This window comes from Streptomyces sp. GLSS-08, assembly GCF_056387915.1.
In genome coordinates, this window is record NZ_JBWJAQ010000019.1 from 1 (window position 1) to 54,391 (window position 54,391).

General features: G+C 72.8%; 54 protein-coding genes and 1 riboswitch (1 of these 55 cut by a window edge). Of the genes, 30 read left to right on the forward strand and 24 right to left on the reverse strand.

Annotation, left to right across the window (positions count from 1 at the left end; all coding sequences use genetic code 11):
* The 6 genes from AC0ZLC_RS27440 to AC0ZLC_RS27465 all read left to right on the forward strand — a co-directional run.
* A partial coding sequence (locus AC0ZLC_RS27440) for an acyl-CoA carboxylase biotin carboxyl carrier protein subunit (RefSeq protein ID WP_476754519.1) occupies window positions 1-122 on the forward strand: 122 nt, incomplete at its 5' end.
* A 63-nt stretch (window positions 123-185) separates the two neighbouring features.
* On the forward strand, window positions 186-713 hold the full coding sequence (locus tag AC0ZLC_RS27445; protein WP_476754649.1) for a DUF2867 domain-containing protein: 528 nt from the start codon (window positions 186-188) through the stop codon (window positions 711-713).
* 184 nt (window positions 714-897) lie between these two features.
* A complete protein-coding gene (locus tag AC0ZLC_RS27450) occupies window positions 898-1,728 on the forward strand; it encodes a helix-turn-helix transcriptional regulator (RefSeq protein WP_388788778.1) in 831 nt (276 codons plus the stop codon).
* A 363-nt stretch (window positions 1,729-2,091) separates the two neighbouring features.
* On the forward strand, window positions 2,092-3,033 hold the full coding sequence (locus AC0ZLC_RS27455; protein ID WP_476754650.1) for a recombinase family protein: 942 nt from the start codon (window positions 2,092-2,094) through the stop codon (window positions 3,031-3,033).
* A gap of 6 nt (window positions 3,034-3,039) precedes the next feature.
* The gene (locus AC0ZLC_RS27460) at window positions 3,040-3,975 is read left to right on the forward strand and encodes a 3-hydroxyacyl-ACP dehydratase FabZ family protein (RefSeq protein ID WP_476754651.1); all 936 of its coding nucleotides are present in this window, start codon (window positions 3,040-3,042) and stop codon (window positions 3,973-3,975) included.
* A gap of 90 nt (window positions 3,976-4,065) precedes the next feature.
* Window positions 4,066-4,575, forward strand: coding sequence for a DUF2867 domain-containing protein (locus tag AC0ZLC_RS27465; RefSeq protein ID WP_476754652.1), 510 nt, complete (start codon window positions 4,066-4,068; stop codon window positions 4,573-4,575).
* Window positions 4,576-4,582: 7 nt separating this feature from the next.
* Here AC0ZLC_RS27465 and AC0ZLC_RS27470 read toward each other — a convergent pair whose 3' ends face one another.
* Window positions 4,583-6,007 carry an NAD(P)/FAD-dependent oxidoreductase gene (locus AC0ZLC_RS27470; protein ID WP_476754653.1) on the reverse strand — a complete coding sequence of 475 codons (1,425 nt, stop codon included), beginning with the start codon at window positions 6,005-6,007 and terminating at the stop codon, window positions 4,583-4,585.
* A 133-nt stretch (window positions 6,008-6,140) separates the two neighbouring features.
* Here AC0ZLC_RS27470 and AC0ZLC_RS27475 point away from each other — a divergent pair, with 133 nt between their 5' ends.
* On the forward strand, window positions 6,141-6,614 hold the full coding sequence (locus tag AC0ZLC_RS27475) for an N-acetyltransferase family protein (RefSeq protein WP_476754654.1): 474 nt from the start codon (window positions 6,141-6,143) through the stop codon (window positions 6,612-6,614).
* A 29-nt stretch (window positions 6,615-6,643) separates the two neighbouring features.
* Here the strand turns inward: AC0ZLC_RS27475 and AC0ZLC_RS27480 are convergent, their stop codons facing one another.
* Complete coding sequence (locus AC0ZLC_RS27480; RefSeq protein WP_476754655.1) at window positions 6,644-7,624, reverse strand: zinc-binding dehydrogenase; 981 nt, start codon at window positions 7,622-7,624, stop codon at window positions 6,644-6,646.
* Window positions 7,625-7,799: 175 nt separating this feature from the next.
* Here AC0ZLC_RS27480 and AC0ZLC_RS27485 point away from each other — a divergent pair, with 175 nt between their 5' ends.
* Complete coding sequence (locus AC0ZLC_RS27485) at window positions 7,800-8,504, forward strand: pentapeptide repeat-containing protein (protein WP_476754656.1); 705 nt, start codon at window positions 7,800-7,802, stop codon at window positions 8,502-8,504.
* Between the two features lie 97 nt (window positions 8,505-8,601).
* On the opposite strand, the gene AC0ZLC_RS27490 is transcribed toward AC0ZLC_RS27485, so the two are convergent.
* Complete coding sequence (locus AC0ZLC_RS27490; protein WP_476754744.1) at window positions 8,602-9,102, reverse strand: hypothetical protein; 501 nt, start codon at window positions 9,100-9,102, stop codon at window positions 8,602-8,604.
* A gap of 7 nt (window positions 9,103-9,109) precedes the next feature.
* Between AC0ZLC_RS27490 and AC0ZLC_RS27495 the strand changes: the two genes are divergently transcribed.
* Window positions 9,110-10,543, forward strand: coding sequence for a M1 family metallopeptidase (locus AC0ZLC_RS27495; RefSeq protein ID WP_476754657.1), 1,434 nt, complete (start codon window positions 9,110-9,112; stop codon window positions 10,541-10,543).
* A 55-nt stretch (window positions 10,544-10,598) separates the two neighbouring features.
* Here the strand turns inward: AC0ZLC_RS27495 and AC0ZLC_RS27500 are convergent, their stop codons facing one another.
* Together AC0ZLC_RS27500 and AC0ZLC_RS27505 are read right to left on the reverse strand one after the other, a co-directional pair.
* On the reverse strand, window positions 10,599-11,150 hold the full coding sequence (locus AC0ZLC_RS27500; protein WP_476754658.1) for a GNAT family N-acetyltransferase: 552 nt from the start codon (window positions 11,148-11,150) through the stop codon (window positions 10,599-10,601).
* A gap of 111 nt (window positions 11,151-11,261) precedes the next feature.
* Window positions 11,262-11,837, reverse strand: coding sequence for a TerD family protein (locus tag AC0ZLC_RS27505; protein ID WP_358855230.1), 576 nt, complete (start codon window positions 11,835-11,837; stop codon window positions 11,262-11,264).
* 194 nt (window positions 11,838-12,031) lie between these two features.
* On the opposite strand from AC0ZLC_RS27505, the gene arfB reads away from it, so the two are divergent.
* From arfB to AC0ZLC_RS27520, 3 genes are all read left to right on the forward strand, one after another.
* Window positions 12,032-12,469 (forward strand): alternative ribosome rescue aminoacyl-tRNA hydrolase ArfB, encoded by a 438-nt coding sequence (gene arfB / locus AC0ZLC_RS27510; protein ID WP_476754659.1) that lies wholly within the window; start codon window positions 12,032-12,034, stop codon window positions 12,467-12,469.
* A complete protein-coding gene (locus AC0ZLC_RS27515) occupies window positions 12,469-13,386 on the forward strand; it encodes a sigma-70 family RNA polymerase sigma factor (protein ID WP_476754660.1) in 918 nt (305 codons plus the stop codon). The genes arfB and AC0ZLC_RS27515 overlap by 1 nt, the downstream gene beginning before the upstream one ends.
* Before the next feature lie 125 nt (window positions 13,387-13,511).
* Window positions 13,512-13,787, forward strand: a complete 276-nt coding sequence (locus AC0ZLC_RS27520) for a DUF1876 domain-containing protein (protein WP_476754661.1) — start codon at window positions 13,512-13,514, stop codon at window positions 13,785-13,787.
* A gap of 256 nt (window positions 13,788-14,043) precedes the next feature.
* Here AC0ZLC_RS27520 and AC0ZLC_RS27525 read toward each other — a convergent pair whose 3' ends face one another.
* The gene (locus AC0ZLC_RS27525; protein ID WP_476754662.1) at window positions 14,044-14,631 is read right to left on the reverse strand and encodes a flavin reductase family protein; all 588 of its coding nucleotides are present in this window, start codon (window positions 14,629-14,631) and stop codon (window positions 14,044-14,046) included.
* 401 nt (window positions 14,632-15,032) lie between these two features.
* Here AC0ZLC_RS27525 and cdgB point away from each other — a divergent pair, with 401 nt between their 5' ends.
* Together cdgB and AC0ZLC_RS27535 are read left to right on the forward strand one after the other, a co-directional pair.
* Window positions 15,033-16,715: a diguanylate cyclase CdgB gene (gene cdgB, locus AC0ZLC_RS27530; RefSeq protein ID WP_476754663.1), complete on the forward strand. Its 1,683-nt coding sequence runs from the start codon at window positions 15,033-15,035 to the stop codon at window positions 16,713-16,715.
* A gap of 106 nt (window positions 16,716-16,821) precedes the next feature.
* Entirely contained in the window at window positions 16,822-17,796 is a 975-nt protein-coding gene (locus AC0ZLC_RS27535) for a carbohydrate-binding protein (RefSeq protein WP_476754664.1), read from the forward strand.
* A gap of 64 nt (window positions 17,797-17,860) precedes the next feature.
* On the opposite strand, the gene nagA is transcribed toward AC0ZLC_RS27535, so the two are convergent.
* Both nagA and AC0ZLC_RS27545 read right to left on the reverse strand, forming a co-directional pair.
* A complete protein-coding gene (gene nagA, locus AC0ZLC_RS27540) occupies window positions 17,861-19,033 on the reverse strand; it encodes an N-acetylglucosamine-6-phosphate deacetylase (RefSeq protein ID WP_476754665.1) in 1,173 nt (390 codons plus the stop codon).
* On the reverse strand, window positions 19,033-19,983 hold the full coding sequence (locus AC0ZLC_RS27545) for an ROK family protein (protein WP_476754666.1): 951 nt from the start codon (window positions 19,981-19,983) through the stop codon (window positions 19,033-19,035). The genes nagA and AC0ZLC_RS27545 overlap by 1 nt, the downstream gene beginning before the upstream one ends.
* A gap of 112 nt (window positions 19,984-20,095) precedes the next feature.
* On the opposite strand from AC0ZLC_RS27545, the gene AC0ZLC_RS27550 reads away from it, so the two are divergent.
* The 3 genes from AC0ZLC_RS27550 (at window position 20,096) to otsB (ending at window position 22,566) form a co-directional block, all read left to right on the forward strand.
* On the forward strand, window positions 20,096-21,361 hold the full coding sequence (locus AC0ZLC_RS27550; RefSeq protein WP_476754667.1) for an extracellular solute-binding protein: 1,266 nt from the start codon (window positions 20,096-20,098) through the stop codon (window positions 21,359-21,361).
* A gap of 55 nt (window positions 21,362-21,416) precedes the next feature.
* Complete coding sequence (locus AC0ZLC_RS27555; protein ID WP_121404660.1) at window positions 21,417-21,644, forward strand: DUF3263 domain-containing protein; 228 nt, start codon at window positions 21,417-21,419, stop codon at window positions 21,642-21,644.
* A gap of 67 nt (window positions 21,645-21,711) precedes the next feature.
* Entirely contained in the window at window positions 21,712-22,566 is an 855-nt protein-coding gene (otsB, locus tag AC0ZLC_RS27560) for a trehalose-phosphatase (protein ID WP_476754668.1), read from the forward strand.
* 99 nt (window positions 22,567-22,665) lie between these two features.
* Here the strand turns inward: otsB and AC0ZLC_RS27565 are convergent, their stop codons facing one another.
* Complete coding sequence (locus tag AC0ZLC_RS27565; protein WP_476754669.1) at window positions 22,666-24,069, reverse strand: alpha,alpha-trehalose-phosphate synthase (UDP-forming); 1,404 nt, start codon at window positions 24,067-24,069, stop codon at window positions 22,666-22,668.
* Between the two features lie 125 nt (window positions 24,070-24,194).
* Window positions 24,195-25,166, reverse strand: a complete 972-nt coding sequence (locus AC0ZLC_RS27570; RefSeq protein WP_476754670.1) for a glucosyl-3-phosphoglycerate synthase — start codon at window positions 25,164-25,166, stop codon at window positions 24,195-24,197.
* Window positions 25,167-25,333: 167 nt separating this feature from the next.
* Window positions 25,334-25,491: riboswitch (SAM riboswitch) on the forward strand.
* A 17-nt stretch (window positions 25,492-25,508) separates the two neighbouring features.
* Between AC0ZLC_RS27570 and thrC the strand changes: the two genes are divergently transcribed.
* The 5 genes from thrC to AC0ZLC_RS27595 all read left to right on the forward strand — a co-directional run bounded on the left by thrC (window position 25,509) and on the right by AC0ZLC_RS27595 (window position 31,186).
* Window positions 25,509-26,813 (forward strand): threonine synthase, encoded by a 1,305-nt coding sequence (gene thrC / locus AC0ZLC_RS27575; protein ID WP_476754671.1) that lies wholly within the window; start codon window positions 25,509-25,511, stop codon window positions 26,811-26,813.
* Window positions 26,810-27,088, forward strand: coding sequence for a MoaD/ThiS family protein (locus tag AC0ZLC_RS27580; protein ID WP_476754672.1), 279 nt, complete (start codon window positions 26,810-26,812; stop codon window positions 27,086-27,088). The genes thrC and AC0ZLC_RS27580 overlap by 4 nt, the downstream gene beginning before the upstream one ends.
* Before the next feature lie 435 nt (window positions 27,089-27,523).
* A complete protein-coding gene (locus AC0ZLC_RS27585) occupies window positions 27,524-27,727 on the forward strand; it encodes a cold-shock protein (RefSeq protein WP_005315736.1) in 204 nt (67 codons plus the stop codon).
* A 481-nt stretch (window positions 27,728-28,208) separates the two neighbouring features.
* Window positions 28,209-29,834: a chaperonin GroEL gene (gene groL, locus AC0ZLC_RS27590; protein WP_355783845.1), complete on the forward strand. Its 1,626-nt coding sequence runs from the start codon at window positions 28,209-28,211 to the stop codon at window positions 29,832-29,834.
* Window positions 29,835-30,064: 230 nt separating this feature from the next.
* Window positions 30,065-31,186: an NADH:flavin oxidoreductase gene (locus AC0ZLC_RS27595; RefSeq protein WP_476754673.1), complete on the forward strand. Its 1,122-nt coding sequence runs from the start codon at window positions 30,065-30,067 to the stop codon at window positions 31,184-31,186.
* Window positions 31,187-31,264: 78 nt separating this feature from the next.
* On the opposite strand, the gene AC0ZLC_RS27600 is transcribed toward AC0ZLC_RS27595, so the two are convergent.
* The 4 genes from AC0ZLC_RS27600 to AC0ZLC_RS27615 all read right to left on the reverse strand — a co-directional run bounded on the left by AC0ZLC_RS27600 (window position 31,265) and on the right by AC0ZLC_RS27615 (window position 35,698).
* Window positions 31,265-31,852, reverse strand: coding sequence for a hypothetical protein (locus tag AC0ZLC_RS27600; protein ID WP_476754674.1), 588 nt, complete (start codon window positions 31,850-31,852; stop codon window positions 31,265-31,267).
* An 83-nt stretch (window positions 31,853-31,935) separates the two neighbouring features.
* Window positions 31,936-33,360 carry a PTS transporter subunit EIIC gene (locus tag AC0ZLC_RS27605; protein WP_476754675.1) on the reverse strand — a complete coding sequence of 475 codons (1,425 nt, stop codon included), beginning with the start codon at window positions 33,358-33,360 and terminating at the stop codon, window positions 31,936-31,938.
* Window positions 33,361-33,660: 300 nt separating this feature from the next.
* Window positions 33,661-34,656, reverse strand: coding sequence for an N-acetylmuramic acid 6-phosphate etherase (gene murQ, locus AC0ZLC_RS27610; protein WP_476754676.1), 996 nt, complete (start codon window positions 34,654-34,656; stop codon window positions 33,661-33,663).
* A 118-nt stretch (window positions 34,657-34,774) separates the two neighbouring features.
* The gene (locus tag AC0ZLC_RS27615) at window positions 34,775-35,698 is read right to left on the reverse strand and encodes a MurR/RpiR family transcriptional regulator (protein ID WP_358854284.1); all 924 of its coding nucleotides are present in this window, start codon (window positions 35,696-35,698) and stop codon (window positions 34,775-34,777) included.
* 54 nt (window positions 35,699-35,752) lie between these two features.
* On the opposite strand from AC0ZLC_RS27615, the gene AC0ZLC_RS27620 reads away from it, so the two are divergent.
* Together AC0ZLC_RS27620 and AC0ZLC_RS27625 are read left to right on the forward strand one after the other, a co-directional pair.
* Window positions 35,753-36,136 (forward strand): hypothetical protein, encoded by a 384-nt coding sequence (locus AC0ZLC_RS27620; protein ID WP_476754677.1) that lies wholly within the window; start codon window positions 35,753-35,755, stop codon window positions 36,134-36,136.
* Window positions 36,133-36,405: a DUF4031 domain-containing protein gene (locus AC0ZLC_RS27625; RefSeq protein ID WP_476754678.1), complete on the forward strand. Its 273-nt coding sequence runs from the start codon at window positions 36,133-36,135 to the stop codon at window positions 36,403-36,405. The genes AC0ZLC_RS27620 and AC0ZLC_RS27625 overlap by 4 nt, the downstream gene beginning before the upstream one ends.
* 13 nt (window positions 36,406-36,418) lie before the next feature.
* On the opposite strand, the gene AC0ZLC_RS27630 is transcribed toward AC0ZLC_RS27625, so the two are convergent.
* Together AC0ZLC_RS27630 and AC0ZLC_RS27635 are read right to left on the reverse strand one after the other, a co-directional pair.
* Window positions 36,419-37,627: a Cmx/CmrA family chloramphenicol efflux MFS transporter gene (locus AC0ZLC_RS27630; RefSeq protein WP_476754679.1), complete on the reverse strand. Its 1,209-nt coding sequence runs from the start codon at window positions 37,625-37,627 to the stop codon at window positions 36,419-36,421.
* A gap of 465 nt (window positions 37,628-38,092) precedes the next feature.
* Window positions 38,093-38,824: an HD domain-containing protein gene (locus AC0ZLC_RS27635; protein WP_476754680.1), complete on the reverse strand. Its 732-nt coding sequence runs from the start codon at window positions 38,822-38,824 to the stop codon at window positions 38,093-38,095.
* Window positions 38,825-38,871: 47 nt separating this feature from the next.
* Here AC0ZLC_RS27635 and AC0ZLC_RS27640 point away from each other — a divergent pair, with 47 nt between their 5' ends.
* Window positions 38,872-39,564, forward strand: a complete 693-nt coding sequence (locus AC0ZLC_RS27640; RefSeq protein ID WP_476754681.1) for a maleylpyruvate isomerase family mycothiol-dependent enzyme — start codon at window positions 38,872-38,874, stop codon at window positions 39,562-39,564.
* Window positions 39,565-39,696: 132 nt separating this feature from the next.
* Window positions 39,697-40,395: a copper homeostasis protein CutC gene (locus AC0ZLC_RS27645; RefSeq protein ID WP_476754682.1), complete on the forward strand. Its 699-nt coding sequence runs from the start codon at window positions 39,697-39,699 to the stop codon at window positions 40,393-40,395.
* Window positions 40,396-40,536: 141 nt separating this feature from the next.
* Here AC0ZLC_RS27645 and AC0ZLC_RS27650 read toward each other — a convergent pair whose 3' ends face one another.
* Window positions 40,537-42,576, reverse strand: coding sequence for a HelD family protein (locus AC0ZLC_RS27650; RefSeq protein ID WP_476754683.1), 2,040 nt, complete (start codon window positions 42,574-42,576; stop codon window positions 40,537-40,539).
* A 307-nt stretch (window positions 42,577-42,883) separates the two neighbouring features.
* On the opposite strand from AC0ZLC_RS27650, the gene AC0ZLC_RS27655 reads away from it, so the two are divergent.
* The 3 genes from AC0ZLC_RS27655 (at window position 42,884) to AC0ZLC_RS27665 (ending at window position 44,946) form a co-directional block, all read left to right on the forward strand.
* Complete coding sequence (locus tag AC0ZLC_RS27655) at window positions 42,884-43,066, forward strand: hypothetical protein (protein WP_476754684.1); 183 nt, start codon at window positions 42,884-42,886, stop codon at window positions 43,064-43,066.
* A 301-nt stretch (window positions 43,067-43,367) separates the two neighbouring features.
* Complete coding sequence (locus tag AC0ZLC_RS27660; protein ID WP_476754745.1) at window positions 43,368-44,618, forward strand: glycosyltransferase 87 family protein; 1,251 nt, start codon at window positions 43,368-43,370, stop codon at window positions 44,616-44,618.
* The gene (locus AC0ZLC_RS27665) at window positions 44,551-44,946 is read left to right on the forward strand and encodes a hypothetical protein (protein WP_476754685.1); all 396 of its coding nucleotides are present in this window, start codon (window positions 44,551-44,553) and stop codon (window positions 44,944-44,946) included. Before AC0ZLC_RS27660 ends, AC0ZLC_RS27665 begins: the two co-directional genes overlap by 68 nt.
* A 4-nt stretch (window positions 44,947-44,950) precedes the next feature.
* Here the strand turns inward: AC0ZLC_RS27665 and AC0ZLC_RS27670 are convergent, their stop codons facing one another.
* From AC0ZLC_RS27670 to AC0ZLC_RS27690, 5 genes are all read right to left on the reverse strand, one after another.
* Window positions 44,951-46,591 carry a DNA repair helicase XPB gene (locus AC0ZLC_RS27670; protein WP_476754686.1) on the reverse strand — a complete coding sequence of 547 codons (1,641 nt, stop codon included), beginning with the start codon at window positions 46,589-46,591 and terminating at the stop codon, window positions 44,951-44,953.
* Window positions 46,592-47,046: 455 nt separating this feature from the next.
* A complete protein-coding gene (locus AC0ZLC_RS27675; RefSeq protein ID WP_476754687.1) occupies window positions 47,047-47,868 on the reverse strand; it encodes an aminoglycoside phosphotransferase in 822 nt (273 codons plus the stop codon).
* A 108-nt stretch (window positions 47,869-47,976) separates the two neighbouring features.
* A complete protein-coding gene (locus AC0ZLC_RS27680) occupies window positions 47,977-48,114 on the reverse strand; it encodes a hypothetical protein (RefSeq protein WP_476754688.1) in 138 nt (45 codons plus the stop codon).
* Complete coding sequence (locus tag AC0ZLC_RS27685; protein ID WP_476754689.1) at window positions 48,111-49,229, reverse strand: radical SAM protein; 1,119 nt, start codon at window positions 49,227-49,229, stop codon at window positions 48,111-48,113. The genes AC0ZLC_RS27680 and AC0ZLC_RS27685 overlap by 4 nt, the downstream gene beginning before the upstream one ends.
* Window positions 49,217-49,390 carry a hypothetical protein gene (locus AC0ZLC_RS27690; protein ID WP_476754690.1) on the reverse strand — a complete coding sequence of 58 codons (174 nt, stop codon included), beginning with the start codon at window positions 49,388-49,390 and terminating at the stop codon, window positions 49,217-49,219. Before AC0ZLC_RS27690 ends, AC0ZLC_RS27685 begins: the two co-directional genes overlap by 13 nt.
* 316 nt (window positions 49,391-49,706) lie before the next feature.
* On the opposite strand from AC0ZLC_RS27690, the gene AC0ZLC_RS27695 reads away from it, so the two are divergent.
* Window positions 49,707-51,053, forward strand: coding sequence for a hypothetical protein (locus tag AC0ZLC_RS27695; RefSeq protein WP_476754691.1), 1,347 nt, complete (start codon window positions 49,707-49,709; stop codon window positions 51,051-51,053).
* On the opposite strand, the gene AC0ZLC_RS27700 is transcribed toward AC0ZLC_RS27695, so the two are convergent.
* Together AC0ZLC_RS27700 and AC0ZLC_RS27705 are read right to left on the reverse strand one after the other, a co-directional pair.
* Complete coding sequence (locus AC0ZLC_RS27700; RefSeq protein WP_476754692.1) at window positions 51,031-51,564, reverse strand: NUDIX hydrolase; 534 nt, start codon at window positions 51,562-51,564, stop codon at window positions 51,031-51,033. The two genes, AC0ZLC_RS27695 and AC0ZLC_RS27700, sit on opposite strands and share 23 nt — an antisense overlap.
* Window positions 51,565-51,860: 296 nt before the next feature.
* Window positions 51,861-54,391, reverse strand: the 3' portion of a protein-coding gene (locus tag AC0ZLC_RS27705; RefSeq protein WP_476754693.1) for a helicase-associated domain-containing protein. 274 nt of this gene lie beyond the right edge of the window; only the last 2,531 of its 2,805 coding nucleotides appear in the window; its start codon lies off the right edge, out of view; it ends in the stop codon at window positions 51,861-51,863.

A 54,391-nucleotide genomic window follows, 5' to 3' on the forward strand; every position in this document is an offset into this window, starting at 1 on the left:
TCGAAGCCATGAAAATGGAACAGCCCCTCAACGCCCACCGCTCCGGCACCATCAAAAGCCTCACCGCCGAAATCGGCGCCTCCCTCACCTCCGGCGCCCCCATCTGCGACATCAAGGACTGACCCCGGCCCGTCGACGAACGACCCACACCCGAAGTCGCAACGCCCGAGGAACGGAGCACGAGAATGCAGCGGGTCGCGGTACGCAGGAACGTGGAACCCGTCCTTCAGGCCGCGCGGGCCAGTCTGGGCGGCTACGACCACGTGGACAGCGTGGCGGTCGACGTCGCACCGGGCGTCTCCGCGGTCGACTTCACCCGGCGCATGCTGGGCTCACCCCCGCGCTGGGTGCGGTCGCTGCTCGTGGTCCGGGACGCGGCGGTGGCGCCGTTCGGTCTCAAGCAGCGGGAACGGGGCGCGCCCGCGGACGTCGCCGTCGGCGCCAAGATCGGTCCGATGCGGCTGCTGAGCGTGACCGACGGCGAGGTCCTGGCGGGCGACAACGACAAGCACCTGAGTTTCCGCTGCTCATTCGCCGTACGGCAGGGCCCCCACGGTCCCGAGGCGGTGTGCACGACCGTCGTCCGCTTTCACCGCCGGGCCGGCCGCCTGTACTTCCGGGCGATCGAGCCCTTTCACCACGCCGTCGTCGCGGGACTGGTCAAACGAGGGGCGCAGGGCGGGACACCGGGCGATTCCGCCGCCGCGGGCTGACCTCTCCCTATCGACATCGCGTCAGCGAGAAATAACGTTCAATTCTCACCTAACTACTGTTCGTTGACGGTGGGAGTGGGTATAGGTAGACTCCTCGTTGGGAATTCTGGAAGCTTTTGCCCAGCTTTTTCGGGGGAGGATCCCGCACCGACGAAGAATCGTGCGGGGTTGTAACGGGGGATGCATGTCCAATGGGGAAACTCTAACGAATTCAGGACTGTTCGACAGTGCGGGGGTAGAGTTCTCGCACATTTCGAGCGACGCCGAGCAGGCGCTCCTCGAGATCCGGGACCGTATCGAGTCGATCGTCTCCCGGGGACAGCGTCCGTCCCCGGGCAGCAGATCGCTGCTGGTCACCGCCGAGAGCGCCCGCGCGGCGCTCGGAGCCCTGCAACGCCTGCTGGGCGAGGCGAAGAGCAGTGTGAACGTGCTGGTGCCCTCGGACCGCTCCGCGGCCCGGCTGCGGATCCATGTGCTGTCCCAGCTGGCCGGGGAGGTGCCGGACGGGGTGCGGGTCAGAGTGCTGGACTCGCAGGCCACCGCGGACCGCGGCCGGCTCGCCGAACTCCAGCGGCGCAGGCCCGGCATCGAGGTCAGACTCGGCGACGCCGCCCTCACCGGCGCGATCATCATCGACGCGGAGAACGTGCTGACCCGCTCGGAGGGCACGGACGGCGACGGGCCCCGGCACATCGCGCTGGTGCGCGCACCCGCCGTCGTGGACGCGCTCAACGCGCTGTTCACCGACGCCTGGGACCGCGGTGTTCCGCTCGCCGAGGACCAGCTGCGCCAGGGCGTCCCGCAGGACATCCTGCGCTGCCTGTACGAGGGGTACACCGACGACGCCGCCGCCAGGGCGCTGTCGATCTCCGTGCGCACCTATCGCCGCCACGTGGCCGAGATCATGCGGGTACTGGGGGCGAGCTCCCGTTTCCAGGCAGGTGTCCGCGCCGCCGACATGGGGTTGCTGAGAAGCGGCCGCGGGGCGGACCGGGGCCGGGCCGGGCACGGCTGAGGGCTCAGCAAGCTGCCACTTCCGGTCACCGCGGCGGGGAACCGTGCGGCCCGGCCGTCAGCTTCCGGCCAGGGCGTTGTACCACTTCCGGCCTCGGGCATAGCTTGAGAGCAGCTTGAGAACAGTTCGAGCGGCGCACGCACCGCGGGATCCCCCGCACGCGGCCCGCTGGGGGAACACGGCCCAGTCACTCGGGCCGGGCCCGGCCGCGACGGGGCGGCCCCGGTCCGGCCGTGCCGAGACGGCATTCACTTCATCCGCGCGGGACCACCGCACACGCGACCCTTTCCGGGGTGCTGCCGTGCGGCCCCCCGCGGTGCCGTCGGGAGTGAAGGGGCCGGTAAGAAAAAACGGGGAAGCTTGATGAAGTCTCATATACCGGCCCGCCCCTGCGCGGATATCCGGCGAGAAAGTCCGACCGAATCCCATTCCATTCCGACGAACTCGTATCCACTGCGAAAACTCTCCCGTGGGCGCGGACGTCCGCCCTTCGGATTCCGCACGGCCGTCGTCCTCGACGGCGCCGGGCAACGGCAGCAACTCGTCCCGGACGAGCACACCGCGCCCGTGGTGCGCAGGATCTTCGACGAGTGCCTGGACGGCCGGAGTCTGCAGAGCATCGCCGAGGGGCTGAACGCCGACCGCGTCCCGAGCCCCGGTCCGGCCGGCCCGAACGCGGCCCGAGCGGCCTCCGCCTGGTCCAAGAGCACCGTGCGGGCCATCCTCCTCAATCCCCGCTACGCGGGACGCCACGCCCACGACGGCGCCGCCGACGACGCCGCGGGGCGGCAGCTGGTGCCCTCCGACGTCTTCGAGGAGGTCCACGCGATGTTCGCGAAGCGCAGGAAGCCCAGCGGGGACTGCGGCGCCGGACAGCCGAAGCCGTACGCGCTGCGCGGGCTGCTGCGCTGCGGCCGCTGCAACCGGCTCATGCAGGGCACCTGGAACAACGGCGAGCCCTACTACCGCTGCCGCGTCCCCGCCGCCGAGGACGCGGCGTGCACGGACCACCCGCGCAACGTCTACCTGCGCGAGCAGGCCGCCATCGGCCCGCTCGTCACCTGGCTGCGCGGTCTCACCGCCCCGCAGGGCATGCGTCGGCTGATGGTCGCGGGCGGCGGACACCACGCCGGGGCGGCCGCCCGCCACCAGCTGCGCTCCCTGGGCGTGGACGGCGAGCTGCGGGCCTCCGCGCTCCAGGCGCTGGGCGTCAGGCTGAGCTACTCCGACTCCGGCCGGCTGCTGGACGTCAAGGCGGTGCTCGGACCGGAGGGCCTCGTCGTCCGCACCCGGATCGCACTGTAAGAGCACGTGGAGAGGAACCGAGTGCACTCGATCGAGCTGATGCCGAAGTCGTCCGTCGTGCGACGGGACGGCGACGGCATCGAGATGACGTTCGCCGCGGACCCCGCGGCGCCGGTCTTCGCGGGCCACTACCCCGGCTTTCCCCTGCTGCCGGGCGTCTTCGCCCTGGACGCCGTGCACCACGCGGTGCTGCGGCACGCCGAGACCACGGGCGGCGCCGGCCCCGAACTCGCGGGCATACGGTCCGTACGCTTCCTGTCCCCCGTGCTGCCCGGGGACACCCTGCGGGTCGAGGCGGCCGTCACCCGCACGGACGGCGTGCGGGACGTGCGGGCCGTCTGCCGGACCGGGCGCGGCAAGAGCGCGACGCTCCGGCTGCGCTACCGCGACGCGGGACCGCGGGACCTGCCCGTCGCTCCGGACGGCGCGCCGTCCGGGGCGGACTCGGCGCCGGGTGTCTCCCACGGGGTGGCGGCGCTGAAACAGCTCATCCCGCACCGCTTCCCCGCCCTGCTGGTGGACCGGGTCCTCGCCGTGGAGCCGGGCCGGCGCATCGTCACGCGGAAGGCGGTGACGTGCAACGAGCCCTGGTACCGGGACCTTCCCGACGACACCGCCGAGTCCGGCTACCGGTACCCGGCGGCGCTGCTCATCGAGTCGTGGTGCCAGAGCGCGGCGCTGCTCGCCGCCTGGGACCGGTCCCCGGAGGAACTGGCCGGGCAGGTCGCCCTGTTCGGCGGGATGTCCGGCATCGAGGTCCTCGGCGAGGTGCTGCCAGGCGACGTACTGCGCCACGAGGTGAGGATCAGCCGGGAGCTCGCCGGGACGTGGATCTTCGAGGGCGCCACCGGCACCGCCGACGGCAGACCGGTCCTGACGGTCGGGAGCGTGATGACCGCGCTGCGGCCGAGCGCGGTTCTCGGGGCGCCCGTGCCCACCTGACGCGGGCACGACGGCACAGGCAGGACCATGGCGACCGGGACCGCACTCCGGACGCCCGACCGGGACCGTACTCCAGGAAGAGGCTCCGCCATGGCCACAGGGACCGTACGCAGGCACGCCACGCCCGTGCTCGACGGGGCACGGGCCAGTCTCGGCCGCTGCGACCACGTGGACGCGGTCGCCGTTGACCTGCCGGCCGGCACCACCGCGGTCGATTTCACCCGCACCGTGTTCCTCGGCACCCCGGAGTGGGTGCACCGGCTCATCACGGTGCGGGACAAGGTGATGGCACCCTTCGGTCTCCAGACGCAGCGGCGCGTCGCCCCGGCGGACATCCGGATCGAACCCGGCCTGCGGATGGGGCCCTTCCGGCTGCTGACGGTCACCGACGACGAGGTCCTGTGCGGGGACGACGACAAGCACCTGGACTTCCGGACGTCCTTCGCGGTCCGCCCGACGGCGTCCGGCGAGGGCACGGAGGGCGTCTGCACCACCGCCGTACGCTTCCACCGCCCCGCCGGACGCCTGTACTTCACGGCGATCCGGCCGCTGCACCACCTGATCGTGCCCCGCGTCGTCGGCGGTGCCTGCCGGGGGTGAGGCGCCGTCAGTGCCGGCCTGCCACCCGGTCCGCCAGCCGCGCCAGCCGGGACGACTCGGCGCTGTGCGTGGTCAGTTCACGACGGTCCGCCGTCCGGTAGGTCGCGTACATGCCGTGGACGCCGACGAACCGGAACGGCTCCGGCTCCCACTTGCGGACCCGGTGGCCGACCCACGGCAGGGCGGTGAGGGCGGTGGGGCCCGCCTGGCCGGAGTCGTGCTGGACGAGGTCGCGCAGGGTGCGGGCGGCGAGGTTGGCGGTGGCGACGCCCGAGCCGACGTAGCCGCCCGCCCAGCCGAGGCCGGTGGAGCGGTCGAGGGTGACCGTGGCGCACCAGTCGCGCGGGACGCCGAGGACCCCCGACCACGCGTGCTCCACCCGCAACCCGGCGAGGGACGGGAAGAAGCGGACGAGGATCTCGTGAAGGGCCTCGACGGTCGCCCGCTGGGTCCGGCCGTCGTTGTCGGTGCGCGAGCCGAAGCGGTACGGGACGCCGCGCCCGCCGAGGGCGATGCGGCCGTCCGCGGTGCGCTGGGCGTACATGTACGCGTGCGCCATGTCGCCGAGCGTCTCGCGGCCCGCCCAGCCGATGGACTCCCACTGGGCGCCGGTCAGCGGCTCGGTCGCGATCATCGAGGAGTTCATGGGGAGCCAGGTCCGCCGCTGGCCCTTCAGGGACGCGGTGAAGCCCTCCGTGCAGCGCAGGACGTAGGGCGCGCGGACCGTGCCGTACGGGGTCACCGCGTGCTGGGGGCGGATCTCGGTGACCGGTGTCTGCTCGTGGATGGCGACGCCGAGCGCCTCGACCGCGGCGGCCAGCCCCTTGAGCAGCTTCACCGGGTGCAGCCGGGCCCCGTGCGGGGTCCAGGTGGAGCCGACCGCGTCCGCGACCCGGACGCGCCCGGCGGTCTCCCGGGCGCCGTACAGCTCGCGGTCCTTCTCGCCGTAGGACAGCTCGGTCGCGTGGAAGGCCTTCAGGCGGGCCAACTGGGCGGGCGTGTAAGCCACTTCGAGGACGCCGCCCTGATGGATGTCGGCGTCGATGCCCTCCTCGGCGGCCACCCGGACGACCTCGCCGACGGTCTCGTTCATCGCCTGCTGGAGGTGTACGGCCGCGTCGTGGCCGTGGAGCTTCGCGTACCGGTCGCGGCCCGCGATGCCGTTGTAGAGCCAGCCACCGTTGCGCCCCGAGGCGCCGTAGCCGCAGAACTTCTGCTCCAGGACGGTGATGCGCAGGAAGGGCGCCGCCTTCTTCAGGTAGTACGCGGTCCACAGGCCCGTGTAGCCGCCGCCGACGATCACCACGTCGGCCGACGCGTCCCCGGGCAGCGGCTCGCGCGGGGCGGGGAGACCGTCCTGCGCGTACCAGAACGAGATGCCGCCGTTCACGGTGGCTGCGGTGCTTGCGCTGCTCACGGGCCTGCTGCTCATGGCCGGGACGCTAACCCCTGCGGACCGCCGGTGTCTCCTTCGGATTTCGTGTTCTTTCGCAGCTCCGCGGCCGTCCGGACGCCTTCGCGGCGCCCGCGCGACCGCCCGGCGGGGCCTGACGTAGCCTGCCCGCATGATCCGTACCGCGACCCCCTCCGACGTCCCCGTCATCCACGCGATGATCCTTGAACTGGCCGAGTACGAGAAGGCGGTGCACGAGGTCCGGGCGACCGAACAGCAACTGCACGAGGCACTGTTCGGGGAGCGCCCCGCCGCGTTCGCGCACATCGCCGAGGAGGCGGGCGAGGCGGCCGGGTTCGCGCTGTGGTTCCTGAACTTCTCCACCTGGCGCGGGGTGCACGGGATCTACCTGGAGGACCTGTACGTGCGGCCCGCCGCGCGCCGCGGCGGCCACGGCAGGGCGCTGCTCACCGAGCTGGCGCGGATCTGTGTCGAGCGCGGCTACGAGCGGCTGGAGTGGTCGGTGCTGAACTGGAACCGTCCGGCCGTCGAGTTCTACGAGTCGCTGGGCGCCCGGCCGCAGGACGAGTGGACGGTGTACCGGCTGACGGACGACTCGCTCGCGAAGCTCGGCGCGCGGGACTGACCCCGCCGCCGCCGGCGGGCCGGGGCCGGTCAGGGTTCCAGCACCACCTTGCCGATGGTGCCCCGGTTCTCCAGGGCGCGGTGGGCGGCGGCCGCCTCCGCGAGCGGGAAGCGCTGCACCGCGGGGGTCAGACGCCCGGCGGCGGCCTCGGCGAGGGCGCGCGACTCCAGTGTGCGCAGCGGATCGGGACCGCCCGCCCTGCGCAGCATCACCGGGCCGAGCACCTGCTCCGACACCCCGTCGACGAGGTACGGACCGCCGTTCCTGACGCCCTCGCCGGACCAGCCGAAGACGAGGTGCCGGCCGCCCGGGCCCAGCAGGCCGACGGCGGCCCGGGCGACGTCGCCGCCGACCCCGTCCAGGACGAGGGTGGCCGTGCGGTCCCCCAGGCCGGCGCGGACCCGCTCCGGCCAGTCCGGGTCCCGGTAGTCCACGGCCAGGTCGGCGCCGTTGGCCAGGACCCGGGCCACCTTCCCGGATCCGCCCGCCAGGCCGACGACGGTGGCGCCCGCGTTCTTCGCGTACTGCACGAGGAGGGTGCCGATGCCGCCCGCAGCCGCCGGGATCACGGCCACGGCGCCGGGCCCGAGGTCGGCGAACTGGAGGATGCCCAGCGCCGTACGGCCGGTTCCGATCATGGCGACCGCCTCGGCGAAGTCCAGGTCCGCCGGGATCTCGTGCAGGCGGGCGGCGTCGGTGACGGCGAGTTCGGCATAGCCGCCGGGGGCGAAGCCGAGGTGGGCGACGACCCGCCGGCCGAGCAGGTCCCGCGGGACGCCCTCCCCGAGGGACTCCACGACGCCCGCGACCTCGCGGCCGGGGACGGTGGGCAGCTCGGGAGTCTGCGGCGCGGGCCCCCTCATGCCCTCCCGCAGGGCCGTGTCCAGGAGGTGCACGCCCGCTGCGGCCACGGTGATCCGGACCTGGCCCGGGCCCGGTTCGGGATCCTCGGTCTTCTCGAGGACGAGGTTCTCGGCGGGACCGAAGGCGTGCAGGCGGACGGCGAGCATGGCGGACTCCTCGGAGCGTGGTAGTGACGCGTGCGGCCGTGCCGGGGGCCGGTGGCCGCGAACGCGCCTTGCAGACCCCAGCCTTCAACCTCAGGCCTGCTTGAGGTCAAGGGGGAGACCGAGAGGTGCTCGGGGAGCCCCGGGCGTTGTCAGTGGCGGGGTGCAGCATGGGGGCATGGTGCGGAGAGCGGCGGGTGCGGCGGGCAGGGCGAGCGGGCGCGGCAGGGGGGCGCGGCGGCCCGAGGTGCGCCTGCCGCCCCTCGACGCGTACGCCGGCGGGGAGCTGGAGCGCGACGGGGACTACGACGGGCTGGAGTTCCGGGAGACGGACTTCGCCGGGCAGGACGGCGGGGGAGCCCGCTTCATGGACTGCGCGCTGACGGAGTGCGCGCTGGACGAGACGCGGCTGGCGCACGTGCGCGTGCTGGACTCCGTCCTCACCGGCGTGCGGGGGGTGGGCACGGATCTCGCCGAGGCGATGCTGCGTGACGTCGAGGTGCTCGACGCCCGGATGGGCGGAGTGCAGCTGCACGGCTCGGTGCTGGAGCGGGTGCTGGTGCGCGGCGGCAAGATCGACTACCTGAATCTGCGCCGGGCCCGGCTCCGGGACGTGGTCTTCGAGGGGTGCGTCCTGGTCGAGCCCGACTTCGGCGGCGCCACACTGGAGCGCGTGGAGTTCGCCGGCTGTGTGCTGAAGGGGGCCGACTTCAGCGCGGCGACCTTGAAGGACGTCGATCTGCGGGGGGCGGCGGAGCTGGACATCGCTCGCGGGGTGGACCGGCTGGCGGGCGCGGTCGTCAGTCCGGCCCAGCTGATGGACCTGGCACCGCTGCTGGCGGCCGAGCTGGGGCTCAGGGTGGCGGGCATCGGCCAGGAGTGAGAGCGGGCGCGGTCAGGGTGCCCCGTCACCGTCCGGGAAGGGCGTACGCGGTCTCGGGTGCGGCCGGGCGTCCCGTCGCGGACGGGCGTACGCGGTGTCAGCCGACCCGGGGGAAGCGCGCCTGGAGCGTCCAGACCGCCGGGTTGTCGGCCAGGCCCTCGTGCAGGTCGGTGAGGTCGGCGAGCAGGTCGTGCAGGAAGTCACGGGCCTCGCGGCGCAGTTCGGCGTGGGAGAAGGTCAGCGGGGCCTCCTCGACGTGCATCCAGTCCGCCTCGATGTCCACCCAGCCGAAGCGCCGCTCGAAGAGCATCCGGTCCGTGGACTCGGTGAAGTCGAGCTCGGCGTGCTGCGGGCGGGAGGCGCGGCTGCCGCGCGGGTCCCGGTCGAGCTGCTCCACGATGTCGCACAGCGCCCAGGCGAAGTCGAGCACCGGCACCCATCCCCAGGCTGTGGACAGCTCCCGGTCCGCCTCGGTGTCGGCGAGGTAGACGTCGCCGCAGAACAGGTCGTGCCGCAGCGCGCGGACGTCCGCGCGGCGGTAGTCGGTCTGCGGGGGGTCGGGGAAGCGGTTGGAGAGGGCGTAGCCGATGTCGAGCACGTAGGTGATGGTGTCACGCCCTCGTAGGATCACGGACGTGCCCCGATCTTCCGCCCGCGTACCCTTCGCCCTGGCCGCGGCCCTGTTGCTGACCGCGTGCGGCGGCGGTGTCCAGGGCACCCCCGGGGCGCCGGGCGTCCGCGACCCGTACTTCCCGAAGGCGGGCAACGGCGGCTACGACGTCACGCACTACGGCCTGGCCCTCTCGTACGACCCCGGTAGCCGCGAGCTCACCGGCAGGGCCGAGATCACGGCGCGCGCGACGCAGGACCTCAGTGCGTTCAACCTGGACCTGAAGGGGCTGGACGTCGGGAGCGTCGGCGTCGAGGGGCGCGGCGCCCGCTGGAGCCGCACCGGCCAGGAGCTGACGGTGCGCCCGCCCGACGACCTGCACCGGGGCGAGACGTTCCACGTGCGGGTCGGCTACTCGGGCACACCGGAGACGATCACCGACCCGGACGGTTCGGAGGAGGGCTGGCTGCGGACGGCCGACGGTGCCCTGGCCCTCGGCGAGCCCACCGGTTCTGCGGCCTGGTTCCCGGGCAGCCACCACCCCGGCGACAAGGCGTCGTACGACATCGCGGTCACCGTCCCGGCTGGGCTGCGGGCGGTCTCCAACGGCGAGCTGAGGAGCGAGACGTCCGGGAAGGGCCGCAGCACCTTCCGCTGGCACACGGCGGAGCCGATGGCGAGCTATCTCGCCATGGTCGCGATCGGCCGGTACGACGTCCGGCGGTCGACGACGAAGAGCGGACTGCCGCTGTACGTCGCGGTCGACCCCGCCGAGGCGAAGGCCAGCGCGAAGGTACTGGCGCGGCTGCCGGAGATCCTCGCCTGGGAGGAGGACGCCTTCGGCCCGTACCCCTTCTCCTCCGCGGGCGCGGTCGTCGACGACGCGGACGGCGTGGGCTACGCGCTGGAGACCCAGACCCGCCCCGTCTTCCCCGGCGCCCCCGACACCGGGACCCTCGTCCACGAACTGGCCCACCAGTGGTTCGGCGACTCGGTCACCCCCGGGTCCTGGCGGGACATGTGGCTCAACGAGGGGTTCGCGACCTACGCGGAGTGGCTCTGGGAGGAGGAGCACGGCGGCGACACGGCCGACGAGACCTTCGACGCCCTCTACCGGGGCGACTACTACGACGACCCCGCGGCCGGCGAGGCGGTCTGGGCGTTCCCGCCCGCGCGGCCGTCCGGCGCCGCCCACATCTCCGACAGCCCGGTCTACGAGCGCGGCGCCATGGTCCTCCACAAGATCCGCGAGAGCGTCGGCGACACCGCCTTCCGCGGCATCGTCCGGGGCTGGGCCGCCGCCCACCGGCACGGCAACGCCGCCACCGCGGACTTCACGGCCTACGTCGAGAAGAAGGCGCCGGACCGGGACTTCGACGTGATCTGGCGGGACTGGCTGTACGGGGACGGCAGACCGAGCCGCCCGTGAGCACGGCGGGGCCCCTCGGCCACCGGACCGCGTGAGCGCCCTCCGGGACGTGGTGTCAGCGCGGCCGCGGCGCACCGGCGTGGTCGGGGGAGTGGTCCAGAACCTTGCGCAACACCGCGCAGGGGCGGCCCTGTTGCAGGTCCCTGCGGTGGTCGATCACCTCGTAGCCGAGGGCGGTCCAGAAGGCGAGCGCCCGCGGGTTGTTGTCGAGGACGGCCAGGCGCACGGCCCGGCGGCCCGACGCGCGCACGCGCTCCTCGACGAGCGAGGCCAGCCGCCGTCCGTGTCCTCGGCGCTGTTCGCGGGCGTCCACCAGGAGCAGGCCGATCCAGGGATCGGGGTCGGCCGGGTCGGGGTGGTGCGCGAGGGTGATCGCGACGCCGAGGAGCCGTCCGGCGCCGCGGGCGAGCAGCACCTCCACGTCCGGGTGGGCCAGCTCGTCGGCGAGCGCCTGCGCGACCTGCTCGACGCGGATGTCGTCGGCGTCCGGGAAGTCCCCGCTCAGGGCGTAGAAGTCACGGTTGGAGGCGTGGAGAGCGGTCAGTTCCGTGAGGAGCGGGGCGGGGAGGTCGCGGTCGGGTGTGAGGCGAAGGGGTTCGAGGATCACGGGGGCAAACTACCGCCGTGCGGCGGGCGCGGCGGGGATGCGCGGGCGGGCCGGGCACGCGGAAGCCCCCGGCCGGACGGCCGGGGGCTTCCGCGATCACACACGGGCGGGTCAGACGCTCACGCCGAAGTCCTGGGCGATGCCGGCCAGGCCCGACGCGTAGCCCTGGCCGACCGCGCGGAACTTCCACTCGGCGCCGTTGCGGTAGAGCTCGCCGAAGACCATGGCCGTCTCCGTCGCCGCGTCCTCGGACAGGTCGTAACGGGCGATCTCCGCGCCGCCGGCCTGGTTCACGATGCGGATGTAGGCGTTGCGGACCTGGCCGAAGTTCTGCGAGCGGGTCTCGGCGTCGTAGATCGAGACCGGGAAGACGATCTTCTCGACGTCGGCCGGGAGGCCGGCCAGGTTGACGTTGATCGCCTCGTCGTCGCCCGCGCCCTCACCCGTGCGGTTGTCACCGGTGTGGACGATGGTCTGGTCCGGGGTCTGCTTGTTGTTGAAGAAGACGAAGTGGCCGTCCGAGTAGACCTTGCCCTGCGGGTTGACCGCGATGGCCGAGGCGTCGAGGTCGAAGTCGGTGCCGGTGGTGCTGCGGACGTCCCAGCCGAGGCCCACGGTGACGGCGGTCAGGCCCGGAGCCTCCTTGGTGAGCGAGACGTTGCCACCCTTGGACAGGCTTACAGCCATTGTTGGGAGTCCCTTCCCTCGTGACGTACGTGCTCGGTGCCCGTACGCATGGGCTTCGTACGGGCACGAAGCTACAGCTACCCCTATGAACGTCCAGGGGGGCACCCGAGGTTCCAGGTGTCTTTGCTTTCTTTACCCGAAGGGGCGTACGGCTCCGGAAAAACGGGTGACGCGGACCGGACGGGCAAGCGACCATGGACCCCATGTCCGGTCCCTACGTCGTCCGCGGCTCCGTCTCCCTTCCCGAGGCCGAGCTGATGTGGCGTTTCTCGCGCTCCTCCGGACCCGGTGGGCAGCACGTCAACACCAGCGACTCCCAGGTCGAGCTCCGGTTCGACCTCGCGAAGACCGAGGCGCTGCCGCCGGTGTGGAAGGAGCGCGCCCTGGACAGGCTGGCCGGGCGCCTCGTCGACGGGGTCATCAGTGTGCGGGCCTCCGAGCACCGGTCGCAGTGGCGCAACCGCGAGACCGCGGCCGTACGGCTCGCCTCGCTGCTCGCCGAGGCGAGCGCGCCCCCGCCCAGGCCCCGCCGGGCGACCCGTGTCCCGCGAGGCATCAACGAACGCCGGCTGCGCGAGAAGAAGCAGCGCTCCGACACCAAGCGGGGCCGTACGGGGCGGGACTGGGGCTGATGAGCGAGGGCGCAGTTCCCGAGAGCTTTCCGGCGGGGAGCGCCGGCCGGGAGAGCGACCTCCTCGCCGAGCGGTTCCAGGCGCACCGCGCACGTCTGCGCGCCGTCGCCTACCGCATGCTCGGTTCGCTCACCGAGGCGGAGGACGCCGTCCAGGAGACCTGGTTCAAGCTCAGCCGCACCGACGCCGCCGCGGTCGACAACCTCGGCGGGTGGCTGACGACCGTCGTGGGCCGGGTCTGCCTCGACATGCTGCGCGCGCGCAGGAGCCGCGCCGAGGAACTCACCGAGGAGCCCGGCCTGCGCATGCCGGAGCCGGTGCTCAGCCCGGTGGGCGGGGCCGACCCCGAGCAGCAGGCGCTGCTCGCAGACTCGGTCGGCCTCGCCCTGCTCGTGGTCCTGGAGAACCTGGCGCCCGCCGAGCGGCTCGCGTTCGTGCTGCACGACCTGTTCGCGGTGCCCTTCGAGGAGATCGCGCCCCTCGTCGGCCGTACGCCGGCGGCGGCCCGGCAGCTCGCCAGCCGTGCCCGGCGCCGGGTCCGGGGCGGGGCACCGGTCCCCGACGCCGACCTGAGCCGGCAGCGCGCGGCCGTCGACGCCTTCCTCGCCGCCGCGCGCGACGGGGACCTCGACGCGCTGGTCGCCGTGCTCGACCCCGACGTGGTCGCCCGCTCCGAGGCGGGCGTGCGCAGCGGTGCGAAGGCGGTGGCCGCGGGGGCGAGCGGTTTCGCCCGCCTCGCCCGCATCGCGCGGCCCGCCCTGGTCAACGGGGTCGCGGGGGCCGTCGTGATCACCGAGGGGCGCGCGGTCGCCGTGCTGGCGTTCACCGTCACGAAGGGGCGGATCGCCGCGATCGACATCCTCCGGGACCCGGAGCGGCTCGCCGGTCTCGACGTGACGGCCTTCGACAACCCTTAGTGCTGTGAACCGTTCCGGTCACAGCACTGGGCGGTGCCGGCCCCGCGCAGGCCCACTGCGCGCAGGCCGTGCGCGGGCGGGCTGCCGGGCTCATCCTGGAAGCAGGGATTCCGGAGGTGATCGTGATGGCGCAGACCGCTGTCGGATGGCACGTCGAGCTGGAATTCGAGGAGGACTCCCACCGCACCCGCGCCGCCGCGCTGGTACGGCTCGCCGACGGGAGCGAGGTGCGGGCGCACGGGTACTCCAGCCGCCACCCCTCCGACGCCGACCAGCCGAGGGTGGGCGAGGAGGTGGCGGGCGCCAGAGCACTCAACGAACTGGCGATGAAGCTGCTGACCAAGGCGCACGACGAGATCGACGAGGCGTCGGGCCGCACGTCACACCCGCTGACGCCGTGACGCGTGACGCGTGACGCCGCGATGCGTGACGCCGTGACGTCATGAGCCGTTGGCCGTTGGCCGTTGGCCGTTGGCCGTTGGCCGTTGGCCGCTGGCCGCTGGCCGTGAGCCCTGAGCCCTGAGCCGTGTTCGTCACGCCCACGCCCACGCCCACGCACTGGCGGACACGGACCGCCGTGCGGGTCGGGATCCGGCCGGGGGCCGCTTGCCCGGCGGGCCCGGGGCGCAACGCAACGCCCCGCGGCGCCCCGCGGCCCTAACCCAGCTGCCGGTACCGGCCCTTGAAGTACGTCAGGGGGTCGCCGTCCGCGCTCGGGACCGACGCCGTCAGGACGCGGCCGATGACCAGCGTGTGATCGCCCGCGGTCACCCGTTGCTCCGTGCGGCACTCCAGGGTCGCCAGGGCGCCGCCGACCAGCGGTGCTCCGGACTCCTTGCCGCGGAGGTACGGGAGGTCCTCGAAGAGCAGGCGGTCGCTGATCCGCCCCTTCATGGCGAAGCGGCCCGCGATCTGACGCTGGCTGTCGGAGAGCACGGAGACCGCCCAGTGCGGCTGCTCGGCGAGCAGGTCGTCCATGCGGGAGCCCTCCCGCAGGCCCACCATCACCAGCGGCGGGTCCAGGGAGACGGACATGAAGGAGGTCGCCGTCATGCCGACGTCCTCGCCGCCGGGCCCGTCCGGATCCAGCGCGGGCTCGTGGGCCGTCACCAGGACCACGCCCGCGGCCAGCCGGGACATGACGGCGCGGAACTCGTCGTTGCTCACCCCATCAGCATGCCCGTCGGCGTGCGGCGCGGCGGACGGGGGAGACGCGATGGCTACGGCAGCGGGAGTCTTCAGCACGGGAAAACGCTAGTCCCCGCCTCCGGCCCGCCGCATCGGACCCGGGGCCGACCCTGGGCCGAGCCGGGTCCTAGGACCACCGGCCGACCCCGCCGCGCGCACCGGGGCGAACGACGCACCGCCGTCGCCGGTCGTAAATGCTCACAGCCTGTACACAGATCCCGGATATGCGCGCAGTAAACGCACAGCGGAAATGCAGAAACCCCACTCAATTGCTCATGTTCTGCTGTGACTTGAGTCACAGGAGCCATATTTTGTTGACCCTGTGTACCGAGTGGGCAGCGCGCTGTGATTCAGTGGCGGGAACGATGTACGAAGCCATGGCTGAAGCTACCGAGCAGTAAGCCGAGTCACGCCGAAGAGCACCCTGGAGTTGCTGCGAGGTCTCGGGGGGAGGGCGCATGGAGACCGAGTCGGAGCCGTACGTCCGCCTTACGACCCTGCGGCAGCTGCACCAGGTGATGGCGGACATGAACACCGCCCGCAGCCTGGCCGACACGCTGCAGACCGTCGCCGACGGCGTGGTCAACGGCCTCGGCTACGAGCTGGCCTGCGTCAACCTGGTCCAGCCGGACGGCGACCTCGTGGTGGCCGCGCTCGCGGGCAACTCCGCCGCCGAGGCGCTCATCACCGGCCGGGTCGGCTCACGCACCTCCTGGGACCGCCGGCTGAGCATGGGCGAGGCCTGGGGGGACCTGCGGTTCATACCCCACACCGAGGGCTGGGTCCTCGACGAGGACGACGTGCCGCAGTGGTACACGGACGGTCCGGCGCCCCGCTTCGAGGACGAGTGGCACCCCTCCGACCGCCTCTTCGCGCCGATGTACACCCCCGGCATCCCCGGCTCCCGCTGCGGCGAACTGATCGGCGTCCTGTCCGTGGACCGGCCGCGCAACGGCCGCCGGCCCGGCGCCTGGGGCCGCGAGGCCCTCCAGATGTACGCCTTCCAGGCCGCGATCGCGATCAGCAACGCCCGGCTGCGCGCCAACATGCAGCGCGCCCTGGTCCGCCTGGAGCGCGAGCAGCAGGCCCTGCGCGCCAGCGAGGAGAGCTTCCGCCAGGCCTTCGAGTACGCACCCTCCGGCATGGCCATCGCCGAGATGGGCGGCGACCAGCACGGCCGGATCCTGCGCACGAACGACGCCCTGTGCCGGCTCCTCGGCCGGCCCGCCTCGGCGATGCGCCGCTACTCCTTCTCCGACCTCGTCCACCCCGAGGACATCGGCACGCTGCTCAGGACCTCCGCCGAGGGCGGCCGGGCCGAGCTGCGCCTCGGCCGCCGCGACGGCACCTACGTGTGGGTCAGCCTGCGCAACTCCGTCGTCGCGGACGCCGCCGACGGCCCGCGCTTCCTGCTCACCCACGTCGAGGACATCGAGGAGCGCAAGCGCCGCGAGCTCCAGCTCGCCCACCGCGCCTCGCACGACTCGCTCACCGGCCTGCCGAACTCCGCCGAGCTGCGCTCCCGGCTGGGCTCCCGTCTCTGCCAGCGCCCGCAGTCCCTGCCGCCCGGTGCGGTCGCCTCGCTGGACGCGGCGTACGGGGCGTACCCGCCGGAGCACCCGGCCGCCTTCGACCAGGAGGCGCACGGCCACGGATTCGACTTCCGGCCGGAGCCGGGGCCCTACGACGGCTTCGACCACCACGTCCACACCATCGCGCCCGAAGGTGAGACCGACGACGGCACCAAGGGCCTCGCCGTGCTCTTCTGCGACCTCGACGGCTTCAAGTCGATCAACGACCGCTTCGGGCACAACGCGGGCGACGCGGTGCTCGTGGAGGTCGCCCGCCGGCTGACCAGCGTCGTACGGGACGGGGACACGGTCGCCCGGCTCGGCGGTGACGAGTTCGTGGTCCTCGCCGACGGCCTCGGCCGGGCCGACGCCCAGGACCTCGCCGTACGGCTGCGGAACGCGATCATTCCGCCCATCAGGGTCGACGGCCGGGCCGTGCGGGTGGGCGCCAGCTTCGGCATCGGATGGGCACACTGCGGCATGACGGCGGACGAGGTCTTGAAATCCGCTGACGAACGGATGTACGTAGAGAAACGGTCTCGTCCCAAACAGCATCGGCGTGCGGGATAACACGCAGGTCAGTGGATCGATGAGAACTGAGTCACCCGTTCGGGTCCCTCGGAGCGGGTAGGCTCGCCATTCACCCACGTACCGCACCCGCTGAGGAGACCAAGGGATGACGCCCGGCAACAACGGCGCGAGCACACCCGAGGACGACGACCCGTTCGGCTACCTGTACGCCGACGGCCAGGCCGCAGGCGCACAGCCGCCGAGCGGTGGCTACGGCTATCCGGGCTCCGTCAACAGGGTGCGCGCGGTGGGCGAGCGGCAGTACGGGCAGCAGCAGACCACGTACGGCCAGCAGGCCGCGTACGGGCAGCAGGCGCCGACCGCGCAGTACGGCCGGCAGGTCCCGCAGCAGCAGGCGTACGGCCGGCCCGCCCCGCAGCACGCAGCACCCGAGACCGCCCCCGGCACTGTCACCACGAGCCGGACGCCCATGGTCGGCGGCGGCGGGGGCGGTCGGGGCCGGGGTCCCAACACCAGGGGCCTGCTGATCGGCGCGATCGCCGTGGTCGCCGCGGTCGTCGTCGGTATCGGTGTCGTGATGCTGGGCGGTGACTCGGACGACGACAAGGGCGACAACGCCGGCGGCGCGGCCCCCACGGCCTCGCAGAGCGCCGAGCCCAGCAAGCCGGCCGGCCGGCCCGCGGAGGCCGAGGACGACCTGCCCGCGATCGACGCCAAGGCCCTCCGCCTCGACGGCGCCACCACGGCGTCCGACGTCAAGGGCGCGAAGGCGGCCGGCGGTGTCTACGTCGCGAACTTCAACCAGGTCGGTGCCGCCGTCACGTGGAACGTGAACGGCATCCCGAAGTCCGGCAAGTACACCGTCTACACCGGTTACAGCGTGCCCGGCAAGGACGCCACCGCCACCCTGTCGATCAACGCCAAGCCCCTGACCGCCCCGCTCGCCCTGAAGAACTGGGCGGAGGCCCCGGCGGGGGACTACGAGAAGGGCTGGACGAAGACCTACAACTACGTCGAGCTCAACAAGGGCACCAACACCATCAAGATCTCCTGCGAGCAGGGCAACCAGTGCGACGCCCTCCTCGACCAGATGTGGCTGGCCGAGGGCTGGAAGGGCTAGGTCCTGCCACGGCGCGGGGGTCACCCGGGCCGCGCCGGCCTCCTGGGTCCCGACCGGGCCGGGCTCACCCCAGCCGGGGACGAACCACCCATTCACCCCGGCGCAGCACGCCCCGGACCTCGAACTCCGAGTTCAGCACCACCAGGTCGGCGTCCTTGCCCGCCTCCAGGGAGCCCACCCTGTCGGCCACGCCTAGGAGCCTCGCGGGGTTGGCGGACAGGGCGGCGACGACGTCCTCGACGGGCAGCCGGTCCACGGTGACCGCCCGCTTGAAGGCGCGGTCCAGCGTGAGCGTGGAGCCCGCGATCGAGCCGCCCTCCACCAGGCGGGCTACGCCGTCCGCCACCTCCACCTCCAGCGGGCCGAGCATGTAGCGGCCGTCGCCGAAGCCGGCGGCGTCCATCGCGTCGGTGATGAACGCCACCCGGCCGGCGCCCGCGTGACGGAACGCCAGTTCCAGGGCGGCCGGGTGCAGATGGGTGCCGTCGTTGATCAGCTCGACGGTGATCCGCTCGTCCTCCAGGAGGGCGGCGATCGGCCCGGGGGAGCGGTGCCCGAGCGCGGGCATCGCGTTGAACAGGTGCGTCGCCACGGTGGCACCCGCGTCGATGGCCTCCCGCGTCTGCTCGTACGTCGCGTCGGTGTGGCCGACGGCCGCGATCACGCCGTGCTCGGCCAGCAGCCGTACGGAGTCGATGCCGCCCGGCAGTTCGGTGGCGAGCGTGACCATCCGGGCCCGGCCGCGCGCCGCGTCGAGCAGCTTGCGGACCTCGGCCGGGTCGGGGTCGCGCAGCAGTTCCTCGGAGTGGGCGCCCTTGCGGCAGGGGGAGATGAAGGGGCCCTCGAAGTGGATGCCCGCGATGTCGCCCTGTTCGGCCAGTTCGGAGAGCAGTCCTGCGCGCTGGGCGAGGCCGTGCATGTCGCCGGTGACGGTGGAGGCGACGAGGGTGGTCGTGCCGTGCAGCCGGTGGGTGTGGACGCCCTTGAGGACGTCCTCGACGGTTCCCGAGGTGAAGGACGCGCCGCCGCCGCCGTGGTTGTGCATGTCGACGAAGCCGGGGACCAGCCAGTGGCCCGTGAGGTCGAGCCGCTCCGCGTCCCCGGGGACGCCGGTCGGCTCCGTCCCGGGGGGACCCCCGCCGGCGATCCGCGCGCCGTCGACGACCAAATGGCCGCCGTCCACGATCCCGGTGGGCAGGACCACCCGGGCGCCGGCGAGAACCTTGCTAGGGGCCATCAGGTGGTTACCTCCGAGCGGACGGTGATGTCGGTTTCGAGTAGATCCCAGGCCAGCAGTCCGGCGCCCAGACATCCGGCCGTGTCGCCGAGAGCCGCAGGGACGAGGGACGGCAGTTGCTGGAAGGTGACGCGTTCCGCGACGGCGGCGCGCAGCGGGGCGAAGAGGGTGTCCCCGGCCTCGGCGAGCCCGCCTCCGATGATCAGGGTGCGCGGGTCCAGCAGGGTCAGCGCGGTGACGAGCCCGTCGGCGAGCGCGTCCACGGCGTCGCGCCAGACGCGTACGGCCCGCTCGTCCCCGTCCTGAACGGCCCGCGCGCAGTCCGCCGCGTCGGCGTCCCGGTCGCCGGACGCGAGGGCCCAGGCCTCGCTGACGGCCGCCGCGGAGGCGTAGCGCTCCAGGCAGCCGCGCTGTCCGCACGGGCACGGGGTTCCCCCCGGCCGTACGACGATGTGGCCGATCTCCCCGGCGAAGCCGTGCGCGCCCGCCTCCACCGTGCCGTCGATGCCGATCGCGCCGGCGATACCGGTGCCGAGCGGTACGAACAGGAAACGGTCGGCGCCCCGGCCCGCGCCGATCCGGCCCTCGGCGAGTCCGCCGGTGCGCACGTCGTGGCCGAGGGCGACCGGTGTCCCGGCCAGCCGTTCGCCGAGCAGGCGGCGCAGCGGGAGGTCGCGCCAGCCGAGGTTGGCCGAGTAGACCGCGACGCCGCGCGCGGAGTCGACGATGCCGGGGACGGCGACGCCGGCCGCCGCGGCGGCTTCGCCGAACCGCCGCTCGCCGTACGCCAGCAGCTCGGCCGCGAAGTCGAGGATCGTCCCGACGACGGCCTCGCTGCCGCGCTCGCGGCCGGTCGCCCGGCGGGCCTGGTGGAGCAGCTCGCCGCCGGTCCCCACGAGGGCGGCCTTCATCCCGGTGCCGCCCACGTCGAGGGCGATGACATGTCTCACGGGGGACAGTGTCGCCCCTTACCCCAGGAGAGGTCTAGTCCACTCACGTGGTGTAGACCTTGTATCCGAACTTTGGGACAACAGGACTAGACAACAGGGTTGGGGACGAGCGGTGCAGCGGCGTAGGACAGGACTGATCGCGGTGGTGTCCGCACTGGGCATGACAGCGGCGCTCACGGGCTGCGGCGGCTCGGGCGGCTCCGACGACGTGACCCTGCGACTGGTCGCAGCTGACTACGGGGACTCCGCGGCCAACAGCTCCAAGAAGTACTGGGACGATCTGGCCGCGAGCTTCGAGGCCGAGCACCCCGGCATCCACGTCGAGGTGGACGTCTACTCCTGGAACGACGTCGACCGCAAGGTCAGGGACCTGGTCGACGCCGGCAAGGCCCCCGACCTCGCCCAGATCGGCGCGTACGCCGACTACGCGGCCGAGGGCGAGCTGTACGAGGCCGACGACCTGCTCTCCATACCCACCCAGGCCGACTTCGTCTCCCGGCTCAGCGACGCGGGCGAGATGCGGCGGGTGCAGTACGGCATGCCGTTCGCCGCCTCCACGCGGCTCCTCTTCTACAACAAGACGCTGTTCTCCGAGGCGGGCCTCACCCCGCCGAAGACCTGGAGCGCGCTCGCGGCCGACGCCAGGGTGCTCAAGTCCAAGGGCGTCGAGATCCCCTACGCGCTGCCGCTCGGCCCCGAGGAGGCGCAGGCGGAGACCATGCAGTGGCTGCTGAGCGGGGGCGGCGGCTACACCCAGGACGTCGGCACGTACTCCCTCGACTCGGCGGAGAACGTCAGGACGTTCGACTGGCTGAAGAACGAGCTGGTCGGCAAGGGGCTCACCGGACCGACCGCGCCCGCGAAACTCAACCGCGCCGACGCCTTCGCCGCCTTCGCCCGCGGCGAGGTCGGCATGCTCAACGGGCACCCGACGCTGATGAAGACCGCCGCCGCGAAGGGCGTCAAGTTCGGCATGGTGCCCATGCCCGGCGCCGAGGGCAGGAGCCGGACCACGATGGGCGTCGCCGACTGGATGATGGCCTTCAAGAAGAACGGCCACCGCGAGCAGGCCGGCGAGTTCCTCGACTACGTCTACAGCACGAAGAACGTGCTGGCCTTCTCCCGCCGGTACGATCTGCTGCCGGTGACCACGTCCGCGTCCGCGGTCATGGCCGAGGACCCGGACGACAAGGACCTCGCGCCCTTCCTGGAGGAACTCCCCTCCGCCGAGCTCTACCCGGTCGGCGAGACCAGCTGGGCCGGCGTCAGCGCCTCCGTCAAGCAGGACATCGGCAAGGCCGTCGGCCCCGCCGGCCGCCCGTCCGCCGTCCTGGGCGAACTCCAGCGCCGGGCCGTCATCGCGGAGAGCGCGGAGTAGCGCGGCGGGACCGGACGGGCGTGCGCTGTCGGTGGCGGGGGTTACCGTGGCCGCCATGGAGCAGCTCACCCCCCAGGAGCGGGCCGTCCTCGCCACCGAGCGCAGGAACTGGCCCGGTCCCGGCGCCAAGGAGCGGGCGATACGCGAACAGCTCGGTCTCGTGCCGGTCAGGTACTACCAGCTGCTCAACGCCCTGCTCGACGACCCGCGGGCGCTCGCCCACGACCCGGTGACGGTCAACCGGCTCCGCCGTGTCCGCGAGGCCCGCCGCGCGGAACGCTGAGTCCGCCCGGGGCACCCGGCGCAAAGTGACAGGCGTGCGCCCCGCCCCGCACGGATAGGGTCGTCCCATGGGCAGCAACGCGGACTTCACGGACTCCTTGCCGACCCCGGCGACCACGGCCGGGCGCGAGGGACTCGACGCCATCCTGCGACGGCCCGGCCGGGCCGTGATCGCACTCGACTTCGACGGGACGCTCGCCCCGATCGTCCCCGACCCCGAACAGGCCCGGGCCCACCCCGGCGCCGTCCCCGCCCTCGCGGCCCTCGCGCCCGAGGTGGCGTCGGTGGCGGTCGTCACCGGCCGCCCGGCGGGCGTCGCGGTCCGCCACGGCGGCTTCGCGGGCGTCCCCGGCCTGGAGCACCTGGTGGTCCTCGGGCACTACGGCGCCGAGCGCTGGGACGCGGTGAGCGGCACGGTCAGCGCGCCCGCGCCGCACCCCGGAGTGGCAGCCGTCCGGGCCGAACTGCCCGGCTTCCTGGACGAGATCGGCGCCTGGCAGGGCACCTGGATCGAGGAGAAGGGCCGCGCCGTCGCCGTGCACACGCGCCGCGCGGCGGACCCGCAGGCCGCCTTCGAGACCCTGCGCGGCCCCCTCGGGGAGCTCGCCGCCCGGCACGGCCTGATCGTCGAGCCGGGCCGGATGGTCCTGGAGCTGAGGCCACCGGGCGTGGACAAGGGCGTCGCCCTCACGGAGTACGTGCGCGAGAGCGGCGCCGAGGCCGTCCTCTACGCCGGTGACGACCTGGGCGACCTGCCCGCGTTCGCCGCCGTCGACAAGCTCCGCTCCGACGGGGTGCCGGGCCTGCTGGTGTTCAGCGGCAACGCGGAGGTCGCCGAACTCGCCGAACGCGCCGACCTGGTCGTCGACGGCCCGGCCGGGGTCGTCCACCTCCTCACGGCCCTGGCGAACCGACTGACCTGAAAGCAGACCGGCGTCGGTACGGGTACCGGTTCCCGGAACCGGTACCCGTACCGACGCCGGCGTGGCCCCGTCCCCGGCCGGGGACCGAGCCACGCGGGGTCAGGCCTGGAGGGCGTGCAGCTGGTCCAGGAACCACCGGGCCGGCGGCAGCGCGGTCGCCGCGGCGGCCAGCCGCTTCGTGCGCGTGGCGCGCTCGTCGGCCGGCATCGTCAGCGCCTCGTGCAGCGCGCGTGCGGTGCCCACCACGTCGTACGGGTTCACCGTGATCGCGTCCTCGCCGAGCTCCTCGTGCGCCCCCGCCTCCCGCGAGAGCACCAGGACGCACCCACCGTCGGAGACGACCGGCACCTCCTTGGCCACCAGGTTCATACCGTCCCGGATGGGGTTGACCAGCGCCACGTCCGCCAGCCGGTACGCGGCCAGGGAGCGGGCGAAGTCGTCCTGGACGTGCAGCACGACCGGGGTCCAGCCGGGCGTCCCGTACCGCGAGTTGATCGTGTCGGCGACGCGCTGCACCTCGGCCGTGTAGTCCCGGTAGACGGCCAGGTCCTGGCGGGACGGGTAGGCGAAGGCGACGTGCACCACCCGCTCGCGCAACTCGGGACGCTCCTCCAGCAGCTGCTCGTACGCCCGCAGGCCCCGCACGATGTTCTTCGACAGCTCGGTGCGGTCGACCCGTACGACCGTCCGGCGCGGGCCGCCCTCCGGGGACGTGCCGATCTGCTCCCGCAGCGCCGCCATCCGTTCGTCGACGTCCGCCTCGTGCGAGCGCGCGCGCAGGAACTCCGCGTCCGCGCCCAGGCCGTGCACCCCGACCCGGGTGCCGCCGAGACCGCCGGCCAGGTCCTCGCAGCACGCGGTGAACGCGTCCGCCCAGCGACGGGTGAGGAAGCCCAGCCGGTCCGCGCCGAGCATCCCCCGCAGCACCTGCTGCGCGATGTCGTCGGGCAGCATCCGGAAGTAGTCGACCGGCGCCCACGGCGTGTGCGAGAAGTGCCCGATGCGCAGGTCGGGCCGCAGCTCACGGAGCATCCCGGGCACCAGCGTCAGGTGGTAGTCCTGCACGAGGACCGAGGCCCCCGTCGCCGCCGCCGAGGCCAGCGCGTCGGCGAAGGCCCGGTTGTACGTCTCGTACGACGCCCACTGACGCCGGAACTCCGCGTCGAAGGCGGGCTCGAGCGGGGTCTGGTACAGCATGTGGTGGACGAACCACAGCACCGAGTTCGCGATGCCGTTGTACGCGTCCGTGTGCACCTCGGCGTCGATGTCGAGCATCCGCACGCCGTCCTCGCCGACGCCCCGCCGCACCGCCTCGCGGTCCCCGTCGCCGAGGGCCGCGCACACCCACAGGGCGCCCGCGTCCGGCCCGATCGCCGACAGTCCCGAGACCAGCCCGCCCCCGCCGCGCCGGGCGTGGAGCGAGCCGTCCTCGCGCAGCTCGTAGGAGACCGGGCCGCGGTTGGACGCGACAAGGATCTGGTGGTCACCGTGCGTGGAAGCCATAGACCTCAACCTAGCCCGGCTCGGAAACGCTCAAACGTACGGGCGGGTACCGCCTCGCCCCTCGGCCCCCGGAGCACCTCGTCCGGCGGCATCCGGCGCCACCCGGCATCACGCGGTGTCCGGGCTCAGGCCACTCTGCGTGAGCGGTACTCGGCCAGCTCCACCATCGGGGGCCGCTCCTGCGTGTCCACGGAGTGGGTGCGCGGCACGAAGCCGTCCTCGCCCCGCTCGAACTGGGTGAGGGCCGGGCGGACGAGGTGCCCGCGGGCGAGCCGGAGCTGCGCGGTGCGGTAGATCGCCGCCGACATCCGGCCGAGCGCCTGCCCGTCCTGGTGGCGGTGCCTGCGCACCCCGACGTCGACCTGGGCGAGCGCGTCGAGACCCACCAGATGCAGCGCGTCCACCAGCATGCCCAGCTCCACCCCGTACCCGACGGGGAACGGCAGCCGCTCCAGCAGCGACCGGCGCGCCGCGTACTCGCCGCCCAGCGGCTGGACGAAGCCCGCGAGCTGCGGCCAGTGCATGTTCAGGAGCGGACGCGCCATCAGCTCGGTCACCCGGCCGCCCTGGCCCGCGGCGGTTCTGCCGGAGGCGGACCCGTCGGACACGGTCAGCGGCCGGTCGTACATGGCCTTGACGAGAGCCACGCCCGGGTCGGTGAGCAGCGGGCCCACGATCCCCGTGACGAAGTCGGAGGAGAACTCGCGCAGGTCCGCGTCGACGAAACAGACGATGTCCCCGCTCGTCACCAGCAGGGACCGCCACAGGACCTCGCCCTTGCCGGGGACGGGCGGGAGCCGCGGCAGGATGTCGTCCCGGTGCACCACGCGGGCGCCCGCCGCGGCGGCCACCTCGGAGGTGCGGTCGGACGAGCCCGAGTCGACGACGACGATCTCGTCGACGAGCGGGACCCGCAGCATCAGGTCGTGGCGGATGGCCGCGACTATCGCCCCGACGGTCTCCTCCTCGTTCAGGGCGGGCAGCACGACGCTGACCGTCGACCCCGTGGTGCGTTTGGCGGCCGTCAGCTGGTGGAGCGGACGGTCGGTCACGGACCAGGAGCGGGTGCTCAGCCAGCGCTCGACTTCTTCCAGCACGGTCCGGGCTCCTCACTGTCCGACCACACGCCCCGCCGGGGTGTGATCCATCTCGCGGTTCGGACGACTATCTCAACTGTCCTGGCCTTCGGTTACAGTCTTGAACAACGCGGATGACCATTGCATGTCCTGGCTCGGTCCCCGCGTCGCGACCAACAACTGAACACCGCTCATCCAGAGGGGCAGAGGGATACGGCCCGTTGAAGCCCCGGCAACCCTCCAGCCGGTCTCGTCCTGATCGTCGCCGATCAGCGTCGCGAGGCTCCCGGCTAGGGAAGGTGCCAAATCCGTCTCACGGCGAAGTGCGCCGTGAGGAAGATGAGGAGAAAGGGCCTCGCCTCCATGGCTGCGCAGACAGTTGCAAGCACCACCGACTCTTCCACCGCCGCGGACTCCGTCGATCTCGGCCCCGCCGCGGCCCTCTCCTGCCGCGAATGCGGACACCGCGTGCCGCTCGGCCCGGTCTTCGCCTGCGAGGAGTGTTTCGGCCCGCTGGAGATCGCCTACGACTTCTCGGCGTACGACACCGAGGAACTCCGCAAGCGCATCGAAGCGGGCCCCGCGAACATCTGGCGCTACGCGCCGCTGCTGCCCGTCCCCGCGGACGTCGCCGACAAGCCGAACATCAACCCGGGCTGGACCAAGCTCGTGCAGGCCGACAACCTCGCGCGCGAACTGGGCGTCGACCCCGGCAAGCTCTTCGTCAAGGACGACTCGGGCAACCCGACGCACTCCTTCAAGGACCGCGTCGTCGCACAGGCCCTGGAGGCCGCCCGCGCCTTCGGCTTCACCACGCTCTCCTGCTCCTCCACCGGCAACCTGGCGGGTGCCGTCGGCGCCGCCGCCGCCCGGGCCGGCTTCCGCTCCTGCGTGTTCATCCCGCACGACCTGGAGCAGGGCAAGATCGTCATGGCCGCGATCTACGGCGGCGAACTCGTCGGCATCGAGGGCAACTACGACGACGTCAACCGCTTCTGCTCCGAACTCATCGGCGACCCGGCCGGCGAGGGCTGGGGCTTCGTCAACGTCAACCTGCGGCCGTACTACGCGGAGGGCTCGAAGACCCTCGCGTACGAGATCTGCGAGCAGCTCGGCTGGCGGCTGCCGGACCAGCTGGTCGTGCCGATCGCCTCGGGCTCCCAGCTCACGAAGATCGACAAGGGGCTGCAGGAACTGATCAGGCTCGGCCTCGTCGAGGACCGGCCGTACAAGATCTTCGGCGCCCAGGCCGAGGGCTGCTCGCCGGTGTCCGTGGCCTACAAGGCGGGACACGACGTCGTACGGCCGCAGAAGCCGAACACGATCGCCAAGTCGCTCGCCATCGGCAACCCGGCCGACGGGCCGTACGTCCTCGACGTCGCGCGCCGGACCGGCGGTGCGGTGGAGGATGTCGACGACGAGCAAATCGTCGACGCGATCAAGCTGCTGGCGCGGACGGAGGGCATCTTCGCCGAGACGGCGGGCGGCGTGACCGTGGGGGTCACGAAGAAGCTGATCGAGAGCGGCGTCCTGGACCCGACCCTGACGACGGTCGTCCTCAACACCGGTGACGGCCTCAAGACCCTCGACGCGGTGGCCGGCACCGGTCTGACCGCGACCATCCGCCCGAACCTGGACTCCTTCCGAGAGGCTGGCCTCGCATCATGAGCGTCAACGTTCGCATCCCCACCATCCTGCGCACCTACACGGGTGGCAGGGCCGAGGTCCCGGCGGAGGGCGCGACCCTCGCCGAGGTCATCTCGGACCTGGAGAAGAACCACACGGGCATCGCCGCGCGCGTCCTGGACGACCAGGGCAAGCTGCGCCGCTTCGTCAACGTGTACGTGAACGACGACGACGTGCGCTTCGAGCAGGGCCTCGAGACGGCGACGCCGGACGGCGCGGGCGTCTCGATCATCCCGGCCGTGGCCGGCGGCTGCTGACGATCGGCTTCGAAAACCGGCTTCGAAAACCGGCTGTTCCCCCGGATTGCCCTCTCCGCAAGAGAAACGGAGGGGGCAATTCTGCATGGTTGAGCACGGTACAGTTGGGGAAGCTGCCGCGCTTTCCATGCCGGGCGCATATGAACGCCGATCCGGTGTCCGACAAGAAGCAGCCAATGTGCCCGGCTTTTTCAAGCCTTTCATGGCACTTACGGGGCCCGACTTGCCCTGAACATGTGCGAGTCCTCCACATATTGCCGATCATGCGTGCCCGGATTTCTCGTCCGACTGACCTGTTGCAGACGGCAGTTGGACAGATACATTCAGCCGCGGTCGACGCGTTCCGGCGCACACCCCCAACCGTTGGGGGGTGAGGTCTGACCCGGATCCGCGAAGTGCGGATCTGTGCAAGGGCCAGTAATAGGGGAGTTAGGCATGGCTCAGGGCACCGTCAAGTGGTTCAACGCGGAGAAGGGGTACGGCTTCATCGCGGTCGACGGTGGTGCGGACGTCTTCGTGCACTACAGCGCGATTCAGATGGACGGCTACCGCACCCTTGAAGAGGGTCAGCGAGTGGAGTTCGAGATCTCGCAGGGCCAGAAGGGTCCGCAGGCGGACATGGTCAAACTCGCCGTCTGATCTCGGCGCGATCGGCCACCGACGCACGTATTCACTCACGTCGAGGGGCCCGTATCCCATCAGGGGTACGGGCCCCTCGGGCGTTCCGCGACCCGGCCGGGACGACGTCGCGGCGGGGCGGGGCGTGCGGGAACCGCGGTGAGGTCGCGGCGGGCGTACGGGAACCGCGGTGAGGTCGTGGCGGGGCGTACGGGAGGCCGGGGTGGGTGCTGCGGCAGGGCGTGCGGGCGCGTGGGAGTGCTCCCGTCGGGGTCCGCGCGCCCCCTGGAAGGGGCTCACTGCGGGGGAGCGTCTTGCACTCTCGGGGGTCGAGTGCTAATCATTGGCGTTAGCACTCTGAAGGTGAGAGTGACAACGAAGGACCGGGTCGGCGAGGCCCGCAGGCCATGTGGGGCAAGGAACCACGAGGCAGGCAGGCCGTCCGTCGCGGGCGCCAGCGCGGTCCGGAGCAATCCACCCCAGTCCGGGAGGACCACTTCACATGGCCAAGATCATCGCGTTCGACGAGGAGGCACGGCGCGGTCTCGAGCGCGGGATGAACCAGCTCGCCGACGCCGTCAAGGTCACCCTTGGTCCCAAGGGTCGCAACGTCGTCCTCGAGAAGAAGTGGGGCGCCCCCACGATCACCAACGATGGTGTTTCCATCGCCAAGGAGATCGAGCTCGAGGACCCGTACGAGAAGATCGGCGCCGAGCTGGTCAAGGAAGTCGCGAAGAAGACGGACGACGTGGCCGGTGACGGCACGACGACCGCGACCGTCCTGGCCCAGGCGCTGGTCCGCGAGGGCCTGCGCAACGTCGCCGCCGGCGCCAACCCGATGGCTCTGAAGCGCGGTATCGAGAAGGCCGTCGAGGCCGTCTCCGGTGCCCTGCTGGAGCAGGCGAAGGATGTCGAGACCAAGGAGCAGATCGCTTCGACGGCCTCCATCTCCGCCGCCGACACCCAGATCGGCGAGCTCATCGCCGAGGCGATGGACAAGGTCGGCAAGGAAGGCGTCATCACGGTCGAGGAGTCCCAGACCTTCGGTCTGGAGCTCGAGCTCACCGAGGGCATGCGCTTCGACAAGGGCTACATCTCGGCGTACTTCGCGACCGACATGGAGCGTATGGAGGCCGTCCTCGACGACCCGTACATCCTGATCGCCAACTCGAAGATCAGCAACGTCAAGGACCTGCTGCCGCTCCTCGAGAAGGTCATGCAGTCGGGCAAGCCGCTGCTGATCATCGCCGAGGACGTCGAGGGCGAGGCCCTGTCGACCCTGGTCGTCAACAAGATCCGTGGCACCTTCAAGTCCGTCGCCGTCAAGGCTCCGGGCTTCGGTGACCGCCGCAAGGCCATGCTCGGCGACATCGCCATCCTCACGGGCGGCGAGGTCATCTCCGAGGAGGTCGGCCTCAAGCTGGAGAACGCGGGCATCGACCTACTCGGCCGTGCCCGCAAGGTCGTCATCACCAAGGACGAGACCACGATCGTCGACGGCGCCGGCTCCGCCGACCAGGTCGCCGGCCGGGTCAACCAGATCCGCGCCGAGATCGAGAACTCCGACTCGGACTACGACCGCGAGAAGCTCCAGGAGCGTCTGGCGAAGCTGGCGGGCGGCGTGGCCGTCATCAAGGCCGGTGCCGCCACCGAGGTCGAGCTCAAGGAGCGCAAGCACCGCATCGAGGACGCCGTTCGCAACGCGAAGGCGGCCGTCGAGGAGGGCATCGTCGCCGGTGGTGGCGTGGCCCTGCTGCAGGCCTCCTCGGTCTTCGAGAAGCTGGAGCTGACGGGTGACGAGGCGACCGGCGCGAACGCCGTGAAGCTCGCCCTGGAGGCCCCGCTCAAGCAGATCGCCGTCAACGGCGGTCTCGAGGGTGGCGTCATCGTCGAGAAGGTCCGCAACCTGCCCGTCGGCCACGGCCTGAACGCCGCGACCGGTGAGTACGTGGACATGATCGCCGAGGGCATCATCGACCCGGCGAAGGTCACGCGCTCTGCCCTGCAGAACGCCGCGTCCATCGCCGCGCTGTTCCTCACCACCGAGGCCGTCATCGCCGACAAGCCCGAGAAGGCCGCCGCAGGCGGCGCCCCGGGTGGCATGCCGGGCGGTGACATGGACTTCTGATCCTCGCGGATCAGGCTCGTCCTTTCCGAGGGCGGCACCCCTTTCCGGGGGTGCCGCCCTCGGGCGTTTCCAGGGTGCGGCGGCCGTTCCGTGGCCGGGATCACACCGGGGTGGGCCGGGGACCCGGAATGCCGTGGCCGGCCGGGCCGTTACCGGGAGGGTGGGTCGATGCACGTGCACATACCCACCGGAATGCCCCGTCCTGACCCGCCGTCCAGAGGAGCCCCCACGTGAGCGCCGATTCCGCGTCCCGCGCAGCCGAGATCCTGTCCCGTCCCGTGTCCCTGAACGGTCTGACCGTCCCGAACCGGATCGCGATGGCACCGATGACCCGGCAGTTCTCGCCGGGCGGCGTCCCGGGGGAGGACGTGGTGGGCTACTACTCCCGGCGCGCCGCCGCGGGCGTGGGCCTCATCGTGACCGAGGGCACGTACGTCGGCCACGAGTCCGCGGGTCAGAGCGACAGCGTGCCGCGGTTCCACGGCGAGGAGCAGCTGGCCGGCTGGACGAAGGTCGCCGACGCCGTGCACGCGGCGGGCGGCACAATCGTGCCGCAGCTGTGGCACATCGGCATGGTGCGCCGGGCCGGTGAGCCGCCGTTCGCGGACGCCCCGGCGATGGGTCCCTCCGGCATCCACGCCGAGGGCGCCGAGCCCAAGGGCCGGGCCATGACCCAGCAGGACATCGACGACGTCGTCGAGGCGTTCGCGAAGGCCGCCGCGGAGGCGGAGCGCATCGGCTTCGACGGCGTCGAACTCCACGGCGCCCACGGCTATCTGCTCGACCAGTTCCTGTGGGCCGGCACCAACCGGCGCACCGACGCGTACGGCGGGGACCCGGTGGCCCGCGCGAAGTTCTCCGCGGAGATCGTGGCCGCGGTCCGCGCCGCCGTCTCGCCCGAGTTCCCGGTCCTCTTCCGCTACTCGCAGTGGAAGCAGCAGGACTACGACGCCCGGCTCGCCGAGACCCCGGAGGAGCTGGAGGCGATCCTCGCCCCGCTCGCGGCGGCCGGAGTGGACGCCTTCCACGCCTCCACGCGCCGCTACTGGGTGCCCGAGTTCGACGGCTCCGACCTCAACCTCGCCGGCTGGACGAAGAAGCTCACCGGCAGGCCCGCCATCACCGTCGGCTCGGTCGGCCTGGACGGCGAGTTCCTCAAGGCCTTCCAGGGCGAGGGCTCCTCCGTCCGTGGCATCGACGACCTGCTCGACCGGCTGGAGCGCGACGAGTTCGACCTCGTCGCGATCGGCCGCGCGCTGCTCCAGGACCCGGAGTGGGCGGCGAAGGTCCTGGCCGGCCGCTTCGACGAGCTGAAGGCGTACGACGCGGCGGCGCTGGGCACCCTCAGCTGAGCCGGAGCCGGGCACCCTCGGCTTTCCGGGGCCCGCGCCGGAGTCGGCCGAGCCGGGGCCCGCGCCTGGGCACCCCCGTCACAGGTTTCCCATCGGCTCGATGTCGATCTTGACCGGGGTGCCCCAGATGCGCAGCACCTCGTAGTCGGTGAACTCGTGGACCAGGCGGTAGGCCATGCCGGGGCGGGGGGACCTGCGCTCGGCGGCCAGGTAGCGCTCGGCCTCGTGCCGGTCGCGGCGGGGGGTGCCGCAGAGCTGCCACGCCTGGCCGTTCCACACCTCGGGCAGCCAGCGCTGCTGGGGCTCGGGCCGGTCGGCGCGGACGCCGTAGCGGGACTGCGTGCGGTCGGGGGACTCGCCGGGGCCGGTGGGGCGGCCGTGGGCGTAGGCACCGTTGACCTCGGAGCGGCGGGCCGCGCGGCGCCGGGTCTCGCACAGCAGGCACAGGTCGACGGCGCCCTTGTCGACGGGGCCGGTCGGGTGCTCGGCGCAGCGCGTCGTCGGCACCGCCGTCGTGACCGTGTCCTCGAGCAGGTCCAGGGCCCGCTTCAGATCGGCCTTGACCTCGTGCAGCTTCGCGTCGGGACTGTCGGCGCCGAGGGCGTCGCCGTGCTCGCCGAGCAGGCGCAGGGCGCGGCCGAGAGCGGTCAGCTGTGCGTGGTTCATGGGCGTGCGGTGTCCCTCCCCGGGCGGAGTGCTGTCCTACGCAGAATCGCACACGCCGCCGAACCGGTGGTGCGGCCCGCTGCTCACCGCGGGGAGGCGGCCGCGGTCACCGCGGCGCCGTCGGGCCGCTCGACGGCGCCGAGCCCGAAGAAGTAGGTCGCGCCGAAGCCGACCAGATAGCCGGTGAGGAGGCCGCCCGCGTAGATCGCGGCGGTCAGGGTCAGGCTCCGGTTGCCGGACAGGAGCGGGAACAGGGCCCAGCCGGAGGGGCCGATGGCCGTCGAGCCGACCCGGTCGCCGAGCATCGAGAAGAACCCGACGAAGGCGCCGCCGGCCGCGCCGCCGGCGCAGGCGGTCACGAACGGCCGGCCGAGGGGCAGCGAGACGCCGTAGACGAGCGGCTCGCCCACGCCCAGCAGGCCCGCCGGGAGCGCCGACCTGATCGTCGTGCGCAGCGTCCGGTCGTGGCGCAGCCGGACGTAGACCGCGAGGGCCGCGCCGACCTGGCCCGCGCCCGCCATCGCGAGGATGGGCAGCAGGACGGTGTAGCCCTGCTGGTCGATGAGGGTGGTGTGGATGGGGATCAGCGCCTGGTGCAGGCCGAGCATCACCAGCGGCAGGAACAGGCCGCCCAGGACCAGCCCGGCGAAGGCGCCGGTCCGGCCGAGGAGCCAGTCGGCCGCGGTGCCGATCGCCGAGGAGACCCCTCCGGCCGCGTACATGAGGCCGTAGATCGTGACCAGGCCGGCCACGAGCACGGTGACGGTCGGGGTCAGCAGGACGTCGAGGGCGTCCGGGACCCGGCCGCGGCACCACCTCTCGACGTACGTCGCGAGCAGGGCCGCGGCCAGCGCTCCGAGGACGCCGCCCTGCCCCGGGGAGAGCGTCGTGCCGAAGACGGTCACCTTCGCGACTCCCGGGTGGACGACGATCGCGGCGACCGCGCCGCCGAGGACCGGGGTGCCGCCGAACTCCTTCGCGGTGTTGAAACCGACGAAGACGGCGATCAGCGCCATGAAGCCGGAGGCGACGACGGTGAGGGCGGGCGTGAGGGAGGCGAGCAGTCCCAGGTTCACCAGCAGGCCGTTGAGGCCCGCGATGATGCCGCAGCCGATCAGGGCCGGGATCAGCGGGACGAAGATGTTCGCGACGCGGCGCAGCAGGAGCCTGAGCGGAGTCGCGTTGCGCTCCCGCCGGGCGGCCCGCAGTTCCGCGCCCCGGCTCTCCAGGGCGCCGGCGGCCGTGGGGCTCGCGGCGACGAGTGACTCGAACTCCGGGGTGACGCGGGCGACCGCGCCCGGGCCGAGCACGATCTGGTACGTGTCGTCGTCCACGACGCCCAGGACGGCGGGCAGTGCCCGCAGCGCGTCCTCCCGCACCAGGGTCCGGTCCCGCAGACCGAGACGCAGACGGGTCATGCAGTGGGCCACGGACGTGACGTTCGCCGCGCCGCCGACGAGGGGGAGGAGCGCGGCGGCGGTGGCGCGGGCGGTGGCTTCAGTGCTCATGCGGGGCCTTGCTGTGCGGGGGTGCGACGCCTGGCGCCCATGGTGCCGCCCGCACGCGGGCCCGCCGCCGCGGCGCGCGGACGGCGGGAGGAGGACTCCGCAGCCTTCTGGGGCCGCGTGCCGGGTACTCCGGCCCCGGGCCGGGTCGGGGGTGCGCCCTCCGGCGGCTCCGGGGTGCCGTCCGGCCTGTCCCCCCGACGGCTCCGAGGGGGTCCGGCAGCGGTGGCGTGTCCTCCGGTCCCGGGGTGCCCTTCCGGTCCCGGGTGCCGTCCGGGCTCGTGGCGTCCCGGAGGACACGACCTAGGTGCGGGTGGCGGTGAGGGCCGTGCGCAGGTGGCCGTCTGCTGCTTCCAGGAGACGGGTCGCCGTCGGGGCGTCGACGTCGCCCAGGATCGTGAGGATGGCGGTCTTGACCTCGCCGTCCGTGGCGGCGAGGGCCGACTCGATCTCCTCGTCCGAGGCGCCGGTCGCCAGCGCGACGATGCGGCGGGAGCGGGCCCGCAGCTTCTCGTTCGAGGCGCGTACGTCGACCATCAGGTTCCCGTACGTCTTGCCGAGGCGGATCATCGTGATCGTCGAGAGCATGTTGAGGACGAGCTTCTGGGCGGTGCCCGCCTTCAGACGGGTGGAGCCGGTCAGCAGCTCGGGGCCCACCACGACCTCGATGCCGTGGTCCGCGGCGGCCGCGAGCGCGCTGTGCGCGTTGCAGGACAGCCCCACCGTCAGCGCACCGCGCGCACGGGCGTGCTCGACCGCGCCGACGGCGTACGGGGTGCGGCCGGACGCCGAGACGCCGACCACCGTGTCGTCGGCGGTCAGGGCCAGCGCGTCCAGATCGGCCGCGGCCAGCTCCCGGGAGTCCTCCGCTCCCTCGACCGAGGTGACCATCGCGCCCGGGCCGCCCGCGATCAGGCCGACGACCTGGGCGGGGTCGGTGTTGAACGTGGGCGGGCACTCGGAGGCGTCCAGCACGCCGAGCCGGCCCGCCGTGCCCGCGCCCGCGTAGACCAGCCGGCCGCCGCGGGACATCCGCTCCGCGATGGCGTCGATCGCGGCGGCGATGACCGGCAGCCGGGCGGCGACCGCGGCCGGCACGGAGGCGTCCTCGCCGTTCATCAGCCGGGCGATCTCGACCGTCGGCAGCCGGTCGATCTCGGACAGCTCGGGGCGGAACGCCTCGGTGGTCAGGGTCTCCAACTCCGCGACCAGATCGCGGTGGTTCTCGTCGTCCGGGTCGCGGCCGTCGGCGTCGCGCAGGTCGCGGCGGTGGGAGGAGGCGTCGGCGGTGGAGGTCATGTGGAGCGGCTCTTTCCGGTGCTTTCCGTACGTACGGGCTGGGCGTACGCACGTTCCGTGGATGCGTCGTCGGAGCTACGGCGGGCGGACAGGGGCGGGAGGCGCACGGGTCAGTGTGTCAGCGGTGGGAGCCGCGCGCGCTGTGGCGGTGCGCCAGCGCCTCGTACGAGGCGGACAGCGCGGGCGCCGCGGTCTCGTACGTCCGCTGGGCGACCCCCACGAACAGGCAGTCCACGACGAGCAGTTGACTGGTGCGGGACGACATCGCCGCGGGTCGCAGCTCGCTCTCCCGGGCTGTCGACGTGGTGAGGATGTGGTCCGCGTACTGCGTGACGGGTCCGTCCGGGCGGCCGGTGATCGCGACCGTCGTCGCCCCGCGCTCGAAGGCGACCCGGAGGGGTTCGATGACGTCGCCGGTCGAGCCCGAGTGCGTGATGGCTATCGCCACGTCCTTGGCGCGCAACTGCACCGCGTTGGTGACCGCGAGGTGCGGATCGCTGTGCGGGTGGGCTATGAGCCCGATGCGCAGCAGCTTCTGGGCGAGGTCCTGGGCGACCAGGCCGGACGCGCCGACGCCGTAGATGTCGACGCGGCGGGCGGCGGCGAGCGCGGTGACGGCGGCGCCGAGCTGGACCGTGTCGAGGCCGGCCGCGGTGTCGGCGAGCGTCTGCTGCTCGTCGTAGGCGAGTTTGGCGACGACGTCGGCGATCGGGTCGTCCACCGCGATGTCCGCGGTGACGGCGGGGGCCCGGCCGGACTGCTGCTGGGCGGCCAGGCCGGCGAGGGCGAGGCGCAGGTCCCGGTACCCCGGGTAGCCGAGGAGGCGGGCGGTGCGGACCACCGTCGCCTCGCTGGTGCCGGTGAGTTCGGCGAGGCCGGTGACCGTGAGGGCCGCGCAGCCCGCCGGGTCACCGGCGACGGCCTCGGCGACGCGCTGCATGGAGCGGGTCATCGACGGGGCGAGCGTGCGCACCTTGGCCGCGAGGGCGGCGGGGGCGGGCGGCGCCTCCCCGGCGAAAATTTCCTTCACGTCATGGGTCACCTTTGAAAGATATTTTCCTTGGGGTAAGCGGTCAAGGGTGCGCACAATGGGTGCATGGACCCCATCAGCCCCCTGGAACAGGCGCTGCACGCGGCGCGCGCGCTCGTGCTGGCCGACCTGGTCGCGGGCGAGGTCGCCGAGGCGGACGTCGTCTCCCTCGTCGAGGAGTCGGTCGCCCGGCGCCGCTGGTGGGTCGAGCAGTGGCCGGAGGGCGCGGGCTATGTGGCGGGCCTGGTCGCCCAGGACGTCCAGGACGCCCTGCTGGAGCGGTACGGCCGGTGGCCGCTGTGTCCGGCCTGCGGTTCGGGTGACCCGCACGCCCTCGACGTGGAGCCCGAGTTGGGGCCGGACCCGTACTGGGTGTGCCACAAGGCCGGGGTGAAGGTGGCACCGGTGGGCTCGCTGGGCTCCGCCGTCGGCAGGAACCCCTCGCCGTGACGGTGTACATCGATCCGCCCGCCTGGCCCGGTCACGGGCGGATGTGGTCCCACCTGGTGAGCGACGTGTCGTACGACGAACTGCACGTCTTCGCCGAGCGGTTGGGTGTCCCGCGGCGCGCTTTCGAGCGGGACCACTACGACATTCCCTCGCACCGGTACTCCGACGCGGTGCGGGCCGGCGCGGTGGAGGTCCGCAGCCGCGAGGTGGTGCGGCTGCTGCGGGGTTCCGGGCTGCGCAGGCCCAAGAGGTGGGCGGGCCGCGACTGAGGCGCCCGGGGCGTCAGGCTTCGGTGCGGACGGGGCGGGGGGCCGCGCCCGCCCCGGCGACCACGCGCGAGGTCCGGGTGCGCCGGTGCAGGCGCAGTGAGACGAGTACCACGGCGAGCCCGGCCAGTGTCAGTGCCGCGCCCGCCCACGCCGTCGACGCGTAGCCGTGGCCCGCGTCGATGACGGTGCCGCCGAGCCAGGGCCCGCCGGTGTTGCCCAGGTTGAAAGCGGCCGTGACCGTGGCGCCGGCCAGGGTGGGGGCGGTGCTCGCGACGTTGAACATCCGGGCGTTCAGCGCCGGGGCCGTGTAGAAGCAGGTGACGCCGAGGACGAAGGAGAGGATGGTCGCGGCGACCGCGTACCGGCCGAACAGTGCGAGGGCGACGAGCACGGCCGTCGACGCGGTGATGCCGCTGACCAGCACCCCGAAGAGGTGCGCGTCGGCGAAGCGGCCGCCGATCGTCGTACCGATCAGCGCGCCGACGCCGAACAGAGCCAGCACGGTCGGGACCCAGCCGGCGTCCAGGCCCGCCACGTCCGTGAGGAGCGGGGAGAGATAGCTGAACGCGCAGAAGACACCGCCCGCGGCGAGCGCGGTGACGGTGACCGACAGCAGGACCTGACGGTCGCGGTAGATGCGCAGTTCCCGCTTGAGCTGCGGCTTCTCGTCCGGCACCGGGATGCGGGGGATGAGGGTGGCCACCCCGGCCAGCGCGACCGCCGAGGCCGCGCCGACGGCCCAGAAGGCCGACCGCCAGCCCAGGTGCTCACCGAGGAAGGCGCCGGCCGGGACACCGAGGACGTTCGCGATCGACAGACCGCCGATCATCACGGCGAGGGCGCGGGCCCGCGCGGTCACCGGCACCATCGCCACGGCCACCGCGGCGCCCACCGCCCAGAAACCGGCGCAGGCCAGCGCGCTCACCACGCGGGACGCGAAGAGCACGCCGTACGTAGGGGCGAGCGCGCCCGCGACCTGGCCGAGGCCGAAGACGGTGATCAGCGCGAGGAGGGTGGTACGGCGCGGCAGCCGCAGTGTCGCCACGGCGAGCAGGGGCGCGCCCACGACCATGCCGATCGCGAACGCGGAGATCAGCAGGCCCGCCTGCGGGATCGTGACGCCCATGTCGTCGGCGATGGGCGGGAGCAGTCCGGACAGCATGAACTCGCTCGTGCCGAGCGCGAACACGGAGAGCCCGAGGACGTAGACGGCGAGGGGCATGCGGGGACGATCGGCGGGTGCGGGCACATCAGGCTGCAACCGAGGCCGGCCGGAGCGCATTCCCGTCCGGGACGGACCCCCGGGCCGGGGCAGAGCCGCGGGCCGGCCTTGCGGCACGCGGCTCGGGTGGCCTGCCCCGGGCGGGCGCGCTGGTCGCCGCCCCCGGGAGTCGGGCCGCCGGGCTCACGGCCTTGGGCCGGCCGCCGGACCGACGTCCTCCAGTCGGCTGCCGGGGTGACGGCCTCGGGCCGGCCGCCGGACAGCCGGCCGTGTCGCGGGTACCGGGCGCGGGCGCGGCCCTGTTCACCGGGCGCGCGGGCCGGTCGCCCGGGCGTGCCCGTGGGCAGGCCGTCCGGCGGGGCTCGGGTCCCTGGGTGCCCGGTGGGGACCGGGCCGCCCCGGCCCGGCCCGCTGGTCGGGCCGCCGGTGGGGAAGTGGGCCACGCGTGTGGCCGTCGTCCGTGGGCTACGGAGCGAGTGTCTCCAGTTCTCGGCGGAGGTTCTCGTGGGCCCGCGCCTCCCACTCGCGCTGTCCGTGCGGTGTGCGGAACAGGCGGGGCAGGGCGAGGAGTTGGCGCAGGAGCGCCGCCCGGCCGGTGCGGAAGGCGTCCGGCGGGACGAAGGCGTACTCCTCGCGGACGGCGGCCGTGTAGGCGGCGTACGCGTCCGGGGGCGCGGCCAGGACCGCGAGGTCGGCGTCGCAGAGCACGGCGCCGTTGGCGTCGTCGGCACGGGGGTCGTGGGTGACCGTGAGCCGCACCAGCCGGGCGACCTCGGCGGTGCGGGCCTCCTCGACGCCCAGCTCGGGCAGGGCCCGTTCGGCGAGCCGGGCGGAGCGTTCCTCGTTCGTCGACCGGTCCGGCAGGTAGACCGCGTCGTGGAACCACGCGGCCAGCCGCACCGCGGCCGGATCGGCGGCGTACGCCTCCAGGACGTCGATGCGGTCGAGGACCGCGACGAGGTGATCGGTGGTGTGGTACCGCCGCCGGGGCTCGGCCCACCGGCGGAGGAGGTTCTCGGCGTACGGGCGGGGATCGTGGGCCTGCCCGCCCGCGGGGGCCGCGTCCGGCGTCCGGGCCGCCGTGACGGCCGCCGTCCAGCGCCGCGCCAGGTCCTCGTACGCGGGATGCCGGTCCGCCGGTGCCGCAGCACCCGTCGCCGGTCCCGCCCCTGTCTCTTCCTCAGCCATGCCGTTCATTGTCCCCGGCGCCCCCGGAGGCCGTCCCCACGGCCTAATTTGGGGCCATGACTTCAGCGGACGTGACAGATGTGCCAGAGGTGCCGGACGTACGGGACCCGGAACTCCCCGGGCGGCTGCTCCGTACCGAACGCGACGTGCTGATCCCCCTGCTGCGGGCCCGCCCCGAGAGGGACTTCGCGCTGCGCACCGCCTGTCCGGGGTGGACCGTGCGGGACGTGCTCGCGCACTGCGGGGCCGCGCTGACGCGGGTGGTGGAGAGCCGTTTCGAGAAGGGGGTGTTCGAGCCGGCGGCGAACGACCGGGACATCGCCGAGCGGGACGGCTGGCCGACGGCCCGGATCGTGGACGAGCTGGAGCGGGGGATGACCGGGGCGGGGCCGGTGATCGCCAAGGCCGGCGGGATCCTGGACGCGGTCGGGCTCGGCGAGTGGGTGCACGCCGGTGACGTACGGGAGGCCTTCGGTGAGCCGGAGGCCTACGCCGGTGCAGGGCTGCCGTACGCCCTCACGCTGCTCGCGCGGATCACCCGTGAGCGGGGCCACCTCCCGCTGCACGCCGACCTGGACGACCGGGACGAGCCGCTGCGGCTCGGCGCGCCGTCGGGCGCCCGGCCGCCGGCCCACTACCTCGGGGACGCGCCCACGCTCGTACGGCTGTACGCGGGCCGCCCGCTCGTGGGCACGCGGTACGAGCTGGCGGGCGCGGCCGAGGCGGAGCTGAACATCTTCCGCGGCTGAGACCCGTACCGGCGGCGGCGCGCAGGGACGTCGCCGGTACGGGCCACTCGCGCGATCTTCTCGCGGGCGCACACCCTCCGGGCGTAGTCTTGGATTGGACTAGACCTGTAGCCGTCCAAGGGAAGAGGTCCTATGAGCAAGCGTGCGGTCCTGGAGGTGATCGCCCTCGATGTCGAGGACGCCGTCGCCGCCCAGGCGGGAGGCGCCGACCGCCTCGAACTGGTCACCGACATGGCCGCCGACGGGCTCACCCCCGCGGTGGAGACGTTCGCCGGGATCCGTGCCGCCGTCGACCTCTCGCTGCGCGTGATGCTGCGGCTGACGGACGGGTTCGCGGCGGGCGGCGCCGACGGGACCGCCGCGCTCGTACGGACCGCCCGCGATCTGCGGGCCGCGGGCGCCGAGGAGTTCGTGCTCGGGTTCCTCGACGAGCACGGGGGCCCCGACCTGGCCGTCGTGGAGCGGCTTGCGGCGGAGCTGGACGGCTGCCGGTGGACGTTCCACCGCGCGATCGACCGGGCGGCCGACCGCGACGCCCTGCGCAAGCAGCTGGCGGACCTGCCGGGCCTCGACGCCTACCTGACGGCGGGCTCGGCCGCCGGGGTCGACGACGGACTGCCCACACTGGTCGCGGAGGCCGCCCGGCGCGGCGAGCCCGGCTACGAGCCGCGGATCCTCGTCGGCGGCGGCCTCCGCCTGGACCACGTCCCCCGGCTGCGCGCCGCCGGCGTCGACGCCTTCCACATCGGCGGCGCGGCCCGCCCCGCCGGCTGGACCGCTCCCATCGCCGCGGAGGCGGTACGGGAATGGCGCACGGCACTGGACGCGTAGCGCGCCCCCGGCCGGCCCGGACGTACCCCGTGGACGCGCCGTGCCCCGGCCGGGTGCCGGGCCTGCGGGCCCCGGCGGCGGCAGGGGCCAGGACAACCGCCCGCCGGGTGTCGTCGGTTCGGGCGAGGGGTGTCGTTTGATTCAGGCGAGCTGGGGTGGCAGCGGGGCCGTGTGCGTCACCGTGAGGCCCGAGACCGCTCGGGTCAGCGCCACGTACAGGCGGCGCAGACCGGTGCGTTCGTCCGGCTCGCCGTCGACCACGGCCCGCGGCTCGTCCAGGACCACGTAGTCGTACTCCAGACCCTTGGCGAGCGAGGCGGGCACGAGGGTGAGCCGGGTGTCCGGGGTGGTCTCCTCGCCCGGCCCCAGGAAGGTGATGCCGGCCGCCGTCAGCGCCTCGGCCAGCGCCGGGATCCGGGCGTCGGCGGCGATCAGCCCGATCGACCCCTCGCTGCGCAGCGACTCGGCGCAGGCGGCGACCACGTCACCGTCGCCCGTGACGGCCCGCACCTCGAAGGACCCCGGGTTCTCCCGCACCGACGCCACGGGCGCGAGCCCCGGCGCGATGTACGGCAGCAAGCGGGACGCGTACGTGATGACGTCCGCGGGGACACGGAAACCCGCCGTCAGCTCCTCGACGACCGCCTCGCTCTTGCCCAGGTGCGCCAGCGCCTCCTGCCAGCTCCGCGTCGCCCACGGCGTCGTCCCCTGCGCCAGGTCGCCGAGCACGGTCGCCGACCCGGTGGAGCAGCGCCGCCCCACCGCCCGGTACTGCATCGGCGACAGGTCCTGCGCCTCGTCGAGCACCACGTGCCCCAGGGAGTGCGTGCGCCGGACGAGGTCGGTCGCCTCGTCGATCAGCACCGCGTCCGCGGCCGACCACCGGGCCGCCTTCACGCTCCGCGCCGGCTTCGCCCACAGGACCGCCTTCTGCTCGTCCTCGTCGAGGAGCCCCTCGGCGTGCGCGGCGAGGAACTCCGGGTCGGACAGCAGCCGCAGTACGAGCCTGGCGGGATCGACGGGCGGCCAGATCGCCTTGATGGCGGCCTTCACGGCGCTGTTGCGGGCGACGGCGTCCTGCACCCGGTCGTCCGGCGCCTCGCCCGCCCGCTCCATCTGCACGAGCACGGCATGCGCGATGCGCTGCGGAAGGGCCTCGCCCGCCGCACCGTAGCGGATGTCGCGTTCGGTCAACTGCCGCACGATCTCCTCGAGTTCGTACACCGGTACGCGCCAGCGCCGGGAGCCGCGCACCACCACGACCGGCTCGGTGGGCGGCGTGATGTGCGAGCGGACCGCCCGGCGCAGCACCTCGGCCATCCGCGCGTCGCCCTTGACCACGGCGGCCGTGGCGTCGTCCGTGCCCCGCACCTCCACGTGCGCCACCAGGTCGTCGACCGTGGCCTGCTTGACCTCCAGCTCGCCCAGCGCCGGGAGGACCTGCTCGATGTAGTGCAGAAAGGACCGGTTCGGGCCGATGACCAGCGTGCCGGTGCGGGCGAGCCGGTCCCGGTGCGCGTACAGCAGATACGCGACCCGGTGCAGGCCCACGGCGGTCTTTCCGGTGCCGGGGCCGCCCTGCACGCACACCGAGCCGGACAGGCCCGCCCGGACGATCTCGTCCTGCTCGGGCTGGATGGTCGCCACGATGTCGCGCATCGGGCCGACGCGGGGCCGCTCGATCTCCTGCTGGAGCAGCTTGCTGGTGCCCGCTGCCTCGGCCGGGTCCAAGAGGTGCTCGTCCTCGTACGCCGTGAGGTCGCCGCCGGTGTAGCCGAAGCGGCGGCGCAGGGCGACGTCCAGCGGGTCCTTCCTGGAGGCCCGGTAGAACGGCTGGGACACCGGGGCCCGCCAGTCGATGACCATCGGGTCCCCGTCGGCGTCGTGCACGTGCCGACGCCCGATGTAGAAACGCTCACCCGCCGCGCCCTCGGCCCGCTCGGCACCGGGAGCGTGCAGGTAGTCGAGGCGGCCGAAGAACAGGGGGGTGTGGCTGAGGTCGGCGAGGGCCTTGATGCGCTCGTCGATCTGGTTCTGCAGGACGACCGCGTTCACCCAGTTCGCGGTGACGTCCTTGATGTCGAGTGACTCCACGTCCTCCCGCATGGCACGCAGAGCGGCACGGGAGTCGGCGAGGTGCGTCCGCTCACGGACGAGCGGGTCGTCGGAACCTTCGGGCATGGGGGACACGGGTGTTGCCTCCGGGGAACGGGCTGCGTCGCTGACGGTCTGCCGGCCGGTTTCCGTCCGGACGGCGGCACTCCGTGAAGGGAGGCGGGCAAGAGCGGAGATCCTAGGCGAGGGAAGGGGGCGGGTGCCAGCGAATTGATGCGGACCTCGGGGGTGGTGACGGACAGGCCCTAGGGGGCACCGGGCGCGGGGTCCCTCCCGGGGCGGAGACGGCGCGCCCGCCAGGCGTACGGGAGGGGCGCCGAGGTTACATCGGAAGACCGACGTATCCGCTGTGTCCCGATTCCATGATGGAAGCATGAGTGCAGCGACCTTCACACCTCACCACCTCCCGCCGAGCGGGGCCACCGCCCTCGACAGCGGCCACCACCGGCACCGTCTCGGCGACGCCCTGCGCGCCCTCAAGGTCTTCGCGACCGCGGCCGTCGGCGTCGTCCTCCTCGGCGAGTACGGCGAGGAAGCGGGCGTCCACCGCAGGTGAGCGCCGGCCGGCCCCGCGCCTCACCCACCAATGAGAGCGCCGGGCGCCCGCGCGCTCGCCGTCGGTGACCCGATGCCCGCCCATCGCGCCCGCCGGCGGCGACCCGCCCCGGACCGCCCGTGCGCGCCCGTCCCGTGAGCCGTGTCCCAGGCCGGACCCCTGCGGACACTAGGGTCCCTGCGTGACTCAACGGAACGTGACCCTCCGCACACCCACCGCCACCGCACCCACCGCCACCGCACCCATCGGATCCGCCGCACCCACCGCACCCACAGGATCCGCCGTCGCGACCGCGAGCGCCCTGCTGGCCGTCTCCCTCGCCGCCTTCGTCGGGCTGTGCGTGCTGCAGCGCGCGCCCATGGCCGACGCGTTCGTCTACCGAGCCGAGGGCGCGGCCGTCGTCGCCGGCGGCGACCTGTACGGCTTCACGGTCACCGAGTGGCACCTGCCCGCCACCTACCCGCCGTTCGCGGCGATCCTGTTCGTACCGACCGCCTGGCTCCCGCCGCTGGCGCTCAAGGCGGCGTTCGTCGCCGGCAACACCGCGCTGCTGGCCCTGCTCGTCCGGCTCTCCTGCCGCCTCGCCGGACTGCCCGCGGGCGTCCCCCTGGTGTGCACCGCCACCGCCGGGGCCCTCTGGCTCGAACCCGTCTTCCAGACCGTGCTGTTCGGGCAGATCAACCTCGCGCTCGCCTGCCTCGTCCTGTGGGACCTCACCCGCCCGCCGGGCGCCCCGGGCAGAGGCGTCGCCGTGGGGATCGCGGCCGGTGTGAAACTGACCCCCGCCCTCTTCGTCGCGTACCTCCTGCTCACCCGGCGCACCCCGGTACGGCCACGGGTACGGATCCGGGAGGGGCTCACCGCGCTGGCCTCCTTCCTCGGCACCGTCCTGGCCGGCGCGCTCCTGCTGCCCGCCGCGAGCCTCGACTTCTGGACCCGCCGCCTCTTCGAGACCGACCGGGTCGGCAAGGTGTGGATCGTCGACAACCAGTCGGTGCAGGGGTTCGTCGCGCGGGCCCTGGGCGATCCCTCGCCGGGCCCCGCCTGGGCGCTCGTGGCCGTGCCGGCCGGCTGCGCGGGCCTCGCACTCGCGTGCCGCGCCGCCGACGCCCGCCTCGGCGTCCTCCTCACGGCCTTCACCGCGCTGCTCGTCTCACCGGTCAGCTGGTCCCACCACTGGGTGTGGTGCGTACCGCTGCTCGCGGTCCTGCACGCCCGGGGCCGCACCGGCCTCGCCGTGCTGAGCGCCGCCGTCTTCACCGCCCGCACCCTGTGGCTGGTCCCGCACCGGGGCGACCTGGACCTGCGCCTGCCCTGGTGGCAGCAGCCGCTCGCCTCCCCCTACCCCCTGCTGGCGGCTGCCCTCCTGACGGCGGCCTGGCTCACCCTGCGCAGGAACCCGGCACCGGATGAGTACGCCGGCCCGCCCCCGCTGAGTATCCGCACCGGTGTGCCGGCACCGCGCGTGACGATGAACTGTCCGCATGACGACACCGCACCTCGCGTCCCCGCCCGCCGCGCTACTGCCGACGAACCCGTCCGCGGCGGATGAACCGCACCGCAGGGCCTGGATCGCGCCGCTCGTGGCGTCGCTGCTCCTGCTGCTCCTCGGCCCGGCCGCCCTCTTCCTCGGCGGCCTGTCCGCCATGGCCACGGACAGCTGCGGCCCCGACCACTGCTCCCCGGCCCTGATGGACAGCCTGTCCTGGATCTACGGGATCCTCTTCTACGGCGGCCCGGTCACCACCGTGTTCCTGGTCCTCGCCTGGGCGCTGCCCTGGAAGCGCCGCTGGGCGGGCACCCGCGCCTGGGCCGCCTGCGCGGCCCTGCTGCCGCCCGTGACGGTCCTCTTCCTGGTGCTCACCCTGCCCGCGCCCTGAGGGGTCAGCTGCCCGCCAGCAGCTCGTCCGCGTCGACGATCCGGTACGCGTACCCCTGCTCCGCCAGGAAGCGCTGGCGGTGCGCCGCGAAGTCCTGGTCGATGGTGTCGCGGGCGACGACCGAGTAGAAGTGCGCCTGGTGGCCGTCGGCCTTCGGACGCAGGACGCGGCCGAGGCGCTGCGCCTCCTCCTGCCGCGAACCGAAGGTGCCCGACACCTGGATGGCGACCGTGGCCTCCGGCAGGTCGATCGAGAAGTTCGCCACCTTCGACACCACGAGCACGCTGATCTCGCCCTGCCGGAACGACTCGAAGAGCTTCTCCCGCTGCGCGTTCGACGTCTCGCCCTTGATGACGGGCGCGTCCAGGTGCTCGCCCAGCTCGTCGAGCTGGTCGATGTACTGCCCGATGACGAGGATCTGCTGCCCGGCGAACTTGCGCACCAGCGCCTCCGTGACCTTCCGCTTGGTCGCGGTGGTAGCACAGAACCGGTACTTCTCCTCGGTCTCCGCGGTGGCGTACGCGAGCCGCTCGGAGTCGGTCAGATTGACCCGCACCTCCACGCAGTCGGCGGGCGCGATGTACCCCTGCGCCTCGATCTCCTTCCATGGCGCGTCGAACCGCTTGGGCCCGATGAGCGAGAAGACGTCCGACTCCCGGCCGTCCTCCCGGACCAGCGTCGCCGTCAGTCCGAGCCGGCGGCGCGCCTGGAGGTCGGCGGTGAACTTGAAGACGGGCGCGGGCAGCAGATGCACCTCGTCGTAGACGATGAGCCCCCAGTCACGGGAGTCGAAGAGCTCCAGGTGCGGGTAGACGCCCTTCCGCCGGGTCGTCAGCACCTGGTACGTGGCGATGGTGACCGGCCGGATCTCCTTCCGCGTACCGCTGTACTCGCCGATCTCCTCCTCGGTCAGCGACGTCCGCTTCACCAGCTCGTGCTTCCACTGACGGGCCGAGACGGTGTTCGTGACCAGGATCAGGGTGGTGGCCTTCGCCTGGGCCATGGACCCGGCGCCGACCAGGGTCTTGCCCGCCCCGCAGGGCAGCACGACCACGCCCGAGCCGCCGTGCCAGAAGTTCTCCACGGCCTGCTTCTGGTACGGGCGCAGCGCCCAGCCGTCCTCGGCCAGCTCGATCGGGTGCGCCTCCCCGTCGACGTACCCGGCGAGGTCCTCGGCCGGCCAGCCCAGTTTCAGCAGCGTCTGCTTGATCTGTCCGCGCTCGGAGGGGTGCACGGCGACCGTGTCGGCGTCGAGACGGGCGCCGACCAGCGGCGCGACCCGCTTCGACCGCAGGATCTCCTCCAGCACCGGCCGGTCCGTGGTGGTCAGGACGAGCCCGTGCGCCGGATGCTTGCTGAGCGTCAGCCGCCCATAGCGGTCCATCGTCTCGGCGATGTCCACGAGCAGCGCGTGCGGCACGGGATAGCGGCTGTACTGCACGAGCGCGTCCACGACCTGCTCGGCGTCATGGCCCGCGGCGCGCGCGTTCCACAGCCCGAGCGGAGTCAGCCGGTAGGTGTGGATGTGCTCGGGGGCCCGCTCCAGCTCCGCGAACGGCGCGATCGCCCGACGGCACTCGTCCGCCCGCTCGTGGTCGACCTCGAGCAGCAGGGTCTTGTCCGACTGGACGATTAGGCAGGACACGCATACCTCCGCGGATGGGATTGTCACCGTGACAGATACAACACCTGCCACGGCTCGGGCCATGCCCCGTGCCCGGCGCCGGAAGGGCGTACCGGCCAGCGCGCCGGGGATGCGCGCTGCTATCTATGTTCGCCTATCGCGTGAAACGGACGGGACAACTTCTCCCGAGCGCCGGAGAGCGGCGTGCGAGGCGCTGTGTGAGGCACGTGGCTGGGACGTCAGCTGTGGCTGGGGCGGCCGGCCTCCATGGCTTTACCCACCTGTTCGGGCCGGCGCCCGCGTCGGGCAGGTCCCAGGGGGCCACTCGTTCAAATTCCGGGCAGGGGCAGAGCCTGCCCGAGTTGCCGGGCCAGCGTACGGCCCCCTGAACATGCCCGACCCCAACCCGAACAGGACACCGGTCAAAGCCACTCCGGCCGACCGCTCGTTCGGCTCACCCGAGTGGAGCGTTCGGTTCAACCAGCCCTGCGGTGTGCGTGCCAGGCGGTGGCGGCTGTCGCGAGGCGCAGGGTCCACGGGTCGGGGCCGGCGTTGCTGATCTCGGACCAGACGTTGGCGTTGGCGGCGGCGAAGGCGGTGATGCCCTCGGCGGGAGCGGTGTGCCAGGAGGGGATCTCGGCAGCCCAGTGCTCGGCGGATGCGGGAACGTGACCGGCGGCGATGAGCCAGATGACCCAGTAGCCGGCGTCGAGCCAGGCCGCTCCACGGGTTGCCCAGGCCCAGTCGACCAGACGGGCTCGATCGCCCTGAAGAGCGTGATCGTCGACGAGGACGTTGGCGTTGTTCAGGTCGGTGTGGAGCAGGTGGGTCCCGGCGAAGAAGCGGAGGTCGTCGGGATGGGCAGCGTGGTGCTCCAAACGCTGCGCGGCGTGACGTAGCTCGATGTCAGGGCAGGAGGTCTCGCCGAGGTGGCACAGGAGGGAGGCGACTTCGGAGAGATCGGGGGAGCCGGGGGCGTAGTCGGCGTGGTGGCCGCAGAGGGCTTCGAAACCGAGCAGGTCCCAACCGGCGGTCTCGACGCGCCAGCGGAGGGCGGGGGCCAGGTCGGTGAGGAAGGGGGCGGCGGCGGCCTCCCGGCGCTGGGTCCAGGCGCGGGGGTGATCGGTGCGCAGGCCCTTGATGTGCCAGGTGCCCGTGGCGGAGGTGACGCGGGCCGCGATCTCGCTGTTGAAGCCCTCGGCAGTCTCCTCGACCGTGAGGAGGGGGCCGGTGTGCTCTTCGACGGCGGCGCGAGCGGCGGGCGGCAGTCGGTCGAGGCCGATGCGGATGGTCGCCATGGGGCTTCACTCTTCCACGGAGGCGGTGCGGGTGTGAGCGGGCAGTGGTGCGGGGGCTTCGGACGGAAGAACGTCCGGAAGCCCCCGCGGTTCTGTGCGGCCGGTTGTCTACCGGTACGGGTTGTCGTCGTTGCAGCCCGGGATTGCCCCTTCGGACAGCACCTCCAGGTCGTCCAGGAGGATCACTCCCTCGGGCTCCTCCAGGGCCGGCGGTCGGGGGCTGATCTCCACCATGACAGCGGTCATGACGCTTCCTCGCTTCCGTGTTGGCAGTAGGTGTCCAGTGGTGCCTTCGCCTCCTGGTAGGCCTTGGCGAGCGGTCGGCAGACCCGGCAGGTGCCGGAGAGCTGACAGCCGCCGCAGCCACCGGTGCGAAGCATTTGGGCATCGGCGATGCCGGGTAGACGGAGGAGTCCGTCCAGGCCCTCGGACATGAGGTCGATGGGGTTCTCGCGGCCGACCTTGCACATGGTCGCCAGGCCGTGCGGGTCGACGTGGAAGAAGGTGTGGCCGGCGGGGCAGCCCTTGAAGACGCTGGTCTTGTCCAGGAAGCCGGGGGCCTGCGCGGCCAGCGGTTCGGGCGTGCCGGTGTACGTGGGGGAGATCGTGCCGTACTCCTGGCGGCCCGCCCCGTACCGTTCGGCGAGGGCGCGCATGGCGTCCAACTCGTGGGCGTTGTGCCGGGTGATGATCAGCGCCAGTTCCAGCGCGATGCCGGCCTCGCGCGCTGCGGCGAGCCCCTTCTCGACCAGCTTGAACGCCCCCGGCTTGCGGGTGAGCGAGTCGAAGCTGTCCGGGGTGGCCCCGTAGAGGGAGACGGTCACCTTGTGCGGTGGCAGGTCGCGCAGAAGGCCGATGATCTCGGGGCGGTGGAGCCGGGAGCCGTTGGTCAGGATTTCGATCAGCATCCCGGAGCGGTGAGCGAGTGTGTACGCGTTCACGAAGTCCTGGTCGATCAGCGGCTCGCCGCCGGTGAACTGAAGCCACAGCACCCCGGCATCCCGCAGCAGGTGCAGGAGCTGGACCTTGTCCGGCCACGACAGTCCCTCGAACTTTCGCTCCGCGAGGTAGCAGTGCTCGCAGTTGAAGTTGCAGCCCTTGTTGATCTCATACGTGGCTCGGCCGTAGCCGAGGCCGGTACCGGAGCGTACGAGGACGGCGTCCCGTATCACCGCGCCCGCCAGGTCCACGCTCCAGGCCGTGCGGGCGTGGTCGAGGAGCCAGGCCGGCAGAGGGTTGCTGCTTTCGGCGATCGAGGCCAGCTCCTCGTACAGCATCCGGGGGATACGCATGCCGCCCTTGGATCCGGGGCGGGCGATCAGGAACGTTCCGTTGTACGGGCTCGCGATCAGCTGGTGCACGGGACCTCCTCCGGGGTGTCTTCCCAGGTGTGCTGCTTGGCGTGGTCGACGAAGAGGCAGCAGCCCTCACCGTCGGGCCCCGGGGCGGCCGCCGGGCAGTCCGGCAGTACGACGAGCTCCGCCAGGTCCAGGGGCACCCGGCGCCAGTGAACGCACCGCATCACGACACCACCCGGAGAGATTCGACGGAGCTTGGCTCCGCACATCGGCGACAGGCGCACGGCGGGAAGCGGCCGGGGTTGTCCGCCAGCACCGGATCGTCGCCCACACGCACCTCTGTGAGAGGCCCCCACGTCCGGCCGGAGTCGTGCGAGACCCGCAGCGTCATCCGTACGTCGTCCTGTCCGTTCGCCATGACCAGGAGCATCGCGATCCGGGCAGTGGACCAGAAAGGCCAAGCGGGTTACCCAACTTGGGTACCATCACCCACGGTTGACAAACAGTAGCGATCCGTAGTCCTCATGCCGGAGCGTGCCGATGCCCGAGCCGTCTCGCTCGAAGGAACTCCCCGTCAGGCTGCTCACGGATCCAGTGATGATCGAGGCATGCCGGGCCAGGGACTTCGGCCGCGTCTTTCAGCTGGTCAAGACGCGAGCGGGCATCTACCCGTCGATGATCGCGCGACGCTGTGACCTGACCCCCAGCCGTGTCGGCGAGGTGATCGACGGGCGTCGACAGCTGCTGCACATGGACGTGATCGAGCGCATCTCGGACGGCCTGCGCATCCCTGGGCACATGCTCGGCCTGGCCCGGCGCACGTGGGAGACTCCGCAGAACCTGACCGTCGCACGCAGAGACCCCACCGAGGCCACACCGCCCATGGGCGCGCAGTTGGCCGCAGGGCTACCGGGGACGGACGTGGACAGCATCCTCGCCCTGGCGGCCGAACGGGACCTCAGCCCGTCGACGCTGGACGCGCTGCACTCGTCGATCGCGGACTACTGGCGTCGGGACGACGAGCACGGCGGCGAGACCTTACGGCCGGCGGTCGTCGGACAGCTCCGCTACGTCGTCGGCCTCCTCAAGGAGGAACGCTCCTCACCCATGCGAGATGGCCTGCACAGCATCGCCGCCGAGCTGGCCCGGCTCACCGGGTGGACGTACTTCGACGCCCGCCAGTACCACCAGGCGCGGGCCTACTTCACCGAGGCCCTCGGCCTGGCCAAGTCGGTCGACGACCACCAGTTCATGGCCAACGTGCTCGCCTGCATGAGCCTGCAGGCCACCTACCAGGACAAGCCGGGGGACGCCCTCGCCCTGGTGGCGGCAGCTCAGGACCAGGCCCGGGCCGCAGTGGGGTCGACGCCGCGCGTCCTGGCCATGCTCGCGATGCGCGAAGCCTTCGCCCACGCCACCCTCGGGAACCGCAGCGCCACCCACACCGCGATTTCGGAAGCCCACACCCACTTCGGACGGATCGGCACCGACGACCCGGACCCGGCATGGGTGGCGTACTTCGACGAGACGAAGTTGGTCGTGGACACCGGCATCGCGCACGGCCGCCTGGGCGAAGCCGTCCTCGCCGAACCCCTGATCGCGGACGCCCTACGCCAAGAACATCAAACGAACCACCGAGGCCGCGCCTTCCACGCTTTCTGGCTCGCCCGCACCCAGCTCCAGCGCGGAAAGCTCGACGAGGCGTGCCACACGGCCATGGACGCCCTGGTCCCGGCGGCGGCCGTCAGCTCGCAACGGGTCGCCGTCCACCTCCGCGAGTACTACGAGCAGCTGGAACCCTTCCGCCGGGAACCCGCCGCAGTGGCGTTCGAGTCCCGGCTCAGAGAAGCGCTGCCCCGTCAGCTCAGCGGATCGCCTCGTCCATGAGGACGTAGAGCAGCCCGACGAGGGAGCCGCTGCTGACGATCTCCCGCCGGTCGATCATGCCCCGCACGTCAGCCAGCGGGATCCACTCGACCCGGTCCGACTCGTTCTTCTCGGTCGGTGGCCCTTCGTAGGTCGCCCCGTCGGCCCGGAAGACGTGGTGCTGGGAGTCGGTGATGCCGTTGGCCGGCTCGGCGTAGATCAGCGGCTTGATCGGGCCGGGCCGCCAGCCCGTCTCCTCCAGCACCTCACGCGCGGCCGCTTCGGCGGGAGTCTCGCCCAACTCGACCAGGCCCATCGGCAGCTCCCACGCCCAGGCGTCCGTGATGAAGCGGTGCCGCCACATCATCAGAACCTCACGCCGCTCGTTGACCACGGCGGCCACGGCCAGGTGCCGGAGCTTGACAACGTGGTGCTCCCAGCGGTTCCCGTCCGGGGTTTCGATGTCGGTGAGCCACACGTTCACCCAGGCGTTCTCGTAGATCGGACGTTCCCCGTGGATCTTCCACTGCATCGCTGCGGCCCCTCTCGATCGGTCTCCAGCATTGCAGAACAAGCCTCGAAGGCGGCAGAGTTCGGCGACTTAGCGTCGATCTGACCAATAGAGGAGGTCATCCCATTGCAGGAGAGGCGGCAAACCGCCGTCCAGCTCGGCCTCGCGCCGCTCAGGGACCGGAGTTCCTGGCTGTCCAGGGATCGCAGTAGTCGGCACGGTGACCGTCTCCTTGGGTCCGGACATCAGGCTGGACGACTGTTGCGTCCGCCGGTCGGACACGACGATCCCGCCGCGCCACTTCCCTGGTGTCGGGCTCAGGGCTGGTCGTCCGCCAGCTCCGCGACGCCCGTGACGCGGTGCAGGGGATAGGTGCGGACCTCGTCGGCCGTGTGGTCGTACGCCGTCACGAAACCGCCCTCCACCCGGACGGGCGCGATGACGCGCTGGCTGGCGGCACCCTCTGCGTTGACGTAGCCGATCCACAGGGACTCGCCGGTCAGGACCGCGGCCTGCATCGTGGCGAGGGTCTCCGCGGCGCTCGTGCGGGGCAGCTCGCCGCCCGTGGCGGGGGCGGCGTCCGGGGCCGTCCTGCGCGGCGCCGTGGCGGCCAGGTCACCGGCGCGGACCGCGCGGATCGCGGCACCCAGCAAAGTGGCGTCGGGGACCGGCGGGCCCTCCGGGACCGGCTGGGGGGCCGTGCGCGGCGGCGTGCGACGGGCGTGGGCGCGCGTGATCAGGACGTCACCCTCCGCGGACTCGGCGGCGGGCGCGAAGCCCATCGCGCGCAGGCCGTCGAGGAGCGCCGCCGGATCCGCCTGGGCCGCGAGGACGGTCGGCGCGAGACGGCGCAGCCGCAGCCCGGCCGAGCGCTTGTCGGCGAGGATCTCGTTCAGCACCGCGTCGTCGTCGCAGCGGACGTACGCCGAGGCCGCGCCGATGCGCAGATGACCGTGGCGGCGCGCCACGTCGTCGATCAGATAGGTGAGCGGCTGCGGCACGGGCGTACGGGCGTGCTCGGCCAGGAAGGCGTGCAGGTCCGACGCCGCCCGGCCCGCGTCCAGGGCCCGCCGCACCGACCCCGGCGTGAACCGGTACACCGTCGCGCCGCCCTTCGACTCCACGTCCGCGAGCACCCCGAGCATGTCGGCCAGCGGACGCCGCAGCGGCCCGGGCGCGACCGCCGTCAGGTCCGCCTGGAGCAGGACGTGGTCCAGCGGCTCCGGCAGGAGCGGCGCGAGGAGCCGGGCCGCGTGGGCGGCGTCCGCGGCCTGCTCGGCGGGCGTGCGGACGGGCCGCGGGGCGGTGGCCGGGGGGCGGTGCGGACGGGCGGGGAGCCCGTCACCGGGACCGGACGGCGCGGATTCCGAGGCGGCGTCCGCCTCTCCTGCGGTCCCAGCGGTCCCGGCCGCCCCTGCGGCGTTCGCGGTGCCCGGGACGCTCGCCCTCCCAGGGGTCCCAGGGGTCCCAGGGGTGTCAGGGGTCCCAGGGACCCTTGCGGCGCTCGCGGTGTCTCCGGCATTCACGGTGTCTGGGGGGTTCGCGGTCCCGGCGACCCCAACGGCCCCCGCTACCCCAGCCGCCCGAGCGGCGTTCGCGCCCCCCGCCGCAGGCAGCCCGAGCAGCGCCCGCCCGTGCGAGGACAGCGCCCCGCGCCCCGTCACGCCCAGGGACTCGGCCTCGGACAGCGTCCACCGGGCCAGCCGCGTGCGTAGGTCCTCGTCCTGTTCCGACTGGGCGCCACGCAGCGGACGCTCCCAGTGAAGGCGGGACAGGAGGGAGTCCGCGGAGGGCGACGCGCCCTCGGGCAGCGTGCCGAGGAGCGCGAGGACACGATGCCGGACCTCCGGGGCCGCGGAGCGGTCAAGACCGGGGCCGAGCGCCGAGAGCGTACGGTCCTTGGCGTCCCGTCCGCCGACCAGACCCGGCGTGCGGGTGGCCGCCAGCCAGGCCCGGGCCAGCCGCGCCCAGCGCTCCGCGGAGGGCAGTTCCAGCCATTCGTCGTAGGCGGGCGTGGCCGCGTACCGCTCGTCGGCGTCACCGTCCGACGCCAGCAGCCCGGCCGCGTAGGCCAGTTCGACCCAGAACGCGGCCACCGGCTCCGGCACGTCCAGCGCGACCGCCGTCCGCTTCAGGTCGCGCACGCTCAGCCCACCCGCGCGCAACACCGCCGGGCCGCCCTCGTCCCAGTCCTTCAGCAGCTCCTCGACGGTCGCGAGCGCGGTGTACGCCTGGCCCGCCGCCGTCGCGTCCACCATCGCCGGACGGTGCGTCGCACCCGGCTCCACGGCCGGCGGCACCGGCTGCGTCTCGCGGTGCGCGCGGCCCGCCCGCAAGTGCAGGGCGACCTCCCGCGGCAGGACGACCGTGCCCGGCGCGGTCGGCAGCAACAGCCCCCGGTCCAGCAGCAGCCGCAGCCGGGGCGCGGGATCGGCGGTCACCTGGCCGTACGGCGGACCCCAGACCAGCCGGGACAGCACCTCCAGCGAGTCCGCCGGAATGCCGTCCAGCAACGCGGACATCCGCCTACGGTCCGTGAACAGCTCCGTCAACGCCGCGACGGCCGACACCGAGTCGTGCGTGGTCGCGAGACCCGCCGCCGTCACGATCTCCTGGATCCGGCCCGGCGACATACCCGACGCGGCCTCCGCCACCGTCGGCCCGAGACCCGTCGGGGACGGATGCTGCGCGGACGGCGCGAGCAGCTCACGCGCGGTACGGACCAGACGGAGACGGTCGTCCGCACCCCACACCAGCGCCTGCTCGCGCAGCGTGCCCAGAGCACGGGGCAGCGCCTCCGCGACCACCGGGTCACGGTCGTCGCCCGCCATCAGCCCGAGCAGTTCGC

What these genes read in the sequence shown, in the direction of transcription:
- otsB (WP_476754668.1), top strand. Translation starts at nt 21,712, where the DNA reads ATGGGCAGCAACGCGGACTTCACGGACTCCTTGCCGACCCCGGCGACC.
- murQ (WP_476754676.1), bottom strand. Translation starts at nt 34,656, where the DNA reads ATGACCTCCACCGCCGACGCCTCCTCCCACCGCCGCGACCTGCGCGAC.
- AC0ZLC_RS27470 (WP_476754653.1), bottom strand. Translation starts at nt 6,007, where the DNA reads ATGAGCAGCAGGCCCGTGAGCAGCGCAAGCACCGCAGCCACCGTGAAC.
- nagA (WP_476754665.1), bottom strand. Translation starts at nt 19,033, where the DNA reads ATGGCCCCTAGCAAGGTTCTCGCCGGCGCCCGGGTGGTCCTGCCCACC.
- AC0ZLC_RS27485 (WP_476754656.1), top strand. Translation starts at nt 7,800, where the DNA reads ATGGTGCGGAGAGCGGCGGGTGCGGCGGGCAGGGCGAGCGGGCGCGGC.
- AC0ZLC_RS27465 (WP_476754652.1), top strand. Translation starts at nt 4,066, where the DNA reads ATGGCCACAGGGACCGTACGCAGGCACGCCACGCCCGTGCTCGACGGG.
- AC0ZLC_RS27515 (WP_476754660.1), top strand. Translation starts at nt 12,469, where the DNA reads ATGAGCGAGGGCGCAGTTCCCGAGAGCTTTCCGGCGGGGAGCGCCGGC.
- AC0ZLC_RS27520 (WP_476754661.1), top strand. Translation starts at nt 13,512, where the DNA reads ATGGCGCAGACCGCTGTCGGATGGCACGTCGAGCTGGAATTCGAGGAG.
- AC0ZLC_RS27655 (WP_476754684.1), top strand. Translation starts at nt 42,884, where the DNA reads ATGAGTGCAGCGACCTTCACACCTCACCACCTCCCGCCGAGCGGGGCC.
- cdgB (WP_476754663.1), top strand. Translation starts at nt 15,033, where the DNA reads ATGGAGACCGAGTCGGAGCCGTACGTCCGCCTTACGACCCTGCGGCAG.
- AC0ZLC_RS27450 (WP_388788778.1), top strand. Translation starts at nt 898, where the DNA reads ATGTCCAATGGGGAAACTCTAACGAATTCAGGACTGTTCGACAGTGCG.
- AC0ZLC_RS27585 (WP_005315736.1), top strand. Translation starts at nt 27,524, where the DNA reads ATGGCTCAGGGCACCGTCAAGTGGTTCAACGCGGAGAAGGGGTACGGC.
- AC0ZLC_RS27555 (WP_121404660.1), top strand. Translation starts at nt 21,417, where the DNA reads ATGGAGCAGCTCACCCCCCAGGAGCGGGCCGTCCTCGCCACCGAGCGC.
- thrC (WP_476754671.1), top strand. Translation starts at nt 25,509, where the DNA reads ATGGCTGCGCAGACAGTTGCAAGCACCACCGACTCTTCCACCGCCGCG.
- AC0ZLC_RS27580 (WP_476754672.1), top strand. Translation starts at nt 26,810, where the DNA reads ATGAGCGTCAACGTTCGCATCCCCACCATCCTGCGCACCTACACGGGT.
- AC0ZLC_RS27700 (WP_476754692.1), bottom strand. Translation starts at nt 51,564, where the DNA reads ATGCAGTGGAAGATCCACGGGGAACGTCCGATCTACGAGAACGCCTGG.
- AC0ZLC_RS27600 (WP_476754674.1), bottom strand. Translation starts at nt 31,852, where the DNA reads ATGAACCACGCACAGCTGACCGCTCTCGGCCGCGCCCTGCGCCTGCTC.
- AC0ZLC_RS27505 (WP_358855230.1), bottom strand. Translation starts at nt 11,837, where the DNA reads ATGGCTGTAAGCCTGTCCAAGGGTGGCAACGTCTCGCTCACCAAGGAG.
- AC0ZLC_RS27665 (WP_476754685.1), top strand. Translation starts at nt 44,551, where the DNA reads ATGACGACACCGCACCTCGCGTCCCCGCCCGCCGCGCTACTGCCGACG.
- AC0ZLC_RS27475 (WP_476754654.1), top strand. Translation starts at nt 6,141, where the DNA reads ATGATCCGTACCGCGACCCCCTCCGACGTCCCCGTCATCCACGCGATG.
- AC0ZLC_RS27480 (WP_476754655.1), bottom strand. Translation starts at nt 7,624, where the DNA reads ATGCTCGCCGTCCGCCTGCACGCCTTCGGTCCCGCCGAGAACCTCGTC.
- AC0ZLC_RS27445 (WP_476754649.1), top strand. Translation starts at nt 186, where the DNA reads ATGCAGCGGGTCGCGGTACGCAGGAACGTGGAACCCGTCCTTCAGGCC.
- AC0ZLC_RS27640 (WP_476754681.1), top strand. Translation starts at nt 38,872, where the DNA reads ATGACTTCAGCGGACGTGACAGATGTGCCAGAGGTGCCGGACGTACGG.
- AC0ZLC_RS27645 (WP_476754682.1), top strand. Translation starts at nt 39,697, where the DNA reads ATGAGCAAGCGTGCGGTCCTGGAGGTGATCGCCCTCGATGTCGAGGAC.
- AC0ZLC_RS27690 (WP_476754690.1), bottom strand. Translation starts at nt 49,390, where the DNA reads ATGCGGTGCGTTCACTGGCGCCGGGTGCCCCTGGACCTGGCGGAGCTC.
- AC0ZLC_RS27630 (WP_476754679.1), bottom strand. Translation starts at nt 37,627, where the DNA reads ATGCCCCTCGCCGTCTACGTCCTCGGGCTCTCCGTGTTCGCGCTCGGC.
- AC0ZLC_RS27495 (WP_476754657.1), top strand. Translation starts at nt 9,110, where the DNA reads ATGGTGTCACGCCCTCGTAGGATCACGGACGTGCCCCGATCTTCCGCC.
- groL (WP_355783845.1), top strand. Translation starts at nt 28,209, where the DNA reads ATGGCCAAGATCATCGCGTTCGACGAGGAGGCACGGCGCGGTCTCGAG.
- AC0ZLC_RS27535 (WP_476754664.1), top strand. Translation starts at nt 16,822, where the DNA reads ATGACGCCCGGCAACAACGGCGCGAGCACACCCGAGGACGACGACCCG.
- AC0ZLC_RS27605 (WP_476754675.1), bottom strand. Translation starts at nt 33,360, where the DNA reads ATGAGCACTGAAGCCACCGCCCGCGCCACCGCCGCCGCGCTCCTCCCC.
- AC0ZLC_RS27675 (WP_476754687.1), bottom strand. Translation starts at nt 47,868, where the DNA reads ATGGCGACCATCCGCATCGGCCTCGACCGACTGCCGCCCGCCGCTCGC.
- AC0ZLC_RS27695 (WP_476754691.1), top strand. Translation starts at nt 49,707, where the DNA reads ATGCCCGAGCCGTCTCGCTCGAAGGAACTCCCCGTCAGGCTGCTCACG.
- AC0ZLC_RS27565 (WP_476754669.1), bottom strand. Translation starts at nt 24,069, where the DNA reads ATGGCTTCCACGCACGGTGACCACCAGATCCTTGTCGCGTCCAACCGC.
- arfB (WP_476754659.1), top strand. Translation starts at nt 12,032, where the DNA reads ATGGACCCCATGTCCGGTCCCTACGTCGTCCGCGGCTCCGTCTCCCTT.
- AC0ZLC_RS27650 (WP_476754683.1), bottom strand. Translation starts at nt 42,576, where the DNA reads ATGCCCGAAGGTTCCGACGACCCGCTCGTCCGTGAGCGGACGCACCTC.
- AC0ZLC_RS27455 (WP_476754650.1), top strand. Translation starts at nt 2,092, where the DNA reads ATGAAGTCTCATATACCGGCCCGCCCCTGCGCGGATATCCGGCGAGAA.
- AC0ZLC_RS27680 (WP_476754688.1), bottom strand. Translation starts at nt 48,114, where the DNA reads ATGACCGCTGTCATGGTGGAGATCAGCCCCCGACCGCCGGCCCTGGAG.
- AC0ZLC_RS27635 (WP_476754680.1), bottom strand. Translation starts at nt 38,824, where the DNA reads ATGAACGGCATGGCTGAGGAAGAGACAGGGGCGGGACCGGCGACGGGT.
- AC0ZLC_RS27620 (WP_476754677.1), top strand. Translation starts at nt 35,753, where the DNA reads ATGGACCCCATCAGCCCCCTGGAACAGGCGCTGCACGCGGCGCGCGCG.